The 55157-nt window shown below is 65.6% G+C and carries 58 protein-coding genes (1 of these 58 running past the window's edge); 10 read left to right on the plus strand and 48 right to left on the minus strand.

Features of this window, described 5'->3' with window-relative positions; genetic code table 11:
* Positions 1-337: 337 nt before the first annotated feature.
* The 32 genes from DFO50_RS13405 to DFO50_RS13560 all read right to left on the minus strand — a co-directional run bounded on the left by DFO50_RS13405 (position 338) and on the right by DFO50_RS13560 (position 31107).
* Entirely contained in the window at positions 338-1708 is a 1371-nt protein-coding gene (locus DFO50_RS13405) for an NAD(P)(+) transhydrogenase (Re/Si-specific) subunit beta (protein ID WP_107889049.1), read from the minus strand.
* A 9-nt stretch (positions 1709-1717) separates the two neighbouring features.
* On the minus strand, positions 1718-2011 hold the full coding sequence (locus DFO50_RS13410) for a proton-translocating transhydrogenase family protein (RefSeq protein ID WP_028500346.1): 294 nt from the start codon (positions 2009-2011) through the stop codon (positions 1718-1720).
* A gap of 11 nt (positions 2012-2022) precedes the next feature.
* On the minus strand, positions 2023-3141 hold the full coding sequence (locus DFO50_RS13415; protein WP_028500347.1) for a Re/Si-specific NAD(P)(+) transhydrogenase subunit alpha: 1119 nt from the start codon (positions 3139-3141) through the stop codon (positions 2023-2025).
* A 297-nt stretch (positions 3142-3438) separates the two neighbouring features.
* The gene (locus DFO50_RS13420) at positions 3439-4179 is read right to left on the minus strand and encodes a TSUP family transporter (RefSeq protein WP_036386852.1); all 741 of its coding nucleotides are present in this window, start codon (positions 4177-4179) and stop codon (positions 3439-3441) included.
* Positions 4180-4332: 153 nt separating this feature from the next.
* Positions 4333-5148, minus strand: coding sequence for a mechanosensitive ion channel family protein (locus tag DFO50_RS13425; RefSeq protein ID WP_112692705.1), 816 nt, complete (start codon positions 5146-5148; stop codon positions 4333-4335).
* Positions 5149-5249: 101 nt separating this feature from the next.
* Complete coding sequence (locus tag DFO50_RS13430; protein WP_107890301.1) at positions 5250-5630, minus strand: MAPEG family protein; 381 nt, start codon at positions 5628-5630, stop codon at positions 5250-5252.
* A 93-nt stretch (positions 5631-5723) separates the two neighbouring features.
* On the minus strand, positions 5724-7049 hold the full coding sequence (locus DFO50_RS13435) for a hypothetical protein (protein ID WP_158537463.1): 1326 nt from the start codon (positions 7047-7049) through the stop codon (positions 5724-5726).
* A 67-nt stretch (positions 7050-7116) separates the two neighbouring features.
* Positions 7117-8490, minus strand: a complete 1374-nt coding sequence (locus tag DFO50_RS13440; protein ID WP_112692707.1) for a hypothetical protein — start codon at positions 8488-8490, stop codon at positions 7117-7119.
* A gap of 43 nt (positions 8491-8533) precedes the next feature.
* A complete protein-coding gene (locus DFO50_RS13445) occupies positions 8534-9892 on the minus strand; it encodes a hypothetical protein (protein WP_146745092.1) in 1359 nt (452 codons plus the stop codon).
* Positions 9893-9928: 36 nt separating this feature from the next.
* A complete protein-coding gene (locus DFO50_RS13450; RefSeq protein WP_146745093.1) occupies positions 9929-11296 on the minus strand; it encodes a hypothetical protein in 1368 nt (455 codons plus the stop codon).
* A 52-nt stretch (positions 11297-11348) separates the two neighbouring features.
* Positions 11349-12695, minus strand: a complete 1347-nt coding sequence (locus DFO50_RS13455) for a hypothetical protein (protein WP_146745094.1) — start codon at positions 12693-12695, stop codon at positions 11349-11351.
* 64 nt (positions 12696-12759) lie between these two features.
* Positions 12760-14100 carry a hypothetical protein gene (locus DFO50_RS13460; protein WP_146745095.1) on the minus strand — a complete coding sequence of 447 codons (1341 nt, stop codon included), beginning with the start codon at positions 14098-14100 and terminating at the stop codon, positions 12760-12762.
* Between the two features lie 93 nt (positions 14101-14193).
* Positions 14194-15594, minus strand: coding sequence for a hypothetical protein (locus DFO50_RS13465; protein WP_107889026.1), 1401 nt, complete (start codon positions 15592-15594; stop codon positions 14194-14196).
* Positions 15595-15609: 15 nt separating this feature from the next.
* Positions 15610-16959, minus strand: coding sequence for a hypothetical protein (locus tag DFO50_RS13470; RefSeq protein ID WP_112692709.1), 1350 nt, complete (start codon positions 16957-16959; stop codon positions 15610-15612).
* Between the two features lie 35 nt (positions 16960-16994).
* On the minus strand, positions 16995-18368 hold the full coding sequence (locus DFO50_RS13475) for a hypothetical protein (RefSeq protein ID WP_146745096.1): 1374 nt from the start codon (positions 18366-18368) through the stop codon (positions 16995-16997).
* Between the two features lie 44 nt (positions 18369-18412).
* Entirely contained in the window at positions 18413-18832 is a 420-nt protein-coding gene (locus DFO50_RS13480; RefSeq protein ID WP_107889023.1) for a secretion protein, read from the minus strand.
* Positions 18833-18843: 11 nt separating this feature from the next.
* A complete protein-coding gene (locus DFO50_RS13485) occupies positions 18844-19416 on the minus strand; it encodes a hypothetical protein (RefSeq protein WP_107889022.1) in 573 nt (190 codons plus the stop codon).
* Positions 19417-19437: 21 nt separating this feature from the next.
* Positions 19438-20880 carry a type III secretion system translocon subunit SctE gene (sctE, locus tag DFO50_RS13490; protein WP_112692711.1) on the minus strand — a complete coding sequence of 481 codons (1443 nt, stop codon included), beginning with the start codon at positions 20878-20880 and terminating at the stop codon, positions 19438-19440.
* A complete protein-coding gene (locus tag DFO50_RS13495; protein ID WP_112692712.1) occupies positions 20881-21339 on the minus strand; it encodes a SycD/LcrH family type III secretion system chaperone in 459 nt (152 codons plus the stop codon).
* Positions 21340-21362: 23 nt separating this feature from the next.
* The gene (locus DFO50_RS13500; protein ID WP_158537464.1) at positions 21363-21932 is read right to left on the minus strand and encodes a hypothetical protein; all 570 of its coding nucleotides are present in this window, start codon (positions 21930-21932) and stop codon (positions 21363-21365) included.
* A 28-nt stretch (positions 21933-21960) separates the two neighbouring features.
* Complete coding sequence (locus DFO50_RS13505; RefSeq protein WP_146745097.1) at positions 21961-22311, minus strand: hypothetical protein; 351 nt, start codon at positions 22309-22311, stop codon at positions 21961-21963.
* 17 nt (positions 22312-22328) lie between these two features.
* Positions 22329-22934, minus strand: a complete 606-nt coding sequence (locus DFO50_RS13510) for a lytic transglycosylase domain-containing protein (RefSeq protein ID WP_233495265.1) — start codon at positions 22932-22934, stop codon at positions 22329-22331.
* Entirely contained in the window at positions 22927-23982 is a 1056-nt protein-coding gene (locus DFO50_RS13515) for an EscU/YscU/HrcU family type III secretion system export apparatus switch protein (protein ID WP_107889016.1), read from the minus strand. The genes DFO50_RS13510 and DFO50_RS13515 overlap by 8 nt, the downstream gene beginning before the upstream one ends.
* A complete protein-coding gene (gene sctT / locus DFO50_RS13520; RefSeq protein WP_107889015.1) occupies positions 23979-24761 on the minus strand; it encodes a type III secretion system export apparatus subunit SctT in 783 nt (260 codons plus the stop codon). The genes DFO50_RS13515 and sctT overlap by 4 nt, the downstream gene beginning before the upstream one ends.
* On the minus strand, positions 24754-25023 hold the full coding sequence (sctS, locus tag DFO50_RS13525) for a type III secretion system export apparatus subunit SctS (protein WP_107889014.1): 270 nt from the start codon (positions 25021-25023) through the stop codon (positions 24754-24756). The genes sctT and sctS overlap by 8 nt, the downstream gene beginning before the upstream one ends.
* An 11-nt stretch (positions 25024-25034) precedes the next feature.
* Positions 25035-25685 (minus strand): type III secretion system export apparatus subunit SctR, encoded by a 651-nt coding sequence (gene sctR / locus DFO50_RS13530; protein WP_112692713.1) that lies wholly within the window; start codon positions 25683-25685, stop codon positions 25035-25037.
* A 101-nt stretch (positions 25686-25786) separates the two neighbouring features.
* Positions 25787-26713 carry a type III secretion system cytoplasmic ring protein SctQ gene (gene sctQ / locus DFO50_RS13535; protein WP_112692714.1) on the minus strand — a complete coding sequence of 309 codons (927 nt, stop codon included), beginning with the start codon at positions 26711-26713 and terminating at the stop codon, positions 25787-25789.
* Positions 26697-27044: a hypothetical protein gene (locus DFO50_RS13540; RefSeq protein ID WP_146745098.1), complete on the minus strand. Its 348-nt coding sequence runs from the start codon at positions 27042-27044 to the stop codon at positions 26697-26699. The genes sctQ and DFO50_RS13540 overlap by 17 nt, the downstream gene beginning before the upstream one ends.
* Complete coding sequence (locus tag DFO50_RS13545) at positions 27041-27409, minus strand: hypothetical protein (protein ID WP_112692716.1); 369 nt, start codon at positions 27407-27409, stop codon at positions 27041-27043. The genes DFO50_RS13540 and DFO50_RS13545 overlap by 4 nt, the downstream gene beginning before the upstream one ends.
* Positions 27403-28722 (minus strand): FliI/YscN family ATPase, encoded by a 1320-nt coding sequence (locus DFO50_RS13550; protein ID WP_112692717.1) that lies wholly within the window; start codon positions 28720-28722, stop codon positions 27403-27405. Before DFO50_RS13550 ends, DFO50_RS13545 begins: the two co-directional genes overlap by 7 nt.
* A 1-nt stretch (position 28723) precedes the next feature.
* Positions 28724-30766, minus strand: a complete 2043-nt coding sequence (locus tag DFO50_RS13555; RefSeq protein ID WP_112692718.1) for an EscV/YscV/HrcV family type III secretion system export apparatus protein — start codon at positions 30764-30766, stop codon at positions 28724-28726.
* Positions 30763-31107, minus strand: a complete 345-nt coding sequence (locus DFO50_RS13560; RefSeq protein ID WP_233495266.1) for a type III secretion chaperone SycN — start codon at positions 31105-31107, stop codon at positions 30763-30765. The genes DFO50_RS13555 and DFO50_RS13560 overlap by 4 nt, the downstream gene beginning before the upstream one ends.
* Before the next feature lie 341 nt (positions 31108-31448).
* Here DFO50_RS13560 and DFO50_RS19890 point away from each other — a divergent pair, with 341 nt between their 5' ends.
* Positions 31449-33077, plus strand: coding sequence for a response regulator (locus DFO50_RS19890; RefSeq protein ID WP_112692719.1), 1629 nt, complete (start codon positions 31449-31451; stop codon positions 33075-33077).
* On the opposite strand, the gene DFO50_RS13570 is transcribed toward DFO50_RS19890, so the two are convergent.
* Positions 33063-33683: a two component system response regulator gene (locus DFO50_RS13570; protein ID WP_233495267.1), complete on the minus strand. Its 621-nt coding sequence runs from the start codon at positions 33681-33683 to the stop codon at positions 33063-33065. The genes DFO50_RS19890 and DFO50_RS13570 overlap by 15 nt on opposite strands.
* 137 nt (positions 33684-33820) lie before the next feature.
* Here DFO50_RS13570 and DFO50_RS13575 point away from each other — a divergent pair, with 137 nt between their 5' ends.
* Genes DFO50_RS13575 through DFO50_RS13590 form a run of 4 tightly spaced genes read left to right on the plus strand, consistent with a single transcriptional unit; the run spans position 33821 to position 37192 of the window.
* Positions 33821-34213 carry a hypothetical protein gene (locus tag DFO50_RS13575; RefSeq protein ID WP_146745099.1) on the plus strand — a complete coding sequence of 131 codons (393 nt, stop codon included), beginning with the start codon at positions 33821-33823 and terminating at the stop codon, positions 34211-34213.
* On the plus strand, positions 34210-35700 hold the full coding sequence (locus DFO50_RS13580; RefSeq protein ID WP_112692720.1) for an EscC/YscC/HrcC family type III secretion system outer membrane ring protein: 1491 nt from the start codon (positions 34210-34212) through the stop codon (positions 35698-35700). The genes DFO50_RS13575 and DFO50_RS13580 overlap by 4 nt, the downstream gene beginning before the upstream one ends.
* 10 nt (positions 35701-35710) lie before the next feature.
* Positions 35711-36913, plus strand: coding sequence for a type III secretion system inner membrane ring subunit SctD (gene sctD, locus DFO50_RS13585; RefSeq protein WP_112692721.1), 1203 nt, complete (start codon positions 35711-35713; stop codon positions 36911-36913).
* 18 nt (positions 36914-36931) lie between these two features.
* Positions 36932-37192, plus strand: coding sequence for an EscE/YscE/SsaE family type III secretion system needle protein co-chaperone (locus DFO50_RS13590; protein WP_107889004.1), 261 nt, complete (start codon positions 36932-36934; stop codon positions 37190-37192).
* Here the strand turns inward: DFO50_RS13590 and DFO50_RS13595 are convergent.
* The 8 genes from DFO50_RS13595 to DFO50_RS13630 are packed head-to-tail and all read right to left on the minus strand — an operon-like array spanning position 37159 to position 41766.
* The gene (locus tag DFO50_RS13595; RefSeq protein WP_112692722.1) at positions 37159-38235 is read right to left on the minus strand and encodes a TyeA family type III secretion system gatekeeper subunit; all 1077 of its coding nucleotides are present in this window, start codon (positions 38233-38235) and stop codon (positions 37159-37161) included. The genes DFO50_RS13590 and DFO50_RS13595 overlap by 34 nt on opposite strands.
* Positions 38232-38864, minus strand: a complete 633-nt coding sequence (locus DFO50_RS13600) for a hypothetical protein (RefSeq protein WP_112692723.1) — start codon at positions 38862-38864, stop codon at positions 38232-38234. Before DFO50_RS13600 ends, DFO50_RS13595 begins: the two co-directional genes overlap by 4 nt.
* Positions 38864-39457 (minus strand): type III secretion system domain-containing protein, encoded by a 594-nt coding sequence (locus DFO50_RS13605; RefSeq protein WP_107889001.1) that lies wholly within the window; start codon positions 39455-39457, stop codon positions 38864-38866. Before DFO50_RS13605 ends, DFO50_RS13600 begins: the two co-directional genes overlap by 1 nt.
* On the minus strand, positions 39448-40170 hold the full coding sequence (gene sctJ, locus DFO50_RS13610) for a type III secretion system inner membrane ring lipoprotein SctJ (RefSeq protein WP_112692724.1): 723 nt from the start codon (positions 40168-40170) through the stop codon (positions 39448-39450). Before sctJ ends, DFO50_RS13605 begins: the two co-directional genes overlap by 10 nt.
* Positions 40167-40505, minus strand: coding sequence for a type III secretion system inner rod subunit SctI (sctI, locus tag DFO50_RS13615; protein WP_028500349.1), 339 nt, complete (start codon positions 40503-40505; stop codon positions 40167-40169). The genes sctJ and sctI overlap by 4 nt, the downstream gene beginning before the upstream one ends.
* Before the next feature lie 31 nt (positions 40506-40536).
* Positions 40537-40815, minus strand: coding sequence for an EscG/YscG/SsaH family type III secretion system needle protein co-chaperone (locus DFO50_RS13620; RefSeq protein ID WP_028500350.1), 279 nt, complete (start codon positions 40813-40815; stop codon positions 40537-40539).
* Positions 40812-41027: a type III secretion system needle filament subunit SctF gene (gene sctF, locus DFO50_RS13625; RefSeq protein ID WP_028500351.1), complete on the minus strand. Its 216-nt coding sequence runs from the start codon at positions 41025-41027 to the stop codon at positions 40812-40814. The genes DFO50_RS13620 and sctF overlap by 4 nt, the downstream gene beginning before the upstream one ends.
* A gap of 13 nt (positions 41028-41040) precedes the next feature.
* A complete protein-coding gene (locus DFO50_RS13630) occupies positions 41041-41766 on the minus strand; it encodes an AraC family transcriptional regulator (RefSeq protein ID WP_036386854.1) in 726 nt (241 codons plus the stop codon).
* 169 nt (positions 41767-41935) lie between these two features.
* On the opposite strand from DFO50_RS13630, the gene DFO50_RS13635 reads away from it, so the two are divergent.
* Positions 41936-42982: a L,D-transpeptidase family protein gene (locus tag DFO50_RS13635; RefSeq protein ID WP_036386856.1), complete on the plus strand. Its 1047-nt coding sequence runs from the start codon at positions 41936-41938 to the stop codon at positions 42980-42982.
* A gap of 97 nt (positions 42983-43079) precedes the next feature.
* Here DFO50_RS13635 and DFO50_RS13640 read toward each other — a convergent pair whose 3' ends face one another.
* Positions 43080-43331 (minus strand): alanine-zipper protein, encoded by a 252-nt coding sequence (locus DFO50_RS13640; protein WP_036386858.1) that lies wholly within the window; start codon positions 43329-43331, stop codon positions 43080-43082.
* Positions 43332-43767: 436 nt separating this feature from the next.
* Between DFO50_RS13640 and DFO50_RS13645 the strand changes: the two genes are divergently transcribed.
* Positions 43768-45402, plus strand: coding sequence for a methyl-accepting chemotaxis protein (locus DFO50_RS13645; protein WP_158537465.1), 1635 nt, complete (start codon positions 43768-43770; stop codon positions 45400-45402).
* Positions 45403-45465: 63 nt separating this feature from the next.
* Here the strand turns inward: DFO50_RS13645 and DFO50_RS13650 are convergent, their stop codons facing one another.
* From DFO50_RS13650 to rpmH, 6 genes are all read right to left on the minus strand, one after another.
* Complete coding sequence (locus DFO50_RS13650) at positions 45466-45834, minus strand: hypothetical protein (RefSeq protein WP_146745100.1); 369 nt, start codon at positions 45832-45834, stop codon at positions 45466-45468.
* Positions 45835-45962: 128 nt separating this feature from the next.
* Positions 45963-47321: a tRNA uridine-5-carboxymethylaminomethyl(34) synthesis GTPase MnmE gene (mnmE, locus tag DFO50_RS13655; RefSeq protein WP_028500706.1), complete on the minus strand. Its 1359-nt coding sequence runs from the start codon at positions 47319-47321 to the stop codon at positions 45963-45965.
* Between the two features lie 121 nt (positions 47322-47442).
* Positions 47443-49098, minus strand: a complete 1656-nt coding sequence (gene yidC / locus DFO50_RS13660) for a membrane protein insertase YidC (protein WP_028500705.1) — start codon at positions 49096-49098, stop codon at positions 47443-47445.
* A 20-nt stretch (positions 49099-49118) separates the two neighbouring features.
* A complete protein-coding gene (yidD, locus tag DFO50_RS13665) occupies positions 49119-49328 on the minus strand; it encodes a membrane protein insertion efficiency factor YidD (protein WP_028500704.1) in 210 nt (69 codons plus the stop codon).
* Positions 49304-49666, minus strand: coding sequence for a ribonuclease P protein component (gene rnpA, locus DFO50_RS13670; protein ID WP_028500703.1), 363 nt, complete (start codon positions 49664-49666; stop codon positions 49304-49306). Before rnpA ends, yidD begins: the two co-directional genes overlap by 25 nt.
* Before the next feature lie 13 nt (positions 49667-49679).
* Entirely contained in the window at positions 49680-49814 is a 135-nt protein-coding gene (rpmH, locus tag DFO50_RS13675) for a 50S ribosomal protein L34 (RefSeq protein ID WP_028500702.1), read from the minus strand.
* Between the two features lie 193 nt (positions 49815-50007).
* On the opposite strand from rpmH, the gene dnaA reads away from it, so the two are divergent.
* From dnaA to gyrB, 3 genes are all read left to right on the plus strand, one after another.
* Positions 50008-51423: a chromosomal replication initiator protein DnaA gene (dnaA, locus tag DFO50_RS13680; RefSeq protein WP_107888997.1), complete on the plus strand. Its 1416-nt coding sequence runs from the start codon at positions 50008-50010 to the stop codon at positions 51421-51423.
* A gap of 39 nt (positions 51424-51462) precedes the next feature.
* Positions 51463-52569, plus strand: a complete 1107-nt coding sequence (gene dnaN, locus DFO50_RS13685; protein ID WP_028500700.1) for a DNA polymerase III subunit beta — start codon at positions 51463-51465, stop codon at positions 52567-52569.
* Between the two features lie 282 nt (positions 52570-52851).
* On the plus strand, positions 52852-55157 hold the 5' portion of the coding sequence (gene gyrB / locus DFO50_RS13690) for a DNA topoisomerase (ATP-hydrolyzing) subunit B (RefSeq protein WP_028500699.1). It continues 88 nt past the right edge of the window; the window shows 2306 of its 2394 coding nt (coding positions 1-2306); it begins with the start codon at positions 52852-52854; its stop codon lies beyond the right edge, outside the window.

Raw genomic sequence — 55157 nt, forward strand, 5'->3', positions numbered from 1 at the left:
TCTCAAAAGAACTTCTGAAAGTTCTTCCTTGACTGTGTAAGCCTTGCTTTTCAGCAAGCGCCTACACTTATCGGTTGTCTGTTTTGTTAAAGAGCGTTTTTCCGAACTGAATCAGCGACTTGCTGCTTCGTTCGGCGCTGCGTCGTGCAGCGAGGAAGCGAACTATACGTCTGCCGTGCCGGTCCGTCAACGCTTTCGGCAAAGAAAATCTGATAATTTTCTCAAAAAACGAAAAATCGGTTTGTTTTTCAGTGTTTTGCACAATTATCTCGATTCTTCCCCTCCATGAAAAAACCGCCGGGCGAGCCCGGCGGTTTCTGGGTACAGGGTCGAAAAGTTACTGATCTGCTGCCTTGAGCAGGTCTTCGACCACTTTTTTCGCGTCGCCGAACACCATCATGGTCCGATCCATGTAGAACAGATCGTTGTCCAGACCGGCGTAGCCTGCCGCCATCGAGCGCTTGACCACCAGCACGGTGCGCGCCTTGTAGGCTTCCAGGATCGGCATGCCGTAGATCGGGCTGGCCGGGTCTTTCTGGGCGGCCGGGTTGACCACGTCGTTGGCGCCGATCACCAGCACGACGTCGGTGGTGGCGAAGTCGGTGTTGATCTCCTCCATCTCCTGCACCTGCTCGTACGGCACGTCGGCCTCGGCCAGCAGCACGTTCATGTGCCCCGGCATCCGCCCTGCGACCGGGTGGATCGCGTAACGTACCTTGACCCCCTTCTCGGTCAGCAGCTTGGCGAACTCCTGCAGTGCATGCTGGGCACGGGCCACGGCCAGGCCGTAGCCCGGGACAATGATCACGCTGTCGGCATTGGTCATCAGGAAGGCCGCGTCATCCGGGCTGCCCGATTTGTAGTTCTTCGGACCCGAACTGGCTGCACCCGCCGCCGCCGGGCCGGAACCGAAGCCGCCCAGCAGCACGTTGAAGATCGAGCGGTTCATCGCCTTGCACATGATGTACGACAGGATGGCACCGGACGAGCCCACCAGCGAACCGGCAATGATCAGCACCGGGTTGTTGAGGGTGAAGCCGATACCGGCTGCCGCCCAGCCCGAGTACGAGTTCAGCATCGACACCACGACCGGCATGTCCGCGCCGCCGATCGGGATGATCAGGGTCACGCCCAGCACCAGCGCCACGGCCAGCATGGCCAGGAAGGCGGCGTGCGCCTCGGTCAGGTAGTAGGCAATGCCGAAGCCGATCATGGCAATCGCCAGCACCAGGTTCAGCAGATGCTGACCGTTGAACGACACGGCCTTGCTGCCGAACTTGCCCGACAGCTTGCCGTAGGCAATGACCGATGCGGTAAAGGTGATCGCACCGATAAACGCGCCAATGAACAGCTCGATGCGCTGCACGCCGGTATGGTTGGCGCCTTCGTGGAAGATCGCCGCGACGGAGATCAGCACGGCGGCCAGGCCGACCAGCGAGTGCATGGCGGCGACCAGTTCCGGCATTTGCGTCATCTGCACGCGCTTGGCCAGGGTGCCGCCGATCAGGCCACCGATGATGACCGCGCCGCCCATCAGCCCCCAGATCGGCTTGTCAGCCAGGGCCAGGGTGGTGATGAACGCGATCGCCATGCCGGCGATGCCGTAGAAATTGCCCCGCTGCGCCGCTTTCGGCGAAGAGAGCCCCTTGAGTGCCAGGATGAAGCAAATGGCGGCAATCAGATAAAGGATTGCGGTGATATTTTCCATCGCGTCCTCTTATTTCTTCTTCTTGAACATTTCCAGCATGCGCTGGGTCACCATGAAGCCGCCGAAGATGTTGATCGACGCCAGCAGCATGGCCAGGGTGCCGAGAACCGACGTCAGCGTGATTTCGCTGCCGTTGATCTCGACCACCTGCAGCATGGCGCCAACGATGATGATCGACGAGATGGCGTTGGTGACGGCCATCAGCGGGGTGTGCAATGCGGGAGTGACGTTCCACACCACGTGGTAGCCGACGAAGATCGCCAGTACGAAGATGGTGACACTGGTCACGAACGGATCGACCATGATGTCTCTCCTTATGACTGACCGAAGCGGACCTGGCCCTGGTGGGTCACCAGTGTGGCAGCGAGCAGGTCGTCTTCGAGATTGAGTTGGAATGCGCCGTCCTTGCCGAACATCAGGTTCAGGAAGGTCAGCAGGTTCTTCGCGTACAGCGCCGAGGCATCGGCGGCGACCAGGCCCGGCAGGTTGGTCGTGCCGACCAGGTATACGCCGTTGTCGGTCTGGCAGACCTCGCCCGGACGGGTGCCCTCGCCGTTGCCGCCGGCCTCGGCCGCCATGTCGATGATCACGCTGCCGGCCTTCATGCCGGCAATGGTGGCCGCCGACAGCAGCTTCGGTGCCGGTTTGCCCGGAATCAGCGCGGTGGTGATGATGATGTCGGCGGCACGCGCGTGCTTGTCGACCAGTTCACCCTGGCGGCGCTTGTAGTCGTCGCTCATTTCCCTGGCGTAGACGCCATCGCTGGCGGCCTTTTCCTCGTCGGTCATCGGCACTTCGACGAACTTGGCACCGAGCGATTCGACCTGTTCCTTGGTGGACGGCCGCACGTCGAAGGCTTCGACCACGGCACCCAGGCGCTTGGCGGTCGCGATGGCCTGCAGGCCGGCGACGCCGACGCCGAGAATCAGCACCCGAGCCGGTTTTACGGTACCGGCGGCGGTCATCATCATCGGCATCATGCGCGGGTAGTACTGGGTGGCCAGCAGCACGGCGCGATAGCCGCCGAGGTTGTTCTGGCTGGACAGGACGTCCATCGACTGCGCACGCGTGGTCCGCGGCAGCAGTTCCATGGCGAAAGCGCTGACCTGCTGCGCCGCCAGTTGCGGCAGCAGCGTGTTCTGGTACGGCTTCAGCTGGCCAATGAGGATGGCACCGGCTTTCAGCGCGGCGATGTCCGCAGCCTGCGGCTCGCGCACGGTCAGCACGATGTCGCCGCGGCCGAGCAGTGTCGCGCGGTCGGCGACGATTTCCGCCCCGGCCTCGCTGAACACCGCATCCGGCACGGCTGACGCGACGCCCGCTCCGCTCTGCACGGCGACGGCATGGCCGGCCTGCACGAGCTTCTTCACCGTTTCCGGCGTAGCGGCGACCCGCGTCTCACCCGCGCATTCGGCGGGAATGACGATTTGCATGGTTACCTCGTTTGGATGGTTGGAATGAAACCGGTAAACCGCCCCGCACACGCACCCGGCGCGGCGTTGCAGTGCAATCTGTTGAATATTTCAAACACTCGTTTGAAAATGATCATCCGCATTCAAACGCATATCTTGTAATTTGAAAAGCATTTTCATGGCAATGGCACACACTCGCCACTGTTTTTTTGCAGCGCAGCAATTGCCGGGACGGTGGCAGGTCGCCGCGCCGCGCAGGCACAAACGACAAACCCCGGTCGACATGTCGGACCGGGGTGGATTCGGATCTGACGTCACTCAGCCGATAGGGACGAACAAATCGTAGGCAAACTTCCCGATCAGGATACTGAGCAGAATCAAGAATAGGACACGTATGAATCCGGCGCCGCCCCGTATTGCCAGATGCGTGCCGACCAGGCTGCCGGCCACATTGGACACCGCCATCGGCACCGCAAAGCCGAACAGGATATGCCCGGCCGGGATGAAGAAGCTCAGCGCCGCCAGATTGGTCGCCAGGTTGACGAACTTGGCCGCCGCCGATGCGTGCAGGAAGTCGAACGCAAAGAAGCGGATGAACAGGAAGATCAGGAAGCTGCCGGTACCGGGGCCGAAAATGCCGTCGTAGAAACCGATGGCACAGCCGATCAGCACGGCGATCCAGCGCTCGCGCGTGCCGATGACGGCCGGCGCATGCAGCTTGCCGAAGTCTTTTTTCCACAGCGTGTAGGCCGCCATGCCGATCAGCATGACCAGCACGGCCGGCTTCATGACCGCTTTCGGCACCAGGCTGACGGCGGCGGCACCGACGAAGGCGAACACGAACGCACAGCCGGCCGCCGGCAGCACCAGCGACCATGGCAGCCGGACCCGGGTCATGAAGCTGCGGGCCGCACTGCCGGTACCGAAGATGGAGGAGAACTTGTTGGTGCCGAGCAGCGTGGCCGCATCGACCCGCGGCAGGGTATTGAACAGCGCCGGCACCTGGATCAGCCCGCCACCGCCCACTGCGGAATCGATCAGCCCGGCGGCAAACGCCATGACACAAAGAAAAACAACATCGTAGAGCACAGCGTTTGCCCGCCGGATGGCGGCCTGTAGGGCATAGGGGGGGCAAGCCTAGCCCGCTGGCCGGGGGGAGTCAAAACCTGATCTTCATCCGTCTCGCCACCGGCCAGCTCCGTACCATGACCGTTACCGCTGCCGGACCAGCACCGGCTGTTCGGCCGGCGGCAGCTGGTTGTCGCGTGCCACGTCGCTGATCGCCTGATTGGTGGCGAAATACACATCCCAGTACACGTCGTTGTGACAGAACGGCCGTACCGCCAGCACCGGGCCGGCCAGGTTGAACTCCAGCAGTTCGACCGAGGGCGCCGGGTCGGGCTGCACGCCGGGCAGCGTCGACAGCCGGTTGCGCAGGGCAGCGGCCACGGCGACGATATCGACGCCATTGGCCAGCTGCATCTTCAGGTCGACACGCCGGTACGGGTTGGCGCTCAGGTTGACGATATTGTCCGAAAACAGCTTGTTGTTGCCGACGATGGTATGCAGATTGTCCAGCGTGTCGATGGTGGTGGCGAACAGGCCGATATCGCGCACCGTGCCGACCACGCCCCCCGCATTGATCATGTCGCCGACCTGGAACGGCCGCAGCACCATCAGGAACAGTCCGGCGGCAAAGTTGGCCAGCAGGCCGGACCAGGCCACGCCAATGGCCAGGCCGGCCGCCGCCAGTACGGCCGCGAAGGTGGTGGTCGCGATGCCGAGCACCGACAGCACGGCAATGAACAGCAGCAGTTTCAGGAATACGTTGAAGGATGCTTCAAGATAACGCGCCAGCGTGGTGTCGATCTTCCGCACTGTCATCATCCGCGCAAAAGCCGCACGCAGTCCCCTGATGACGAAACCGCCAATCCACCACAGCAGCAGCGCCCCGATCAGCTTCCACGCAATCGGCAGCAGGTTGGCGATCACAACCGCCTGTATCGACGACAGGGACAACGTTTCCATGTGCCTCTCCCCCCGGATCCATCAAGTCAGATAGTTAATACTGCTTGTTGTAGGCAACCCGTTGGCAGGCGCAAGCCCGATTTGCCTGGCCGGTATGCACCTCAGGCAAACACGCGCATCAACCCGAGCAGTGCAGCCAGCAGCAGCGCCAGCCAGGTCAGCAGGATGCCCAGCACGCGCGGTGGATTCGGGGCCGGCATGGCAATGCCGAACGGGTGCAGTATGCGCCCGGCCAGCAGCATGGCGCCCACGGCATGCAGCCACGGCGCCGACACGCCCGCCGCTTCATCCAGTGCCAGCAGCAGCAGGGCCAGCGGCACGTATTCGGCAAAATTGCCATGTGCCCGCATCGCGGCACGCAGCGGCGGCTGGTCGCCGTCACCCAGACTGACGAGACAGCGGCGACGCTGTCGCGACACATTGCATGACAGCAGCAGATAGACCAGCGTCAGCAGGCAGGCGTAAGCAAGCGAAATCGTCATGGCAACCTTCCAGATGGAATATCCGGCAGCGAGCATGCCACAAGCAGGTCGCCGGCAACAGTTTCCGGAAACCTGCGGCCAGCGCAACACGGATCACAGATCCATCGTGTGCATGGCCAGTGTCACCTCGCGGCCGATGCGCTGCCGGAAGACGGTGCAGACCCGATCGAACCCGTCAAAGCTGGTGTGCGGCTGCAACGAGACGCCGGTGACCGGCAGATTTCCCCGGGCCATCACAGGGGCGCTGCCCGCGGCGCCCTGTCGCAGATCGAATATCTGCAGCGCGCCATCCTCATAGGCAATCGCCACCAGCCGGTTCAGCAGCGAGAATGCGATGCTCTCCGGCCGCATGGCCCCGCTCTGACCGGTCCGGGGAGGGATATCCCGCGGCAGCCTCGTTTCCCGCCCGTTGCCCAGGTCCTGCAGCACAATGTCATTGCAATTCCCCTCCCCGATGCACGAGCACGAACGCATCAGGAAGCGTTCATCGGGAGACAGCCGGAACAGGGCGTGATTGCCGCCCGCGAACGAATACAGCGTCACGTCTCCGTCCCGGCTGAATGCATAGCCCCGCGTATACGAGCCGACAAACAGGCGGCCGTCGTCCGCGACCGAGATCTGGAACAGATTGGCATCGCTGATGCGGGCATCCAGGCTGACCTGATCCCGTTCGCGGTCGTAGCATTGCAGGCGGGTTTCGCCCGGACCAGCCGTGTTGCTGGTCGCGATCGCCACGAAACGTCCGCTGCGCGACAAGTCCACCGTGTGCGGTGTCGTGGAGCGCGCCATCGGCAGACGGACCAGCTGCCTGCTGTCCGTGTGGTAATAGTGCAGTTCCCTGTCCGCATTCATCAACAGCCAGCAATCCGGCGGCGGCCGAAGAAAATGCTTGCTGCTGTTGATCCGGGGTATGGCGGCGGCGGTCCGAAAGCCGTCGGGCAGCGTCAGGGGCATTATCTGCCCGGCCCGGACCACATACTTCGCCACCAGAAGGCTCTGCACATCCTGTCCCCAGACGATGACCCGTCCGTCTCGCGTCAGCGCGCGAGTGGCCAGGTCCAGCATCCTGACCCGGGATTCGACGGGATGCTGCACCCTTTCGCCGGCCCGTCCGGCAACAGGCAGGCGGCCCGCATGATGCAGGCTGGCCAGGCAGGCGGCAGCGTGGAAGCCGCTGTCGGCCCATGGCTGCGCGGCAGGATGGCAGCGGAGGGTGCGCAGATCCCCGGCCGCCACTGACGGGTCCTCCTCCTGCCGGATCAGCGCCAGCGCCGCCCGTTCCATCATCCTCGGCGTAACGGCGTCAAGGAACACCGAGGACACCGATTGCACCCTCCCCAGGTCCGCCAGTGACAGGTATTGCGCCACCAGGGACCACTCGTCGGATCGCCGGGCCAGTGCCGGCAGGTTCAATGGCATATCGAGAGGTGGCATGATGGTTTCCTGTGCGGGAGTAAAACAAGCCGTGCGAAGCGAGGCCGGCCACTCAGTCCGGAGCAGCCAGGCCGAGATGGAGTGTGTGCCGCCCCAGCGACAGCCCCCGGTCCGACCGGTAGCCAAACACCGTATGGACCTGATCGAATCCGCTCATCCTGATGATCAGCCGCTCCAGCCGTTCAATACAGCACAACTCCGCCCGTGCCAGCCGGCGGGCGCCATGGGCATCCTCGTGGCGCAGGTCGAACACCAGGATCAGCCCGTCGTGATAGGCAACGGCCGCCAGCGCATTCAGCGCCGAGAACGCGATGCTGGCAGGCTTGCGGCATTGCTGCCCCGGCCTGACCGGCTCCATGCGCGGGAGAAAAACGTAATGCCCGCTACGCTGGTCGTCCAGCAGCAGACTCCCGCCATCCAGACCGGGCCGGATCAGGAAGCGCTCGTCCGGTGACAGGCGGAACACGGTCTCAGTCAGGCAGGACGGGTCCGGCACCAGTGGATACGGATAGGGCTGGGGCCGGGCCCCGGGGCCGGCCCCGGTGTCAATTGCATAGCCGCTCAGCGGCGAGCCCACAAAGATCCTGCCGCTTTCCGACACCGAAATCTGGGCCGGCCAGCAATCCGCGATCAGGGTGTCGGTGCTCAGGCAATCCCGCACCCGGTCGTAGCACTTGACCAGGCAGCCGCCGTCACTGCGCCAGGTCGCCATCGCAACGCACCGCCGGTGCGCAGACATGGCGGCCATGAAGAGGCGGCCTTCCCCCCCAGGCAACGGCAACGTCAACGGCGTGAGCGTCTCCGTATCCAGGCAATAGAGGGACGGGACACACTGCAGGTCGCCGATCAGCAGGCCGGCAGGCCTGGGCGTCAGGAATGCCTTGGCCGCCCCGATGCCCCCGGCCCCGCAGGGATAGGGGGCATAGCCGTCGGGCAACGAGAGTGGCTGCTGCTGCGTGTCGCCAACCAGGTGCCGGGCGACGCGGTGCTGTTCCAGGTCGAAATGCCAGGCGATGGCGCGTCCGTCCTGGACCTGCGGCAACAGGTCGAACCGGTGCATGATGCCGGGCAGGGCAATGGACGCCTGCTGCATGGCCAGGCTGCCTTCGCCGGCCTCGCGACATACATGCCACAGGCTCGCCATGCATGCCGTCGCATACAGCCCCTTGTCCGCCCATTTCCGTGTCGCCGGGTGGAAGCGGAACTGACGCAGGTCGTCGCCCGACACGGCATTGCCTTCCTCGCGCCGGATCAGGTCCAGCGCTGCCCGTTCCATCATTGTCGGTGTCACCGCATCCCGGCACGCCGTGGAGACGGCACACAGACGCCCCAGATCGGCCAGCGACAGAAACTGCGCCACCGATGGCCACTCATCGGCCCGCCGGATCAGGCCGGGCAGTATCGACGGCACGCCAGTCAGCGGCATGACATCCCCCGCCGCGAGTGGCAGGCCGCCACGGCACCCTTCATCAGGCTGCCCCGCCCTGCGCGAGTGACAGGGTATGCAGGCTCAGCCGGGCACCCTGCGCCGTCCGGTGGGAAAAAATCGTCTGCACCACATTGAATCCATCAAAGCGGACTGCCACCTCTCGCAGCGGCTGCTCGACCAGTATCCCTGCGGTTGCCAGCACCCTCGCCTCTTCCGCCATGTCCCGCCGCAGGTCGAAAACCTGGATCAGACCGTCCTCATACACGACGGCGACCAGCGCATTCAGGATCGAGAAGGCCAGGCGCAGCGCGTGCGCGCCAAACGGCGGCTCGGGGGCCGCTCCGCGAGGCAGCCGGATCTGCCGCTCGCCATCTTCCAGAATCAGGTCGCCAATGTTCCGCCCGACCCTCATGTCGGACCGGACCAGAAACTGTTCATCCGGCGAACACAGGTAGGTATTTCTGGTCGAGTCCACCAGCTCGACATGGCAATCGTGCCGGAAAGCCTCGACTTCTCCCGACGGCAGGATCAGGAAATCTCCCTGAAACCCGGCACCAAACACCCGGCCGTCACTGGCCACCGACAGCTGGTGCACCATGCAGTCGGCAAACCGGTAACTCGCATACATCCGGTCACGGTCACGGTCATAGCAATCCACGGTGCAACTGTTATCGGCGTCATGCTCGATCGCGGCCACGAAACGCCCGCTGGACGAGCAGGCAGCGATCAGGATGCCTGTCTGTTGTCCCCGCAACGGCAACGAGACCAGTTCTCCGGTATCCGCACGGTACAGGAAGAGCTCATGGTGCAGATTGCCAAGCACCCCCCAGCCTGCCTGCGGGACAAGGAACTGCCTTGCCGCCCCCATGCTGTTGAGCGAATTCCGGAAGGGCACCAGCCCAGCGGGAAGCTGCAATGGCGCCCATGGTCGGGAACTGACGATCAGTCGCTGTGACCGCTGGCTGTCGGGATCGATATACCAGGCGATGACCTGCCCGTCGCGGGCCTGCGGCATCAGGTCAAGGAGATGGGTGGAACCGGGCAGCTCGATCCGTTCCTCGCGGGTACCGGCATGGCCGGCCCGTGTTCCGGTGCGCACCAGGTGCAGACTCGCCACGCATGCCGTCGCATACCGCCCGGCCTCGACCCACTCACGGGTTGCCGGATGAAAGCGAAAGTCGCGCAGGTCTTCGGCCGATACCGTCGCGCCCTCCTCCTGGCGGATCAGGTCCATCGCAGCCCGCTCCATCATGCCCGGCGTGACCGCATCGCGGCATGTCGTCGACACGGCACGCAAGCGCCCCAGATCCGCCAGCGACAGATATTGCGCCACATACGGCCATTCGTACGGCCGCCGGGCCAGCGTCGACAGCATGGATGGCCATTCATCAAGCGGCATGCACCCTCCCCGGGATCAGTGAATTGTGCGGCAGGGTCAGCCGTGCTCATGCCGGCCAAGGAACAGGACATGCCTGCCCAGCCGGGGGCCGTGCTCCGTCCGGTAGGAGAAAATCGTGCTCACCTGACCGAACCCGTCAAACCGGATCGCCGCATCACCAAGCCGATGCCCGCACGACACGACCGCCGTTGCCCGCACGGGCGCCCCCTGCTCCGTCGCCTGCTGCAGGTCGAACACCTGGATCAGGCCGTCCTGGTACACCACGGCGGCAAATGCATTCAGCACCGAAAATGCAATGCCTATGGGGTAGATGCCAGACTGGTCGGGCAGGGGCGCCTCCCCGCGCGGCAGCGGGATCCATTGCCCGTCGTGCGTCAGGGAGAGGTCGCCAATGCCGCGCCCGACCCGCATGTCGGACTGGATCAGGAAATGCTCGTCTGCAGAAATCCGGTATATCGTTCTGCCGACCTCCTCCGGCCCGACAGGGCGCTCATGCGGGCAGAACACCATTTCGCCGGACGGTTGCAGGCACAGGTTGCCCTGATGGCCGGCAATGAATACCTGTCCGTCACCGGCGACCGACACCTGGTGGTGGGGCAGGCTGCCGGCAAGCCGGATATTCACGAAAAATCGGTCTCCCTCGCGGTCGTAGCACTGCACCACCGTGTCTTCACCCTCGCTGCTGTACTCGACCATGGCCACGAAGCGGCCATTGCACGAGCAGGCGGCAAGCAGGCTGCTATCCGGCCTCCGCACCAGCGGCAGGGCGACCTGTGCTCCCGTTTCCGCCTGGTACAGATGAAGCTCGCGCGCAGGGTTCGTTACCACCCGCCAGTCCGCCAGCGGCACAAGAAACTGCCTGGTCGTGCTTATGCACCCCATGCTGTTCCAGTGCGGGATCAGCCCGCCGGGCAACGACAGCGGCTGCCACGGTTCATTGCTGACGATCATCCAGCGCGCCCGGAGACTGTCAGGGTCGGCGTACCAGACAATCACGCGTCCGTCGCGGGGCTGCGGTATCAGACCGAGGCCATGCAGGGTACCGGGCAGATCGATGGCTTCCTGGCGCACGCTGACCTGCCCGGCCTCCATCTCGGCACGCACGTGGTACAGGCTTGCCACGCATGCCGTCGCGTGCAGCCCTGCATCGACCCATGCCCGGGTCGCCGGATGGACACGGAACCCTTGCAGATTCCCCGCCGAGACGGCGCGGCCTTCTTCCTGCCGGATCCGCTCCAGTGCCGCCCGCTCCATCATGCCCGGCGTAACGGCATCCCGGAGCGTCGTCGACACCGAGCGCACGCGCCCCAGATCTGCCAGCGACAGATACTGCGCCAGATACGGCCACTCATCAGGGCGGCAGACAAAATCCGTCAATGTCAAAGGCATTGAAATGGACAGCATGATCACTCCTTATGAGTATTGTGGCATCAGCCGCCACGGGGCCATGTTCCGGTCAGACCGAACCGTGCTGGCCGAGATACAGGGTGTGCCTGCCCAGCGAGGACGCATCCGGACCCAGCAACGTCGTGCACACCCGGTCAAATCCGTCAAAACAGATCTGCGGCTGCATCAATCCGCCCGGCCAGGGAAAATCCGCTTCCGCCGCGACCTGGGCACCCCATGCATCCTTGCGCAGCAGATCGAACACCCTGATCACGCCATCGTAATAAACGACAGCCGCCAGGGCATTCAGGCTGGAGAACGCCATACCGGCCGGATAAGTCGAACAGCCATGCGGCCGGCATGGCGTCGCGCGGGGCAGAACGCACCGGGTGCCGTCTTTCATGTCTTCCAGGACGATGTCGCCACATTCACTGCTCTGACCCAGACCGGAGCGGATCAGGAAGCGCCCGTCCGGGGACAGCTGGAACAGGCTGTTCAACCGGTATCCGTACGGGAATGGCTCCGGTTCGTCACCGGCCCGGAACAGATAGCCGCGCTGCTGCGCGCCGGCAAATACGCAGCCATCGTCGCCCACCGAAAGCTGGCACAGCATGCGATCGGCAATCCGCCGGTCCACGCTGATGCTGTGCTGTTCGCGGTCAAAGCACGACACCCGCCCCTCCTGCCCGCATGACGCCACCGCCACGAAACGGCCGTTGGCGGAAAGGGCGGCCATGAACGGGGCGGCCACCGGCGGGAACGGAAGGGGAATCAGCTCCCTTGTTCCGGCATGAAAGAGATGGCACGCATTCAACCGGCTCGAGAGCACCCACCAGTCCGGCGGAGGCGAAAGAAAATGTCGCGACACATGAATCCCCCCCATATTCAGGGTGCCGAAGCAGGGTTCGAGCCCGTCGGGCAGTTGCAGCGGCATCACCTGCCCCGGTCCGACGAGGTACCGGACCAGAGGCTGGCCGACAAGACCCGAATGGAGCGCGACGGCCCGCCCGTCCCGGGTCTGGCTCGTGCCGGCCAGCCGCAGCATGCCGCCCGGCAGCGCGATGGTGCTGTTCCGGGCATCGATCTTCCCGGCCTCCGTTTCCTTGACCACGTAGTGCAGACTGGCAACGCAGGCTGCCGCGTAGTGTCCGGCATCCGCCCATGTCCGCGCCGACGGATGGCAACGAAGATGATGCAGTTCCTCGACCGATACCCGCTCCCCCTCCTGCCGCCGGATAAAAGCCAGCGCCGCCTGGTCGATCAGGCCGGGCGTCACCAATTCGTTGAGTGACGCGGATACGGAACGCAGGCGCCCGAGATCCGCCAGTGACAGCAGGCGCAACACTGCCCGTCCCTCGTCCCGGCCGATCAGTTGTGAAAGAAAGGATGGTGACGGCACGCTGGAAAGAGCCTGCATGGTAGAACCTCCTGATGGGTGAACGGGGGACCGCAGGGGCGGCAGTCCGCATGCCTGACGCCATTCAGTCCTGCCCCGGATGGCCCAGGTGCAGCGTATGGACGGCAAGCGTGCCGTCGAAATGCCGGAACACGGTGTGTATCCGGTTGAACCCGTCGAAATTGATGAGGGGCTGCATCTGCACCCGTGCATGGGGGAGTTCCGCATCCGGGCAAATGACGCAGGAAGACATTTCCCCTCGCCCCGGGTCGAAGACCTGTATCACTCCGTCGTGATAGGCAACGGCAATCAGCGCGTTCAGCGGCGAGAAGGCCATGCTGGCCGGCCGGGCGAACCACGCGGTCGACCGCGAAGGCCGTTGCCGCAACAGGACGATGTCCGTCCCGCGCAACCGGTCCTCCAGCGTGATGGTCCCGGTGCCATCCGTGGAATAAACGCCGGACCGGATCAGAAAGTTTTCGTCCGGAGACAGGCCGTACAGGCAACCGGGCAGATGAAGAAACGGGACGATTTTCAGCATGTCTTCGGTGCCGAACTGATATCCCTGTGCCTGCGACCCCACGAACAGGGCGCCATCACTGGCAACGGACAACTGGCACAGCTGGGGGTCGCTCACGACCCTGTCCACGCAGAGACGGTCCAGCTCACGGTCATGGCATTTCAGGTGGCAATCACCGTTCCTCTCCTGCGCCGCCCATGCCACGAAGCGGCCATTGCCCGAAACGGCAGCCATCCGTATGCGTTCCGGACGCGGCTGCGGCAGGTCCGCCAGCTCCGCCGTGCCGGCTCGCCAGACACACAGCGTGTGGTCAGGTCTGGCGAGCACCCAGTAGTCCGGCCGCGGCACCAGAAACTGCCGTGCCGTGCCGATTCCACCCTGATGCGCCGTACGCGGCACGGCCATCGTCCCGTCAGGCAGGGCATACGGGCAAGCCTGCCCGGCACGGATCAGATACCGGACCGGCCGGTTGTCCTCCGCGCTGGAGTGCCAGCATACGATGCCCCCGTCCCGCGGCAGTGGCATCAGGTCGATGCTCGTCATCCGGCATGACGGCACCACCGGCGCCACCGTCGCCTGCAGGTTCCCGTCGGCAATGGCCTTGCGCGCAAGGTGCAGGCTCTGCAGGCAGGCTGTGGCCGGCAAGTTCCGGCACAGGTCGCGAGCGGCCGGATGAAAGCGAAAACGCTGCAGATCCTCGGCCGTTACCGCTTCCCGCTCCTGCCACCGGATCGCGTCCAGTGCGGCACGTTCCATCATCTTCGGCGTCGACGCCCCGGTGAAGTCCCTGGACACGCTGTTCAGGCGGCCAAGATCTTCCAGTGACAGATACTGTGCCAGGTAGGGCCAATGGTCCGCACTCCGGGCCAGGCCCTGCAAGGTGGGAGGCAATAAATACGGCGACATGACAATCCCTCCTGCCGGATGCAGAAAAAACCCGGCGATGCAGACAACTGAGGACCGGACCATCGACGACGGCCGCCTCCTCCTTTCGCAGCTTCAGATCCTCATGCCCTGGCGGGACGCTGCGGCTTCCCCGCCCACCATCTCCAGCGTGAACTTTGCCAGCCGGAACACCGGCCCCATCCGCTGCCAGAAGGCGACATGCACCCGGTCGAAACCCTCGAAGCAGATCACCGGTTGCGGCGATATCACGCCGGCCCAGGGCAGCACTGCTTCCGCCAGCACCCGCGCGCCATTGCCGTCGTTCTGCTGCAGGTCGAAGACCTGCAGCACCCCGTCGAGGTACATCACGGCCACCAGTGCATTCAGCGCAGAGAATGCAATGCCGCCAGGTCGCGACGACCAGAAACCGGGCCGGGTCGCCGTCAGTCGCGGCAGGAGGATTTCCTGCCCTTGCGACCGGCGTTCGAGCATGACGTAGCCCTCTCGTGCGCTCAGCCCGCCGGAATACACCGTGCGCATCAGGAAGTGCCCGTCCGCAGACAGCCGGAACAGGCAGTTGAATCCGTTCCGGTACGGACACACCGTCATGTCGCCATCGGGGGCAAAAACATAGCCTTGCCGATGAGCACCGAGAAACAGCGTGCCATCGTCGGAGACGGAAAGCTGGCACACATCACCGTCATCGATCGTGCCTTCCACGCAGAGCCGGTCACGCTCGCGGTCATAGCACCGGACCCGGCTGTCCTCCCCGTCTCCCCGCGTCACCATGCCGACAAAGCGTCCGTTGCACGACAGATCTGCCATCGTCTGTGCCGTTGCTCCCGATATCGGGAGCGGTATCGTTTCCGCGCGCGCCGGGCCGTACAGGTGGAGCCCGCCCGTCGTATCCGCCAGTACCCACCCGTCGCAGGGCGGCACCAGAAAGTGCTTGCCAATCGTGATCCTGGCCACATGCAGCGACGACGCCAGGGCCCTGAAGCCCGCCGGCAGTCTGAAGGTGCGGATTTCGTCCGTCCGGATATCGATGCTGTGCCAGCCCGGGTCGCTGCCACCTTCGTAAATGCCCGGCGCAGCCATGCGACCATCCCGGACGACCGGTCGATGATCCATCCCGTCCATGCCCGCCGGATGCCGCGGGAGCAGGCGCAGCATCCCGTACCCGCCCCGGGCCATGGCATCCCGGCGCACATGATGCAGGCTTGCCAGGCAGGCGGCAGCGGGGCAGCGGGCCGCGGCAAGTTCCCCGGCGGCCGGATGAATCCGGAAAGCACCGAGGGTGCTCGCCGACACGCCATCCCCTTCCTCTCGGCGGATGAAGGCCAGGGCTGTCTGCTCCAGCATCTGCGGCGTAATCGCCACGGAAAATGACGCGGACACGCAACGCAAGCGCCCCAGATCGGCAAGCGACAGGTAGTCAAGTACCCCCGCCCATTCGTCCCTGCCCGCCAGGTCAGGAATCAGGGCTGGCATGTGATGTGTCGGCGCCAGCGGCATGGATGCGGTCCTCCGTCAGTGCACGCCGGCAGCGGCAATATGCAGGGTCTGCATTTCCAGCACTACCCCGGACTCGGTCTGGACCTGGTACACCACATGGATCCGGTCGAACCCGTCGAATCCGATGTAGGGCTGGGTCGCGCTGCTGCCCGGAGACATGGGTACCGTCCCCAGCACGACGCTTTCGGCCTGCGCCTCGGCGCGGTGCAGATTGAACAGGTGAACAGCACCATCGTCATACAGAACCGCGGCCAGCATGTTCAGCACGGAGAAGGCCACGCTCATCGGCCTGATGCTCGCCCCCCACGGCAAATACCCGGCCAGGCGAGGCAGGATGACTTCGCGACTGTCCTGCAGGTCGAGCAGGACGAGGTCGCCATGCAGTGACGAATAGCGTGACCGGATCAGGAACCGCTCATCCGGAGACAGCATGAAGAGACTTTGCCGGCTGTCGGAGAATGCATGCATTTCGGCTTCGCCCTGTTCTCCTGTCACATGGCCCGACTGATGGGAGGCAACATAGGCCCGTCCCTGATCCGTTACGGCCGCCTGGCAGATGGGATAATCCCCGGAGGCGATCGTTGTCACCCGGGAGGCATCCTGCAGGCGGTCATGGCAGTGCAATGTGCTGATGCCTCCCTCGGGCGTGCTGACCGCGATGGCAAAACGCCCGCTGCGCGACATGGCCACGGTTGCGCCATGGTCCCATTCCATTGGCAGCGGTACGGCCTCTTCACTGGCCGCCGCATAGGCATACAGCCTGTTGCTGCCATCTTTCAGCAGCCAGTGTGCCGGGGTATCCAGCACATAATCCCGGGAAGTGTTCAGTTGCAGCGAACATTGCCGCGGTGGAAATTTCAGGCTGCCGGGAAATCTCAGTGGCGATGCCTGCCCCCCCGCAATGAAATAGTGCAGATCCTGGGCCATGCCGGACATACTGGTTGTGGACAGGGTCACGCTGATTCCGCCGCTGCGTGTCGACGCAGCGCTGGGCGCCAGCATGCCCATCAGCCACTGCACGGCAGTCGTGCTTGCCTGGCACCGGCCATGGCAGGCGTCCTTCCACACGTAATGCAGGCTGGCGATGCTGGCCGCCGCATAGTGTTCCGTGTCAACGAACCGCTGCGCCGCCGGATGAAAACGCAACCCGCACAGGTCACCGCCTGCAACGCCCCCGGTCTCCCTGCAACGGATCAGGTCCAGCGCCGCTCTGTCCAGCATCCCGGGTGTCACCGCCTCGCGGAGCGCCGGGCTGACCAGGCACAAGCGGCCCATATCCGCCAGCGACAGGCATTTCTGCACTCCGTCCCATTCGTGTCTGGCAGCCAGGGCAGACAGCAATGACATGGCAGGCGGTATCGGCATCGGTTTCTCCTGTGATCCGGCAGCACGGTGGTCGGTCAACAGGACGCCTCCCCCCCCAGATACAATGTCGTCCGTGCAAGGTAAACGTGGTCATCAAGACACTGTCTGAACAGGACGTGCAACCGGTCCAGCCCCTCGAAGCACAGGCGGGGCAGCAGCTGCTTGTCCGCCATCGGCAAATCGGTTTCCACCAGGACCCGGGCACCACGGCCCTCGGTCTGCTGCAGATCGAACACCTGCAGCCGCCCGTCCTGGTAAGCCACGGCCACCAGCAGGTTCAGCACGGAAAAAGCGATGCCACCGGGCCAGGGATCCAGATAGGACCGGGAATGCGATACGCGCGGCAGCACGATGCAGCCGCTGCCCCGCCGGCCTTCAAGAACGATATCGCCTTCCATGCCCAGTGCTTCTTCGGCCAGGCGGGGCCGGATCAGAAAGCCCCCGTCGGCAGACAGCCTGAACAGGCCGAATGACGTCTGCCGGTATGCATAGGTCGCCAGGGTGCAGGTATCGGCATTCATCCGGTAACCATGCTGCTCTCCGCCAACAAACAGCATGCCGTCGTCGGCAACCGACAGCTGTGAGGGAACGAAGGCCAGCCTGCTGGCCCGCAGTGAGCCCCGGCCCACCGTCCGGTCGTAGAAGGTCAGCAAGGACCCCGTATCAATGTCCATGTCGATGGAGATGAGCGCCACATAGCGTCCATTGCGTGACACATCAGCCAGAATGGCCCCGTCCTTCACCCGCACCGGCAGGGCGATGCGCTCCAGCCGTATTGCATCGCACAGGAAGACCCAGTTTCCCGCGGAGACCCACACCGACAGTTCCGCCGGAGCCCAGAGAAAATCCTTTGCACTGGCCACGTTTACCCTGACTCCGGCCGGTCCCACTTCCCTGTTGCCCCCCACCGGTATGTCAGGAAGCCCGATCGAATGCGCGCTGATGTCGAACAACTGAACGCGGTGTCTGGCTGGCAGCGCCTCATCGTTGCTGACAATGAACATCCGGCCGTCCCGCGCCTGCGGGCGAGGCTCGAAATGCGGCGAGAAGTCCGCGGCCGGCGGCCGGCTCCACAGTGGAATGGAAGCCAGCCATGGGCTAACGCTGCCTTGCGAACGAATGCGTTCGTAAACGTGGTGCGTACTGACCAGATACGCAATGGCGTGGTACCCCGCCGCTACCCACCCATGCGCAGCGGGGTGGACGCGGGCCTGGCGAAGCACATCGGCAGACACCTCAGCCCCTTCGGCATCACTGATTTTCGCCTGCGCCGCCTGGTCCAGCCGAACCAGGAGTGCGGTCTGTCCGACCGGCGAGCAGGCAAGGCATACGTCCGTCAGCCCCTGCAGCGTCCTGTCCTTCAGATCCGGCCAGGGCAGGCAGCCCAGCACCCGCTCATCGGCCGGCACCGGCAGGTACGAAGCGACAGGGATATGCACCATCAGCGGTGTGGTCAACGGCATTGGTCTGGCCCTTTCCCCGGCAATGTGTACACCAGCCAGTCATCACCCGCGACGGGCTGCCAGCAGGCCCCCTTCACTTCCAGTATTCGCGCCAGCCTGGCGCGAGCCCGGCTGAGCGCCGGGTCCGACGCCCGCTCCAGAAACAGCCCGCGAATCCGCTGCAGTTGCGGCACCCCTGCCGCCAGCATGCGGACCAGTTGCAGGAAAGCCCTGACCGCGCCGCCCTGCACACCGGCGGCCAGATCGCAGACAATCAGTTCCCCGCCCTCCTGCCGGTACACCAGCACCAGCGCCGGCAGGCAGATGCGCCGGCCAATCACGACATCGCTCCGGCCAAGGCAGGCCGTGCCGGCGATGATGCCGTGCGCAGCCAGAAACGGCGTGACCGTATCGATGGGTGTCGTATTCATCGTCTGCCCGCTCAACCGTTTCTGACCGCAGCAGCCAGGTTCCTGTGCGCCTCGACCAGTCCGCGCTGCAGCTCGGCCATCCGGCGCGAGGCGGTGGCGGCCTCGTCGGCCAGCTCGTTCATCTGCCGTGTACGCTGATCGGCCACCATGCCGTACATGTCCCCCAGCAACTGCGCACCCTGTGCATCGCGCTGCTGGCCTGCCGCGTACACACCGGCGATGCCGTCCCCGGCCCGGCCCAGCCCCTGTACCGATGCCGAGGCAACCGGTCCCGCGGCAGCCGCTCCCGCTCCGAAAACCCCCGCCACGATGCCGGTCCAGCCCCTGGCCTGTTCCCCGCTGAACGTCGACTGGATCGCCTCCCGGCGCGCGCCGCGTGCCGCCTGCAGCCTGTCGAACTGCGCCACCTGCTGCTGCTCGAAATACCGGCGGCACACATCACGCAGGTCCTCGTTCAGCTTGCGCACGGCCAGGTAGGCTTCATTGAACAGGCTCATGCAGTCGTCGAGGCTGTGAAGCGGGAAAATCGCACCGGGCGAAACGGCAGCCGCCGTTCCCGGTGCGGAGGAGGCAATGAGGTTCATGTCGGTCTCCCTGTCAAAGTTTCAAACCATGCCGCTGGCAATGCGCACCTGCAGCGACGCCGCCCTGCCGGCCATCCCGTGCATGCCGTCCAGTACGGCGGCCTGGCGGCCGGCGAGGTCGCCCAGGCTGTCGTTCGCTACCCGCTTCGTCGTTTCATGAAACTGGATGCAGGTCTGCAACCATTGCTGATCGAGGATCAGGGCCTCGGTGTCCTGTTGCAGCGCGGCGCGTTGCAGCGCAAGCACGCCGCCTGCCGCCTGCCGCGTCGACCGGGCGACGGTCCGTGTCACGTCGAGCACCGTCACCGAGGCCTTGAGCACCGCCCGCACGACATCGTCGGCAACCTGCCTGCCGATGGCGGTGGTCAGTTCTGCCGCACTCATGACACCCCCCTTCGCCATCGCGCGTTTTGCCACGCGCTCGACCGATCTGGCGACCAGCGCCTCAATGGCTTCCCGGGTAAACGCTTCGGCCACACGGTTGAACCCCGGGACCCCCAGCGCCCGCGACGCGCCCTCCGCACCTTCCCGGCATGCCTTGCCCACGGTCTGGCGTATCTGCGCGGCCACCTGTTCTGCCACATCCTGACCCACTGACCGGGCAATGCCGGTGATCGCGCCTTCGCTTCCTTCCCGGATGGCCGCCAGCAGGACAGGCGCCGCACCGTTTTCCAGCACGCTGATCGCTGTCTTGCCCATGACCCGGGTCACCAGCAGGTTCCGCGCCGCACTGGTCACATCCACCGCTGCCCCCGCGATCTCGAACGACAGCTGAACCTTGCCCGCCTCGTCGGCCGCTGCCCGATGCTTTTCGGCATTGTCCGGGTCGACCAGCGCCAGGGTGTTGGCAGTCGCCTTGACCAGACCGGCCAGACCGGCCATCAGGTCCATCGCGCCGCCGGCCACGCTCAGCGGGTTGCCGGTCAGCGTGCCGGTCACCATTTTGAACAGGCCGGAGACGACTTCGGCCACGGCGATGATCCAGTCGAACACGACGCCGAGCACGCCGGCCTTTCTCGCCTTGTCGGCCTGCTCGACGGCACGATCCATTTGCTGCTGATACTGGAGCACCTGCTCCCGCCGCAGGCTGTCCTCGGCCTGCGTCGCGATTTCCAGCGCTTTCAGCGTGGCCTTTGCCGTATCGCCGAAGCTTCTGAGGCTCAATACCGTTGCGGTCATCGCCAGCGCCTCCATGTCGGCACGCTCGACATCCGGCAACGAGACGCGTGGGCCGGGCGCCCCGCCATCAAAGCGGGCCATGATCCGCTCCAGTGCCAGCGCGGCGTCACGCACGGAAACGCCCCGTTCATGCGCGGCCGGCGGCATGCCCGGGAGGGCATGCAGACGGGGCGGCGGATCAGCGGGCATCGCCGGCACGGGAACGGTCCTGACAGGACCGGCAGGACCGGCGATCGGGTCATGCCCCGGCCGATAGGCATGCAGTTCCGGCAGCAGGGTCATCATTCAGTCCTCCAGTGCGCTGAGTGATGCCACTGCGGCACGCCGCACCGGCTCGTGATCGGCATGCGATCCGCACCACCGGAGCGCGGCATGGAATGCCTTGCGTGCATACGCGACATTGCCCAGCACCTGATAGCAGAGGCCGGCGAAGAAGGCCGGACGCGGATCTTCCACCCGGATCATGCCGGCGCGGAAGAAGCTGAACAGTGCCTCTTCATTCTGCTGCAGCCGCTGGTAACTCAGGCCGAGCGCCAGCCAGTAATCGAAGTTCCAGTGGTCGATGCGGGCCAGCAGGTAATAGAAATTTCTGGCGGATTCGAATGCCTCCGCCTCGAACAGCTGTGTCGCATAGGCATAGATCCGGTCGAGATCGGCCTGTTCGATATCCTGCAGCATCCGGATGGATCCACCGCGCTGCAGAAAATGGCGCAGCACGTCGTCGGTACCGTTCTCCGTATTCATTTCCCACTCCCTGAGCCGGGTTATCAATGGATATTGCGAATAATGCTGTCGAGTGCATTCTTTTGCATGGCCAGGGTATTGGTCGCCATGGATAGCAGTAATTGATTGGTATTCGATAATTTCTGCAGGTCGAGATTGCTCTGTGCCGAAAAATCGCTGGCGCGCGACGACAGCGAATCCAGTGCAGCCTTGAGGGTGGCGAGTTCTCCCTTGTTCAGGGCAGCGGCATTCTTGCCCTGCAGCCACTCATCTATGGTTTTTGAACCGGTTTTGTCCGCAAGGGTCATGCGATTTTCCCGCAGATAGTCGACGACTTCCTTTGCCACCGCTCCTTTATCGGTATCTTTCCGCAGCGCGGCGATGGCTGAATCGACCATATTGGCCTTGCCTTTTGCCTCTGCGCTGATTTCCCGCTTCCGGTTGAGTTTTGCCAGCAGGTCGGCCGCATTGATGCCCAGGTTATTCATGTCCTTGTAGAGATTGTCGAGCACATCGGACCAGATTCCTCCTCCGGCAAACCGGTGAATATCCGGGTCGGTGTACGCCATGCTTTTTGACGAAAAAACGGGAGCAGTCTGGATGGACAATGTCATGATGGTCTCCGGGAAAACAGCTCGGGTACTACACGAACCGGCGCATGACGCTCGCGGCGGCAGCGGGCGGCGCCGCAGGCAGGGTGTATCCGGCCGTGACGGACAGCGCCGCCAGGCTTTCATCGATGGTCTGGAGATTCTTGCGAATCCTGCCGGCGAGATCCCGCTGACGATCCTGCCACGCCCGCCAGTCTTCCCCCCGGAGCAGCTGTTCCAGCCGCTGCCATTTTTTCAGCGCGGACACGCTGTGCCGGCTCTCGTGCCAGAGCCTGCCGATTTCTTCTTCGAGCGCCTTGCATTCATGCAGCTGTTTTTCAAGCGCGCACTTCTGCCCGTAAAGTGTTTTCATGATGCTCCCGACCGCCACCAGCGTATCCATGCTGTTCTCTCCGCCAATCACGGGATCCATACTAGGGGCGCACGCGCGGCGCTTTTCCGGAATTGGCCGGATTCTGTCGGATTCTGCGTCTCGTTTGCTGCCGGGGCCGGCGACGACAGCAGCAGCCCGGCCAGCTGGCCCAGCCGGGATGGCGGCGGCACCGGCTGGCCGCCGCGGTAGCGGGTCAGGACACGCCGCACGTACTGCCGCGTTTCCGGGTATGGCGGGACCTGGCGGCCATGGCGATGCACCGCGCCTTCGCCGGCGTTGTAGGCCGCCACCGCCAGTGTCAGGTCGCCGTCGAAGTGGGCAAGCAGCCATTTCAGGTAGGTGGCCCCGGCCCGAAGGTTGACGTCGGGGTCCGCCAGGTCGGTAAAACCGAAGCGCCGCCCGGTGGCCGGCATGACCTGCATCAGGCCGATCGCCCCTTTCGGTGAAACGGCCAGCGCATCATGGCCGGACTCGACGGCCACCATGGCCTGCAGCAGGCGCGCATCCAGCCCTGTGGCCCGGGCGGCGGCGAGGATCGATGCCGCATGACGCTCGCCGGCCTGCACCGGGGCCAGCATGGTCAGCGCCAGCAGGCCGGTCACCGCCATCCGGCGCCAGGCCCGTTCAGTCATCGGCACCGTCGGCATACTCCAGTTGCATGACCAGCCGCAGGATCTCCGCAACCGGCTCGAACAGTTCGGCCGGAATGCAGCCCCCCACCCCGGTCTGCGCCGCCAGACGACGCGCCACGTCGATGTTTTCCACCACCGGCACGCCCGCCCGTTCCGCCAGCCGGACGATGTGCAGTGCCACCTGGCCATGACCGACTTCAAGCAGCCTCGGCAGCGGCGTTTCCCCGCGGCGGTAGTACAGGCAGACCGCCAGATGGGACGGATTGCGCACCACCACGGTGGAACGGGCGACATTGGCGGCAAGGCTGCCGCTTTGCATTTCCTGCCGGGTCTCGCGCCGTTTCTGCTTGATGTCAGGATCGCCCTCGGCTTCTTCATATTCCTTGCGGATGTCGTCGACCGACATCATCAGCTGCCGATTCAGGTCGTGGCGCTGGAACGCATAGTCCGCGACAGCAAACAGGGCCTGCATGCCGATCAGCACCGCCCACATCCAGTACAGCAGGCGCACGCTGACATCGACGCCGCAGGAAACCGGGCACAGTGGCAGGAACTGGATTGACGCGCCGTACTGGCGGACCAGGTAGTAGACCAGCAGGAACAGCAGCAACAGTTCGATACCCGACTTCGCCAGCGTGAACAGGCTGCGCAGTGACACGATCTGCTTCAGGTTGGCCAGCGGGCTGAGCCTTTCCAGTGAGGGCGCGGCCGCGGCCGGGGAAAACAGCAGCCCGGTCTGGACCTGGGTAGCGACGACCGTGGTCAGGATGACCAGCAGCGCAAGCGGCGCGCCAAAACGCCATACCAGGTCGAACACGGCGCCGAGCAATGCATGCAGCCCGGCCGGCCAGCCGAGACCGGTGGCCCGGATGGCGGCCTCGACCAGTCCGCCCAGCGCCTGCAACAGCTCTCCGCCAAGGAAGGCGAAGTAGCCGAGCAGCGCCAGCAGTTGCGCGCAGCCGGCGACCCCGGCGCTTTTCGCGACGCGCCCCTTGCCACGCGCCTCCCGCAGGCGCTGCGCGGTGGGTTGCCGGGTCTTTTCGCTCATGGCGCCACCAGCAGGGTGCGGACCCGGTGAGCGAACGACTGCGCCCGGTCCAGCGGGTCATCGAAGGCAAAGCCCAGCGACATGACCAGCATCAGCAGGGCAAACACGCTCTTGATCGGCATGGACAGGAAGAACACGTTCAGTTGCGGGGTCGAGTGGTTGGCAAATCCGAACGCCATGTCGATCAGCAGAAAGCCCACCAGCGCCGGCATCGAGAAGCGCAGGCACAGCTCGTACATCAGCTGCCATTCCGCCACGAGAAATGCCGTGACGCCCGGTGCGGCCGGGAACCCCTGGCCGGGCGGCAGGATGGCGTAGGACTGGTACAGGGCCGCAATCAGCACATTGAACCCGCCGCTCACCAGGAACAGCAGACCAAAGACCTGTGCCAGCAGTACCCCGAGATAGGACGACTGCTGTGCCAGCAGCGGATTGAACACGCTGGCCATCGACGAACCGCGCAGGGTGTCGATCAGGAAACCGGCCATGTCCAGCGCCCAGAACGGCAGGGCGGCGCAAAAGCCGATCAGCAGGCCGATACACAGCTCGCCGGCGGCCAGCAGCGCATAGCCCCACACCCCGTCCCCGGTGGCGAGCGTCCATGACGCGTGCAGCGGCAGCAGCGGCAGGGCCATCATCAGCACCAGGGCATTGCGCACCAGTGCGCCGCCGAGGTTGGCCGCATTGAAGATCGGGACCAGCAGCATCACGCCGAGAGGACGCAGCATGCATAGCGCCAGCACCGGCAACCAGTCGACCCAGCCGGTCACGTCAGCCATCCATGCGATCGATCTGCCCGAACGCCAGCCCGGCGTAGTTGAGCAGCACATCGCCCATCCAGCGGTAGCTCATGGCCAGCGTGACCGCCACCGCCACCAGCTTGACCAGGAACTGGATGGTCTGGTCCTGGATCTGCGTCAGGGCCTGCAGCAGACAGACCAGCACGCCCACCACCGAGGCCACCACCACCACCGGCAACGACAGCAGCAGCACGATCCACATCATCTGCATGGTGAGCTGGACAATGACGGCTTCGCTCATGGCCGGCCCGGTCAGGCAAACGACAGCAGCAGCTGTCCGAGCAGTTTTTCCCAGCCGTTCATCAGCACGAACAGCAACAGCTTCAGCGGCATCGCGATCGTCATCGGCGACACCATCATCATGCCCATTGCCAGCAGCACATTGGACACGACCAGATCGATGGCAACGAACGGCAGATAGAGCAGCAGTCCTATCCGGAACGCCTCCACCAGCTGGCTGACGGTAAAGGCCGGGATCAGCACCAGCAACGAATTGTCCGGAATCCGCCCCCGGTATTGTTCCGGCCAGGACCGATGGCCGATGTCGGCGAAGAAGCGCACCTGTTCGGACGCGGTGTTCCGCGCCAGGAATTCCCGGTACGGTGCGAAGATGCTTGCCTCGACCTGCTGGACGAAATCGGGCGAGTCCATCTGCACCGGCCGGAGAGCCAGGTTGTCCTGGATGGCCAGCCCGATGGGCGCCATGATGAACAGCGTCAGGATCAGGGCCAGTCCGTACAGGGCGATGTTCGGCGGGATCTGCTGGACGCCCAGCGCATTGCGCAGCAGGGAAAACACCACGACCAGTTTCAGGAACGAGGTGCCCAGCACGACGAACAGCGGCAGGATGGACAGGGCGAACAGCAACAGGATCAGTTGCAGCGGTTGGTCCGACAGGTCCATCTGGCAACTCCCGTGTGTGCGTCATTCGGCGGCATTGTTCCGTCCGCCGCCGCCGTCGCCCATCCGGCCGAAACCTGAGCTTGCCGTTCTCCGGCAGCCGGTCAGCCGAGTTGTTCGATGCGAACCGCCAGTCTGCCGCCGATATCGAGCAGCATGCCGCGTGCAATCGCCTGCCCGGCGATTTTCAGCGTGACCTGCGCATCCATGCATGCCGCTCCATCCAGCACGTCCCCGGGCCGGAGGCTGCCCAGCGTCACCAGCGGTACCTGCAGCGTGCCCAGTTCGGCCACCACGGTCAGCATCACGTCATCGGGCGTCGGTACCGCCTCGACCCAGTTTTCGGTTTCCCCCATGCCGCCTCCCACCCGGTAATGTCCCGCCTCGTCGACGCACAGGCATGCGAGCGGCGCATCGGCAAACAGGCCGATCTCGCCGTCGGCGATGCGGTAGGCCCGGCCCAGCAGCAGGGCATCCCCGCATCCGAGATGCCGCAGCCCGGTCGCGGCGACCCGGGCCCAGCCGGCCACCAGGGCAACCGGCACCGGCCGGTCCGCAATCGTGCCGGCCTCGACCGGCTGCAGGCACGCCGCCAGCCGGTCTATCCATTCCAGTGGCAAGTCCAGCAGCCGGATATCGAGGCGGGCGCCGTGCCGTTCGAGGCACAGACACCAGTCAGGCGCCGGCGCCACATGCGCCTGTACCAGCCCCTGCCCGCGCGGCCATGCCATATCGTCCGGCGCCAGGCAGGCATCGGCCCCGGCCAGGGTCCATGCCGAAAGCATGGCGTGCAGCACCGGGGGCACGGCGGGCCAGTCCGGCACCGGCAGCACCGGTTCGACCCAGCGGCACCATTGCGCTTCGTCCAGCCACAACCGCACCGGTTCCTCGTCCAGCCATGCCGACAGGACCAGCCCGTCACCACCGGCCTGCCGGTAACGCAGCAGCAGCCCGCCGTCGGCGCTTCCCCGCTGTCGGCCATGGCCAATCTTGCGCAGCAGGCGCCCTGCCGCTTCACTCAGGCGCCGCATCCGCCACGTCCATTTCCACCTGCACGGCATGGCGGGCCAGCGCCAGGCCCAGCGACAAAGGGACAGGCCGGGGGACGGTCATGCGCAGCGACACCCCGTCCCCGCTCAGGCAGGCCTCGATTTCCAGCCCGGAAAACGGCCCCCGGCAGAGACGCACCCGCCACGCCGCCAGCCGGCACTGGCCGGGCCGGGGGCCAGGGGCCGCCAGCACCGGCCCGCAGGCCGCTCCTTGCAGCAGTGCGTCGAATCGCCGGCAGGCATCGTCCTGCGGGTCGCGGACAGGCCGGACCCCGTTCATGGCCGGGCCGGGGCCCGCTCGGAAACGGATCATGTCTTCTCCAGCAGAAGCTGCAGTTTGTGCTGCCCGCGCTGCGCCTTGCGCAACTGCGCCCGCAGTCCGGCTTCGGTGGCCTGCAGGCTTTGCATCCCGGTCTGCAGCGTCCCGAGCTGCCCGGCCAGCTCACGGTCGCGCAGGTCATAATCGGCCAGTTCCGCCCTGAACCGCTGCCAGGCGGCGCGATCCAGCACATCACCCACCACGCCATGATGACGCCAGGCACGCTGCAGCCGGCGCTGCGCCGCCAGCAGGTCCCGTTGTTGCCGCTGCATGTCCGCCAGCTGGCGGCATGCCGTCTGCAGCTGTGCGTGCAGACGCTGTTCGCGCAGCCGCCGGATGGCCAGCAAGCGCGTCAGCATGGCGCCGCCAGCAGTTGTTCCAGCTGCTGCAGCGTCCCGGGGAAATCGCTTTTCTCCTCCGTGCCCTGGCACAGATAGCGGCGGATCGCCGGCCGTCTGGCCAGGGCCTCGTCGGCATCGGCATCCTGTCCGGCCTGGTATTCGCCGATCCGCACCAGCAATTCGATTTCCTGATACGTCACCAGCAACTGTCGCAGACGGCCTGCCAGCCGGCGGTGCCGTTCATCGGTGACCAGCGCCATGACCCGGCTGGTACTGGCACCGATGTCGATCGCCGGATAATGACCGGCCTCCGCCAGCCGGCGCGACAGCACGATATGGCCGTCGAGCAGGGCACGCACCTCATCGGCGACCGGTTCATTCAGGTCATCCCCCTCCACCAGCACGGTATACAGGGCGGTGATCGAGCCGACGGCGGCCGGTCCGGCCCGTTCGAGCAGCCGGGGCAGGCCGGCCATGCCCCCCGGCCGGCCGTCGTCGACAACGCGGTCGATCTCCCGTGCCGCGCGTACGACGCGGGTCAGCGAATCCATCAGCAGCAGCACATGCCGGCCCTGATCGCGAAAGTGCTCGGCAATGGCAGTCGCCACCGAGGCAGCCTTCAGCCGTTCGAGCGCCGGGCGGTCGGCGGTCGCCACCACCACCACCGTGCGTTCGCGCGCGGCATCCGACAGGGTATGCCGCAGGAACTCGCCAACTTCACGGCCGCGCTCTCCGATCAGGGCAAGCACGATGATGTCGGCCAGGCTGCCATCGCAGATCATGCCGAGCAGTGTGCTCTTGCCGCCCCCGGCCGCCGCGAAGATGCCGACCCGCTGGCCCCGGCCGCAGGTCAGCAGACCATCGATTGCCCGCACGCCAAGCGGCAGCGGCGTATCGATCAGTGCTCGTTCGAGCGGATCCGGCACCCCCTCATCCAGGCTGCGCCATGTGCATGTCGTCGGGAGCGGCACGCCGTCGAGCGGTCGTCCCATGCCGTCGAACACCCGGCCGGGCATGAACGGACCCACCGCGATCCGGTGCGCCCGCCCCAGCGGCCGCACCAGGCTGCCGGCGATCACGCCCGTCGGGGTGGCAAACGGCGACAGCAGGGCAAAGCCACCCCGTATGGCGACGATTTCCGCCTCGATGCCGGACGGTTCCAGCCGGCACATTTCCCCGAGGCCGACGCCGGTCAGCGACGCCCGCACCACCGTGGGGCCGACATCGACCACGCGCCCGAAGCGGGTCTCGCCGGCGCAGTCGTGCTCCCGGTGCGCCACCAGCCGCGCCACCAGCAAGCTCTCGATCCGTGCAGGGTCCGGCTTGCGCATGTCAGGCCACCTCGCCGATCAGGTCGATATTGCCAAGGACCCGCAGTTCGGACTCGTCACCCAGTTCCTGGAACGACAGGACGGCCAGGCTGAAGAACTCGCGCTCGACGATCTTGCGCAGGAAGCGGCGCACGTCGATCGCCGTCATCAACACCGTCGAGCGCGGCGCTTCTGCCCCCACGCTCTCGCGGATGCAATCCACTATTGCCCTGTTGTGCTCCGGCCCCAGCGCCGAGTACGACCCCGCCGATGTCTGCCGGATCGACTCGCGGATCAGGCTCTCCATCCGGTCACCGATCATCCACCCGCTGATCCACGGCTGGCCGGCGCCATAGCGCGCGGTGATATGCCGGCGCAGCCCCATGCGCACGTACTCGGCCAGCATCACCGGGTCCTTTTCCCGCGGCGCCCATTCGATCAGCGCCTCGAACACGCTGCGCAGATCACGGATCGAGATGCCTTCCCCGACCAGCCGCTGCAGCACGTCGGCAATGCGGCCGATCGGCAGCTGGCGCTGCACTTCCCGGATCAGCTCGGCATACTGGCCTTCCATTGCATCCATCAGGAAGCGGGTTTCCTGCACGCCGAGCAATTCGGCTGCATGGCGGTCAACCAGTATCGACAGGCAGTGCATGATCCTGGCCTCGTCCCGGTACAGAATGACCCCCTGCAACGCCAGGGCGTCCTGCTGGCCGGCCTCGACCCACTGCAGCTGCAGTCCGCCAAACGGCAGGGCGGCGCATCGCGCAGCCTGCGGCAGTGGCGCCGAGGCGACATCCGCCAGCAGCAGGTCCGCCGGCACGTCCAGCGTCAGCACCGGCTCCTGGTACAGCAGGATGCACAGCGAGCCGGCCGCTGCCGCGCTGTCCTTCTGCAGCGGGATCTCCGGCAAGGGAATGCCCAGCTGATCGAATTTCCGCCGCCGCAACTCGTCGATCAGGCCAGGCAGCCGGCTGCCGCGCATCAGGTCGTCGGACAACCGCAGAATCAGCGGCACGGCGCCCGGTGTCATGACCAGCGCGCCGCCCCCGGCCTCGGTCCCGGGCGCGCCCGGTTCAGCCGGCGCCGCACCGCGCCGGCGTTTGCCGGTCCACCAGCCGCAGGCAGCAACCAGCCCCGCCAGCGCCACGAAGTGCAGCAGGGGAAAGCCCGGCACCAGCGCCAGCACCAGCAGCACCGCCGCGGCCAGCATCAGCACCTGCGGTTGCCGGCCGATCTGCCCGACCAGGTCATCAGCCAGGTTCTGCCGCTGCTCGCCGGGGACGCGGGTGACGATGATGCCGGCGGTGATCGAAATCAGCAGCGCGGGGATCTGGCTGATCAGGCCGTCGCCTATCGACAGGATGGCGTAGGTCGACATCGACTCGCTGGCACTCATCCCGTGCATGAACACGCCGACGGCAGTGCCTCCGAGAATGTTGACGATGATGATGATCATGCCGGCAATGGCGTCGCCCTTGACGAATTTCATCGCGCCGTCCATGGCGCCGTACAGCTGGCTTTCCTTCTGGACCAGCCGGCGCTGGCGCCTCGCCTCGCCGGCATCGATGATGCCGGCGCGCAGGTCGCCGTCTATGCTCATCTGCTTGCCGGGCATGCCGTCGAGGGAAAAACGCGCGCCGACTTCCGCCACGCGCTCGGCCCCTTTGGTGATGACGATGAACTGGACGATCGTGATGATCATGAACACGATCAGGCCGACGCCAAGGTTGCCGCCGACGGCAAAACGACCGAACGTGTCGATGATGCGCCCGGCATCGGCCTGCAGCAGGATCAGCCGGGTGGTGCCGATGGTCAGCGCCAGACGGAAAAGCGTAGTAATCAGAAGCAGCGACGGGAAAACAGAAAACTCCAGCGGCTCCTTGATGTGCAGTGCCATCATCAGCAGGACGATGGCCGTCGCCAGATTGATGGCGATCATCAGGTCGACCAGCCCGGTCGGCAACGGGATGATCATGGTGAAAACGGCGACGAGCAATATGATGGCGAGTACGATGTCCTGCCGGCCGGCCGCCATCGCGAGCCACGGTGCAAGGCGGGTCACCACGTCGCTCCGGCGGCGGCATCCAGAAGCCGCCGCATCTCCTGATGGCAGGCCATCCAGTGGCCGGGCCCGCTGTCGCGGGCCGGCGAGCAACTGAGGAACGACTGGTCCTGCAGCAGGCACGCTCGCAGCGGAACGCCCGGCAAGCGCGTCGACAGGCATTGCCCGAGCAGCCGCTTCAGTACCTCGACACGGCAGGCAGCCGCAACCGGCCGGCCAAGCGACAGCAGTATTCGCCCATCCAGACACTCGATATAAAGCCGGCACGGCGGCATGATGAATTCCATGCACGGTTCGGTCCGCGTGGCGGACAGGCCGGACAGTTCCAGGAACTGCTCCATTCGCCGCTCCATTTGCAAATCCATCCGGTTCCCCCATGTCTGCATGCGATAGCGCGACATATCATCCATGACGGCGGGGGCTCGACCCCATCGGGTAAAGGCCTGAGTGATGGGCCTGGTACCACCGATAGCGCACGGGCCATCCCTTGTGGCCCCACTTCTGAAATTCACTATTTACTTTGCGTAAATTCCGGGACAAGACGCTCACAGGGCGCGCAGCACTCCTCCTGGGTTGTGTGCTGGGTGCATGCTGGCTGCAGGCTGAGTCGATAGGATTTTTCTATCGATACACGAAGACACGACAATTTCTCCTCGAGGAGCTCGCGAGGGAGCTGAACGTCGTGGTCGAACGGGAAAACCGCCGCTTCGGCCGGGCCAGACAGCAGGCACAATGGCTGAATCACCTGTGGACCACACTGCAGGACCAGCCCCTGTCCGGCACCGGCACACCATTGTCCCGGCGCACCGTATTCGTGCCGTTCGACGGTGCAGTGCCGAACCAGATCCAGGTGCGGCAGGCACGACGGGTCGTCGCGCTGTTCGGCGATGCGGATCCGCCTCACCGCGCCGGCGCCTTCCTGCTCCTGCCCGGCCAGGGCCTGGTGCTCTACGAGCCGGACCCGCTGTCGCCGGGCGGTGCGCCGTGCGACCGGCCGCCACCGCAACTGCAGCGGCAACCGTCCGCCACGGGTGTACCCCGCTGGAGCCAGCCGTTTCGCGATGCGCACGGGCGCCTGTGCCTGACGGTCGCGTACCGGCAGGCGGGTACCGGCATCCTGGCCGGGCAAAGTCTCGCGGTCGGCAGCCTGACCCCGGCCGACGGCACGCAGCACGGTCATCTTCTCGTTCTGCGCCGCGCGCAGGATGGCCCCGCCGTGGCCGACGGGCTGACCTCGGAAGCCCCCGCCCTGCTGCGCAACCAGTTGCCTCCGCGCTGCGAACGGACGTTCGCCGCACGGATCGGCGACTTCCGGGCCACATGCCGGGCGCTGGCCAACCCTGACTGGGAGATTGTCGGCCTGTTCTCCGGTGCCACCCTCGCCCGGCAGACGCTGGCCCTGCTGGGGGGACCGGCGCTGCCCTTTGTCCTGATGGCCCAGCTGGCGTCGTTCATGCTGGCCGGCGTCACGCTGTGGCAGCTGTGGCGGCCCCACGCCACGCCACGCGACAGGCCTCCGCCCCCCCCGGGCGTTGCGCCCCGGCAGCCCGCGCCACGCAGCACGCCCCCTCGGACCCCGTCAGCCCTGAGCCGCGCCGACGGGCCGCCCCCCCTGGTGGTCAGCCCGTGGTCGCTCAGCGTGCTGCTGGTCGATGATGTCAGCCTCAATCGCGACATTGTCGCCAGGATGCTGTCCGGGCTCGGCCATCGCGCCGAAACCGTACCAACCGGAAGTGATGCCCTGGAACGCGGCCGCCAGCAGGTGTTCGACCTGGTGCTGATGGATGTGCACATGCCCGGCCTGGACGGGCTGGAAACCACGCGATGCTGGCGCGACCCGGCAGCCGGGCTGCTCGACCCGGATACGCCGGTCATCGCCCTGACGGCAGACGGAAGGCCGGTCGGACGCACCCTGGCCCTGCAGGCCGGCATGAACGGCTGCCTGACCAAGCCGGTCGGCCTGGCGCAGCTGTCCGGCGCGATAGACCTGGCGATTTCGCTGCAACTGGAACGCGGCATCGATCTGGCACCGAATCCGGCACTGCTGCGCCCGCTACTGGATGCCGCGGACCCGGCCGTCAGCCGTGGGCTGCTGGCGGGCTACGCGCGAATCAGGGTCGACTGGCGCTCGCAGGAGCGCCAGCGCCTGCTCGGCAGCCTGCACGCCCTGAAGGGATGCGCGGGCCAGACCGGCATGGCCCGGATCCAGGCCCGTGTCGAGCGGCTGGAGACGCGGGTGTGGCAAGGTGGCTGGCCAAGCCGGCGGGCGATCCGGGCGCTGGGCCGGGTGATCCGCTCAGTGAATGCCTAGCCGGCTGGCCCAGTCCGCCAGCGCGACCGCATTGTGTGCATCGAGCTTTCGCATCAGGTTCAGGCGGTGCGTTTCCACTGTCTTGATGGTAATGGTCAGGCTTTCGGCGATATCCCGGTTGCGCAGGCCCTCGGCAATCAGCTTCAGCACCTGCCGCTCGCGCGTGGTCAGGCGGGTCTGGCCCGCGGTGCCCTGCGGGCCGGCGACCTGCCCGGCATCGAGCGCGGGATCGAGAAACGCCTTGCCGGCCAGTGCGAGGTGCAGGGCGGCCAGCAGCGTCTGGCGCGGACTTTTCTTCAGCACATAGGCCTGTGCACCGGCGGCCAGTGCATCGCGCGCTCGATATTCGGCCGCATCGGCCGTGAGCACGACCACGATCAGGGCCGGCCAGCGCCGCTTCAGCTGGCGGATGACATCGATGCCGTCCATGCCGGGCAATCCCAGATCGAGCACCACGACGTCCGGCAGCAGTTGCTGGCAGGCCTGATAGACCTGCAGGCCGTCGCCGACTTCACCGACCACCAGGTAGGTCGGAACGGACGACAGCAGGCTCCTGATGCCATCGCTCAGCAAGGAATGGTCATCGACCACGAGTATCCGGCGCACGGAAGGTCCTGTTCTGTGGGAAACGGGAAAAAAGGACATGGCGGCGAGGGAAAGCGGGAGATTCAGGCCATCACCTGATTCATCTTACCGGCATCGCTTCCCAGAATACAAAAGTCTCCAGAACGGCTTTACCCCCGATGAAAATGCCTGATTCTTTAGCTGCTCTGACATGGATCTCGACCCGGAAATCCGGTGCGGGGCACTGGTCACTGGACCTGGCCGGCATGCCGGGCTGGTGCCGGGTGCATGCGCAGGGAAGCTGCTTTGCCGTGGTCATCGGCGCGGTCCGCGACGACGGCTGGCTGATCCGGACCTGCCTGTGGCTGGCGTCGATGCGCGGCGGGCTGGACGACGGATTGTTGCTGGATGGAGACAGGCTGTGGCTGGTGCGCTGCCACGCGGCGGACATTGCGCCGGCCGAGCTGGAAGCGGCGCTGCTCCAGCAGTCGGCCATCGCCAGCCGCTTGCGCAGCGATGCCCCTCCGCCCGGTACCGCCATTACCGTCGATGCGCTGGGAAAGCGGGTATGAAGGCCGGGGGGTACGGGTGGGTCGCCGCCAGTATCGCCGGCCTGTCGTCGCCCGCCACGGCCGTCATCGCCTGGCAGGACAGCGCGCCCTATGTGCTGTCGACGCGCGGCAGCAAACTGGCCAGTGTCCTGAACGAGCTGGGCGCCAATCACGGTATCCCGGTGATTGTCAGCCCCCAGGTCGACGATGCCTTTGTCGGCACCCTGCGGCCAATGCCCCCCGGGCAGGCGCTCGACCTGCTGGCGAAGCAGTATCAGCTGGCCTGGTACCACGACGGACAGGCCATCCATGTTTACAAGGCGCGGGAAGTCGACACCCGGCTGGTGACGCCGGTCCACCTGCCGGTCGCCACGCTGCGCGAGCAGCTGCGCGCCACCGGGCTGCTGGACGCACAGCACTGCCGGGTGCGCACCGTCGCCGCCAGCAATGCCATCGAGGTTCTCGGTGTCCCCGCCTGTATCGAGCGGATCACCCGCTTTGCCAGGCGCATCGACGAGCAGCAGCGCCAGTACGAGGAGCACCAGATCATCATCCAGCTATTCCCGCTGAAATATGCGAATGCAGCCGATGCCGATTACAGCAGCCGCGGTCGGCAGATACGCATCCCCGGCGTGGTCTCGGTCCTGAAGGACATGGCGCGGACCGGCGGACCGGCCGTGGCGCCGACCGGCGGGCAGGCGGCGGCAGACCCGGGGCCGATACCGGTGTTCTCCGCCTATCCGCCACAGAATGCAGTAGTGGTGCGCGATCGCAAGGTCAATCTCCCGCTGTATGCCCGGCTGATCGAGCAGCTCGACCGCAGGCCGACGCTGATCGAGATCTCGGTCACCCTGATCGACGTCAACTCGGAAGATCTCGGGACGCTGGGCGTCGACTGGTCGGCCTCGGTGGGCATCGGCGGCGCCTCGGTGCATCTGAACGACAGCGGCCAGCCGGACGCCGGCAATTTCTCGACCGTCATCGCCGATACCGCGCGTTTCATGGTGCGGCTCAGCGCACTGGAACAGAATGCCAGGGCACAGATCCTGTCCCGTCCCTCGGTAGTCACGCTGGACAACAGCACGGCCGTACTCGACCGGAACATCACGTTCCACACCAAGCTGGTGGCCGACAAGTTCGCCCGTCTGGAGTCGATTTCGACCGGCTCGCTGCTGCGCGTGACGCCCCGCCTGATCCGCAGCGGGGCGCAGACGGAGGTCATGCTGGCGCTGCAGATCCAGGATGGCCGGCAGGCCGCGGCCGTCAGCCGGCAAGAGCCCCTGCCACAAACCCTGAATGCCGAAATTTCGACCCAGGCCCTGCTGAAAGCCGGCCAGAGCCTGTTGCTGGGCGGTTTTCAGCAGGACGAACACACGGAGGCCGAGCAAAAGATCCCGCTGCTGGGCGACATTCCCCTGCTCGGCAGGCTGTTCAGCTCCACCCGGAAGAACAATCGGCGCACCGTCAGGCTGTTCCTGATCAAGGCCGAGCCGTCAGTCCAGTCATGAGTCGTCGCCCATGGCCTTCCTGCTGAAACTGAAATGGCTGAACGGCCCGCTTGCCGGCCGTGAACTCTCCCTGCCGGCCGGCGACACCCGCCTTGGCGGCGCCGACCCGGACCTGGCCCTCCCGCTCGAACACGGCCAGGCCACCGTACTGACGGTTACCGCGGCAGGGCTGACCCTGTCGCCGCCGCTGCCGGTCTGGGTATCCGGCCGGCCATGGGACGGCTCGCAGCCCCTGCCTCCCGGCGTCGTCATCGATCTGGCGGGTCTGGCCTTTGTGCTGGGTGCCCCCGACGCGACATTGCCCGCCCTGCCCGTGCCGCCGCGCCGCGCGGCAAGGCGTACCGGCCCCCGCCAGCGGGTGCTGTGGCTGGCGGCCGGCATCATGGTGACACTGGCCGGATTGCTGGGCTTCTGGCCGCAGCCGGCGACAGTCGGTCCGGCCCCCTTGCAGGCCGTCGACAGCCCCGACCCGGCGCCAGACGGGCTGCAGATCGAATACGACGCCCAGGGCGTGGCCACCCTCAGGGGAGCATGCGCGTCGTCCGACAGCGTCGAGAGGCTGCGTCGCCGCCTGCGCGAACGGGGACTGCCGCTTCGCGACGAAAGCGCCTGCGCCGACAGGCTGCTCGACAGTGTCCGGCACGTACTGACGCTGAACGGTTATCTCGATGCCGAAGTCAGCCACGGTGACAGCCTCGATACGGTCGTCATTCACGGTGCCATCGTGGCCGACGATGGCTGGCGCCGCACGGTCAGGCAACTTGAAGCGATCAAGGCGCTGCGCGACTGGCGTGTCGAAAACGACCGGGCCTCGCGTTTCGACCAGCTGCTCGACCTGCTGGCGCAGCAGTCGATGCTGGAAGGCCTCAGCATTACCCTGTCCGGCAGGACATTATGGGTCAGCGGGCAGCTGGCACCCGCTCGCGAGGTCGCGCTGCTCGCCGCACTGTCCGCCTTCAACCGGCGCGAGCCGGCGCGGCTGCAGGCCCGGTTCCAGAATATCCCGCCCGGCCGGCCGGATATCTGCATGTTGCCCGCCGCGATCGTCAGTCTCGGCGGCAAGGCCGGGTCGCTGTACGTCGAACTGGCGAACGGCGTGCGCCTGCGCCAGGGCGCCACGCTGCCCAGCGGCTACACCATCTACATCCTGTCCCCTTCAGCCATGGCGCTGCTCAAGGGGCAGCGCCTGATGTCGCTGCCCCTCAAGCTGTAACCGATCCAGGAATCCATCATGACCCCGTGCCGACTGACCCGAATCGAACATGTACTGCATGCCGACCGCGACGGCACTGCCCGCGACCGGGCGCTGGAGAAACTGCTCGCGGCCGAACGACTGCTCCGGCAGTCCATGCGCCAGCCCGACAGCCGCGAGAATCATCAGGCCATGGCGGCGCAGCTCGATGCCTGCCGGAGCGCGGCACAGGTCATCGAACGACTCTGGCGACGCCACCACGGCGGTCAGCCGCCCTGGTCCGCCAGCCACTCCAGATAGCCGGCGCATGCCGTCTGCAGCGTTTCCCGCTGGTCGTCCGCGCCGAAACACTCGTCCGGCAGCAAGCGGACCAGCCCGGACAGCTGCCGGCCATAGCGCAGGCGCAGGCGGGCATCCCCGACCAGGCTGTCGACATGGCCGGCCACACCCTCTGCCCCGACCCAGGCCGACTGGAGCAGCGCCAGCACGCCCTGCATGACGCAATCGCCATCCAGGCCGGGAACGGCCAGGGCGTCCGCGATGCGCCGGCAATGGTCTTCCAGACCGAAGAACAGCAGGATGCGCTTGAGGTCGGCCATGACCGCCGCCAGGTGCGCGCCCATGACCGGTTCTTCGGCGGACAGCTCGAACGCCAGGGCCCGGATCAGCGTCCGCAGCTTGCGCTGGCGGTCGCGCAGGCGGCGAAAGCCGTCGAACCAGCCGACCAGACTGTCACGTCCCGCCGTCGCACACTGGTACAACTGCCGCAATTCGGCCAGATCCCTGCTTCCGGCCACCCCGAATTCCAGGTAGCTGAACAGCTGCAGGGTCCAGCCGTCCTCCTCCATTGCGGCGGTCTGGGCCTGTTCCAGCCGCGCACGCCGCGCCCCCGGTCCGGCCCTTGCCAGCTGCGCCGCCAGCAGCAGCGCGGCCTGGCCCGCATCCAGTCCCCGTTCCCGCAAGGCGGCGCCGGGGTCGGCCGCCGCCTCGAAACCGGCGCCGCGCCGGAACAGTTCGTCCAGGCGAACGGGCGCGACGGCGGAGGTCTTGTCAATCATCCGCTGCAGGATGGCCCCCGCCCGCCGGCGCTGCACCTGCCCGTTGTCCGCGGGGCGAAACTCGCGGAGCCGGGCCCCCAGCATCAGGCCGATGTTCTCGATCGTTTCCGCCAGTGCATCGGCCTTTACCGCCGCTGCGGAAAGCGGCGACGCGCCGAGCGCCTGCTGCGCCAGCGCCAGCATCGACTGTGCCGGCTGCACCTGCGTGCCGACCGGTCCGGACGGCGATGGCAGAGACAGCGGTCCGCCCGGCCTGACGGGTGTGACATCGATCCGGTCCGTCATGGCGGAGCCCGGTTTCCGTGCCGCAGCCGCGCGATGACGGCCTGCAGGTGGGCCTCAAGGTCGATGACCACGCGGGAAAGCGGGGTATCCAGTACCGCCTGTCCTGCCTGCAGTCCATGGTCGGCCACGATGCGGACGAACGCCAGCCCGGCGCATGCCTGGCCGACGGCCTCCGACTGGCCCGGCGAAACGCGCAGTGTCAGCGGCTCGTCGGCCGGCAGTCCGGCCAGCCGCTGGCGCAGGTGCTGCACGAGCAGCCCGGCAGGATCCTGCCTGTCGATCAGTGCTTCCAGTTCCGCGGCCAGCAGGGCCCGCAGCCGGGACTCGAGCCGGCCGGCCAGGACGACTTCCAGCTCGCGCTGCTCGACCAGCCATTCGACGGCCTCGTCGATGGCGGCGGCGCGCAATGCCGCAATATCGCGCTGCGCAGCCGCCACCCCGTCCCGGCGCGCTGCCTCGCGCACGCTGGCCGCATCACGTTCTGCCCGCCTCACCATCTCTCCGGCCTGCAGGCGGGCATCGGCAAGCAGCGCCGCCCCCCCGGCCAGGCACTGCATTTCACTGGCGCGGACGATCGGGCCGACCGGAGCAGGCCCGGGCAGGCGGGGGATCGGGATCGTCCAGGCCATCACAGGAAGCGCTCCACTCTCAACAGGCAGTCAGCCGCCGTCGCCATCGGTGGCGCCGGGCCGTCACCGGCAGGCAGAAGCAGGGCCAGCGCCATGCAGACCGGGCAACCTTGCCCGTCGCGAGACCACCAGTGTGCGCCGGCTGCTGCCGCGCCGGACACCAGTGCCGCCGTGGCCGGCAGGGTCCGCTCGCCGCGCCAGGGCCGGTGCAGTGCCAGCAACTGGTCGCAGGCCCGGCTGCCGAGGCAGACGGCCAGTGCGCGCCGGTACGCCCCCACCAGCAGATAGTCCGGGCAGTCGAGGGCAATCAGCCCCAGGGCGACGATCAGACCGGGCAGCCGCGGCACCAGCGTCAGCAGGGCGCTCTGCCGCCCGTCGAGCACCCCGGGCAACGGCCTGCCCGGAAAGCCCCTCCGCGCGACGATTTCCCGGTCGATGGCCGCTCGGCACGCCGGGTGGCGCTGATAGTCGTGCCGCCAGCGCGCCAGCTCCAGCCGGTGCCACCAGTCGGCATGCATGTCCGCTCCCGGTTGCCAGGCCAGCCGGTGCAGGAGCCGGACCGGAGGGGGCACGCCCGTGACGCTCAGCGCCATGCCGGGTGACGCCTGAACCACAGGGCCAGCGCCCCCAGCGCCACGGCGAGCCCGGCCAGCAGCGCGATCAGGACAGGACGCCGGCTCGCCAGCCAGCCAGCCGCCCCGGGCGGCGGAGGCGAACGCGGCTGGTAGCGATAGGCCGTTGCCTGCAGGAGAAGGCTGATCTTTTCCGGCTGGAGATTCGGTATGCCGTTGAACACCAGATGGCGAATATCCGCCTCCCGGTTGGCCAGGTTCACTTCCGGGCTGTGCTTGATGAATACCGATGCCGACAGGGTTGGCGGCTCGCGCCGGTTCTGACTGGCGCTTTCGGCAATCGACACCTGGGCACTGACGACGCCCTCCATGCCACGCAGCATCTTTTCCAGCAGCTGTTCCTTCAGATAGAGGATCTTTGCCTGTTCCTGCGCCGGCGAGGTCACCAGCTGCCCGGACGGAAACAGGTCTCCCATGCTGTCGGTTTTCTTGCCGGGCAATCCGTGCTGGCGCAGGACTTCGACGGCATTGACGAATTGCGCCTTGTCGACCCGGATGGTGATGTCGCCCCCGCCGGTCACGTCCTTGTCGGCCTCGATGCCACGCAGCATCAGCAGGGCCAGCATCTGGTTTGCCTCGTCCTCGACCAGGCCGCTGTACAGGTCGACCTTGCATCCGCCCAGGCACAGCAGCAGGCACAGTCCTCCGGCCAGTCGGCGCGCGCGCGGGTTCATTGCATGTTCACCAGCCGGTTGATGCCCTGCGACAGGGACCCTGCCGTCTTGGCCATCAGGTCGACCTCGATCAGCGATTTGAGCAGCGCGGCCTGCACCATCAGCATATCGGCCGGGTGGCCCGGCAGGCGGCCTTCCCCGCGGGCGGCGGCCAGGGCACCGTCAATCTCCTTCACCCTGGTCTGCAGCTGGTCGGTCATCGCCGCTTCCGGCAGCGTCCCGTCCGGCGGGCCGGACAGGGCCCGGGCAAAGCGGTCGACCTCGGCCGGATCGGGCGAGGCGGGCACAGCGTCCGGCCGGGATGGCAGCGGTGCCGTGAGAGTCTGGATTTCCATTTTCGTTCTCCGGGAAGGGGCGATTGCGTCCTCAGACGCGGGGCATGTCGGGCATGGCCTCACCGTGCACCAGCCGGCGCAGCACGGCGGCCTCGGCAGAAGCGTCGCCTTCCAGCAGGGCCATGGCCGCCTCCGGCTGGCCGAGGCCCACCAGCAGCGACGCCTCGAGAATCCGCCGGACCCCGCTGTCCCCGACCAGCCACGGCAGGGCGGCACGGATCGACTCGGCTTCCCGGTACAGGCCATGGTTGACGGCAGCCAGGGCGGCTTCGGCAATCAGGCGGCAGGTATCGCGCGGCGGTCGGGTCATATTTTCTGGATGATGCCGGACAGCATGTCCTTGAACGCCCTGATCAATGCGCTTTCATAGGCGACGAACACCGAGTACTGCTGGATCGCGAACTGGGCTTCCAGCATGCGGGCCGGATTGTCGAGATTGCTGGCGGTCATTTTGGCCTGGATGTCCTGCCCGGCCAGTTCCACCCGCCGGGACAGCTGGTGGGTAACGGTATTGATGTCCATGATTGATTTCCTGTCATCGGTAATCGGTGCACGGCTTGTTCGCAGCCCGCAGGCGGAACTGCCTGGGATTGCAATGAAAGCGGCGGCGGAAGCTGTCGGTAAAATGGGCGTGATTGGAAAAACCGCATTCGAGCGCGATATCGAGCACCCGCATCGGCGTCGACAGCAGCAGCCCGCGCGCATGCTGCAGGCGTTGTTCCAGCAGCCAGCGCTTGGCGGTCATGCCGTACATGTCCTGGAACAGGATGTTGAACTTGCGCAGCGGCATGTCGAACGCCTCGGCAAAGCGGACGACCGACCACTGGTTCAGGTAGTTGGCCTGGATAAAGTCGGAAAAAGCCTGGTCGCCGGAGATGCTGTGCCGCAGCAGGGCGGAAAAGTAATGCCGGTCAACGCCGAGGCAGTAGACGTAGGTGAAGCGCAGCAGCGTGACCGGCATGGATTCCGCCAGCAGCAGGACAACGCCGAGCACGTCGCGGTCCGCGCCGACGATGCGGACCGGTTCGCGCAGGAACCGTCCCTGCGGCACCTCGTCCAGCAGGCCCAGCACATCAGGATAGATGGCCCGGAAGTCAGCAGCCTGGACGTCGAAATACGGCATGCGTCCCCCCCGGACGTCCATGCCGACGGCGGCATCGTTGCCGGTCACTACCAGGCAGTCAGGCGGGTAGTCATGCTGCCGGCCCTGTATCCTCAACTGGCCACCGTGCCTGCTGACGATGAATCTCACTGCTTGCATCGCATTACCCTGGCTCGCTGTTTGGCCCGGGTGACATGATCGGGATTGCGGAGGGTCATTGTGTATCGGGTGTTGACCTGAAACCGTGCGCCGGCGGCGAACGGAATGGCAAGCTGCCGCCTGCAGGGCTAACGTGAAGGGTACCCAGACCGTTGTACCAGGAGGTCCCGTGCGCCCCCCATTCCGCCTTGGCATCCCCGTGCTGGCGGGGCTGTTTGCCACCGCCGCGCCGGCGCTGGAGTTCGCCTTGCCGACACAGGGCGACACCGTGGTCGGCGAAGCCTTCGTGGTCACGCCGACGCCGGACAATACGCTGTTCGACCTCGCGCGCTATTTCGATACCGGCGCGCTGGACATCACGCTGTCCAACCCCCGGCTCGACCCCTGGGTGCCGGGAGCGGGCCAGCGCGTGATCATTCCGACCGAGTACATCCTGCCACCAAAACCGTGGCGCGGCATTGTGGTCAACATCCCGCAGCGCCGGCTGTTCTACTTCCCGCCCAAAACGGCCAGGCGACCGGCCACAGTCATCACCTTTCCGGTCAGCATCGCCCGCGAGGGCTGGTCAACGCCGCTGGGAGACACCCGGGTCGTCGGCAAGTACAAGGATCCGGCATGGATCGTGCCGCGCAGCATCAAGGCCGAGCACGAGGCGGGCGGCGAGCCGTTTCCCGACTATTTTCCGCCCGGTGTCGACAATCCGATGGGCATGCTGGCGATCCAGACCGGCTTCAGGGGCATCTTCATCCATGGCACCAACAAGCCATGGGGGCTGGGACTGCGCCAGAGTCACGGCTGCCTGCATCTGTATCCTGAAGACGCGGTACAGCTGTTCGGACAGGTCGCGGCCGGCCTGCCGGTCCGCATCGAGAACCGCCCGCTGGTGGTCGGCATCCGCCACGGCGGCGTGGTGATGGCACGCTATCCGGGCGTAAGCGAATATCCGGCGGCCCCCGTCGGGCTGGACACGCTGCGTGCCCGCATTGCCGCGCTGCCTCCCCGCGCCGGCCCGCCCGAGGAACTGGACTGGGCACGGGCAAAGGCACTGCTCGGATCGGGCAGTGCGCTGCCGGTGCCGCTGGCTGTCGGCAGCCCGCTGCCGGCCCGGCGGCTGGCCGATGCGCCGGCACGGCCCTACACCCACCCGCCGTATGGCAGCGACGCCAATCAGGCCAGTCCGCCAGTCCGGCCCGGCAGCGCGGCGGGCACCGACTGAGCAGGGGCCGTTCGTCGTTGTCGACGCACACCGACGCCAGTCTGGCCGCCGGTGCGCCCCCGTGCCGCATGCAGCCTGCGGGACGGTTCGACATGTCCTACTTCATCATGCCCTTCTGCCCCATGCGCTGCAGTTGCTCGCGGGTCTGATTCGATGTCGACATCGCCTGGTCCGCCTTGGCACTGGCATCGTTCGCCTGATTCAGTGCCTGATTGGCGGTGGACAGCGCCTGGTCAGCCGTCGCCTGCGCATGCTGGACTTCGGCCTTGGTCGCGCCGTCGGTCGCGCAGGCGGACAGGCCCAGCACCAGGCAGACCGACATCAGGCCGGTATAGGATTTCAGATCCATCGTATGTACTCCTTTTGTGAAGGAAAACAGGAGGCAGAAATACCCGATTCCGACTGGAAACCGGGTGTCCGCAGCAAGGCAGTACGGTGCCCGCCAGCGGCGTTATCGGGCACACCCCCTCACCCATTACTAACACTGGATTCGGAAAAGGCAAGCTTGTGCCGGCCCGCTTTTCATTCCGGCAGTTTGCCGGCAACGGCACGATTAATTCTTAAAGAATAAAAACAGGCCTTTTAACAACCAACTCAGCATAAAAATCATGATCTCAGCCAGGAGATTTCCGGGTTTCCGGCGCCAATATCAGTTGTTGGCAGCGGCGGGTTTCAGCCCCTCCGCAGAGGCTCCGATACAGCGAAGCACCCTGTCCATCCGCTGTTCAGCATGCCGCATGCCGAGTCCGGGGGAGGGCCAGCACAAAAACCGCATGGGATCCGCAATGAACAGATTAAGTATCAGTCATAAACTGGCAATCGGCTTCGGGTTTACGCTATTACTGCTTGCCATCGTGCTGGCGACGGTAAATTCCGGATATTCCGTCCTGCTCGACGCGGCATCCAATACCTCGGAAAACCGCTTGCCCAAAGTCACCATCATCAATGCGGCGACTTCCAATCAGACTTTGCAGATATTTCGCCTGCAGGAATTGATTGCCGCGAGCAGCGATGAAGATAACAAAAGAATCAACGACGAATTGAACCGGCTGCAGCAAAAACTCGGCGACGGCATACAGGCGCTGTCCGAACTGTATTCCCGCTACCCGCCGAGCGCATCGACCACGCTGTTCCAGGATGTGCTGAAGACCAAGGCGCTGGTTGATCCGCTGCAGGCCAGGGTCCAGGCGCTGGCTACCCGGAACCAGGGCGAAGAAGCCATCGCACTGATGAAGGAACTGGCCCCGCTGAACGACAAGCTGTTCGACCAGCTCGACAAGCTGAACACCGAAACGCTGGGTCGCACCATGGAGCAGAGCCGGAGCGCGACCCGGGAAGGCCGGCAGGCGCAACTGCTGACCTGGATCATCAGCGCTGTCTGCACGCTGGTCACGGTCGCGATTGCGGTCCAGATCATCCGCTCCATCACCCGGCCGCTGGCCGCCGCGGTGCAGGTGGCGAAAATCGTGGCGGCAGGGGATCTGAGCCAGCCCCTCCTGCCCAGGGGCAACGACGAAATCGCCCAGTTGCTGCGTGCGCTGGCGGACATGCGCGATGCGCTGGTCACCTCGGTTCGCGCCATCAACAGCAGCGCCGGACAGGTTGACCAGGTAGCCAATGAATTGTCATCGTCGTCCGGACTGGTGCTGCAGGCATCACACCGGCAGAACCAGGCCGCCAGTTCGGTTGCCTCGTCGGTCGAGCAGTTGACCGTCAGCATCGGCGAAGTCGCCGCTGCCTCCGCCCAGCAACAGAGTCATGCGCAGGAAAGCCTGGCCACCACCCGGGAGGGCGCCGTGCAGCTGAACAACCTGATTGCGGAAGTGAAGAAGATCCAGCAGAACGTTGAGGAAGTCTCCGGTCACGTCAACGCGTTTTCCGACGACACGCACCGGATTTCCCTGATGACCAGCCAGGTGCGCGATCTCGCCGACCAGACCAATCTGCTGGCGCTGAACGCAACCATCGAGGCCGCACGGGCGGGTGAGGCCGGACGCGGCTTTGCCGTGGTCGCCGACGAAGTCAGACTGCTGGCGGAAAAGTCTGCGCTGTCAGCCAGCCAGATCAACGAAGTGACCAGCGTGCTGACCAGCCGCTCCGGCCAGTTGCAGATTGCCGTGCGCCAGAGCCAGGATTCGCTGCAGTCGAGCGAACACTGCATCGCCGTGGTCGAAGGCGCATTCCGTCGCAGCGAAACGGCCGTCGAATTGACCGTGCAGCGGTCCGGCTCCATCGCCAGCGCGGTCAAGGAGCAGCAACATTCCAGCGGCGACATCACCCGCCATATGGAACAGGTCGCGCAGATGGCGGAGGAAAACACCACCATCGTCGGCCAGATGTCGGACAACGCCAGCGCCATGACCCGCTTGTCGGCCGAGCTCGGCCAGGCGGTGAATGCGTTCAGGCTGCCGGACGCCTAGGCGAAGAACGGGGGCAGGGACCACGAAGGAGAGGACGGCACATGCCCGACTGCAGGTATGGGGTTACGGGGTGAACTTGCCTTCGAAGCTCTTGCCCCAGTTATCGCCGGTGCCCCTGAAGCCGCCGCGACCGTTCGCCTCCCAGCCGCTGCCCCAGTTGTCGCCAGTCCCCCGGTAGCCGCCCCGGCCGTCAGACTCCCAGCCACGGCCCCAGTTGTCACCGGTCCCCCGGAAGCCGCCCCGGCCATCCGATTCCCAGCCGCTGCCCCAGTTGTCGCCAGAGCCCCGGTAACCGCCCCGGCCATTCGATTCCCAGCCACGGCCCCAGCTGTCACCGGACCCTCTCAGGTTGCCCTCTCCGGCATTCGCGGCGGAGAGGCCGCCCAGGGCCAGCACGATGACAAGCACGCTGGCTCGCAATGACTTTTTCATGATTTGCCTCGATTGCCCATTCTGCATGAGTGGAAAATCGAGAATAGCACCGGGACATTCCGGCTCGTGTAACGGTGCCATGCTCAAAAAAACAAGGGCGCTGCAGCGCCCTTCCGGCCGGGCACGCGTTATTTTCCGATGCAGAACCGGCTGAAAATCACCCCGAGCAGGTCGTCGGCCCGGAACTCGCCGGTGATCTCCGACAATGCCTCCTGCGCGCGGCGCAGGTGCTCGGCGAACAGCTCGGCGGCCAGCCCGTAGGCGTCCTGGGCGGCGTCCAGTTCCGCGCTGGCGCGACGGATGGCGTCGAGGTGGCGCTCGCGGGCCAGGTACAGGCCCTCGCGTTCGCCCTGCCAGCCGATGGCATCGAGCAGCACATGGCGCAGCACGTCGACCCCCGCCCCCGAGCGGGCCGACAGGTGGACGATCTGATGGCCGTCGCCTTCGCTCAGGCCGGCGGCCTCGCCGCTGAGGTCGATCTTGTTGAACACGACCACCCGCGGCAGGCGGTCCGGCAGGCGGGCGAGGATGGCGGCATCGTCGGCGGTCACGCCGTCGCGACCGTCGATCAGCAGCAGCGCCAGATCGGCCTGGTCCACGGCGGCCCAGGTACGTTCGATACCGATTTTTTCCACCACGTCGGCCGTGTCGCGCAGACCGGCAGTGTCGATGATGTGCACCGGCACCCCGTCCAGCACCACCTGTTCGCGCACGGTGTCACGAGTGGTGCCGGCCACCTCGGTGACGATGGCGACCTCGTCGCCGGCCAGCGCGTTCATCAGACTGGACTTGCCGACATTCGGCTGGCCGATCAGCACCACCCGCATGCCCTCGCGCAGCAGCGCACCCTGACGGGCGGTGGCCAGCACGCCATCCAGGCGCGAGCGCACTGCCGCCAGCCGGCCCAGCGCATTGGCCTTTTCCAGCCACTCGACGTCGTCTTCCTCAGGGAAGTCGAGCGTGGCCTCGGTCAGCATGCGCAGCTCGATCAGCGTGTCGACCAGCGCATTCACGTCACGCGAGAACGCCCCCTTCAGCGACATCAGCGCCGAGCGTGCGGCGGCCTCGCTCTGCGCATCGATCAGGTCGGCCACGCTTTCGGCCTCGACCAGATCGAGCTTCTCGTTCAGGAACGCCCGCTTGGTGAACTCGCCCGGCTCCGCCAGCCGCGCGCCCAGTTCCATGCAGCGCGCCAGCAGCATCTTCAGCACCACCGGGCCGCCGTGGCCCTGCAGTTCGATCACGTCCTCGCCGGTAAACGAGTTCGGCCCCGGGAAGTACAGCAGCAGTCCGCTGTCGATGGCGCGGCCATCGGCGTCGACAAAGTTGGCATACAGCGCCCGGCGCGGCAGCGGCGACTTGCCGCCGGAAATGACCTGGGCGAACGCTTGCAGCGACGGACCGGACACACGGATGACGCCGACGCCGCCCCGCCCGGGGGCGGTGGCGACGGCGGCGATGGTTTCGGGGGCGTAGAGGGTGTTCATGGTCTTATTGTTTCATGGGCCGTGCGGCACGGCACAAGGAAATGAATGGCAAACGCCCGTTCCGGCAAGGGAACGGGCGTTTGCGGTCGCGCCGGTCAGACCGGCGCGCGGACGTCACGCATCAGGAGTTTCGCTCGACCGCAGCGGCCTTCTCGATGTTCTTGTTGACGAACCACTGCTGGGCGATCGACAGGATGTTGTTGGTCAGCCAGTAGAGCACCAGGCCCGACGGGAAGAAGAAGAACATCACCGAGAACGCCAGCGGCATGATCTTCATCATCTTCGCCTGCATCGGATCGGTCGGCGGCGGGTTGAGGAAGGTCTGCGCGAAGGTGGTCGCAGCCATCAGCACCGGCAGGATGTAGAACGGGTCCGGACGGGTCAGGTCATGCACCCAGCCGAGCCACGGCGCCTGACGCAGTTCCACCGACGCCAGCAGCGCCCAGTACAGGCCGATGAACACCGGGATCTGCACCACGATCGGCAGGCAGCCGCCGAGCGGGTTGACCTTCTCGGCCTTGTACATCTCCATCATCGCCTGCTGGAACTTGGCACGATCGTCGCCGAACTGCGCCTTCAGACGTTCCATGCGCGGCGCAAGCGCCTTCATCTTCGCCATCGAGCGGTAGCTGGTGGCCGACAGCGGATACAGCACCGCCTTGACGATGACCGTCAGCAGCACGATCGCCCAGCCCCAGTTGCCGACCAGACCATGCAGGGTCTGCAGCAGCCAGAACAGCGGCGTGGCGATAATGGTCACCCAGCCATAGTCCTTGGTCAGTTCCAGACCCGGCGCGGTAGCCTTCAGCACCCTGGTCTCTTCCGGACCGGCATACAGCGGCACCGAGATGGTCTGCGTCGCCCCCGGTGCGATGACCGGCAGGTTGACGACCACGCCGGCCGAGTACAGGCCGCCCGCAACCGGCTTCAGCTCGAACTGGCAGCTCTGGGCGTTGATGCAGACGCTTTTGCCGTCGGTGGTCTTGAGGATCCACGCGCTGGCGAAGTAGTGCTGCAGCATGGCCACCCAGCCGTTGTCCGAGTTCTTCTCGTAGCTGGCCTTGTGCTTGTCCAGGTCCTCGAAGGCCACCTTCTGGAACTTGCCGGCGTCGGTATAGACCGCCGGGCCGGTGAAGGTGTGCGCGAAGCGGCCTTCGCCTTCCGGTGCCTTGCCGTCGCGCAGCAGCCGGTAGTAGGCGCTGGCGGGCAGCGGCCGGCCGGTTTCGTTATGGATGTCGTAACGGACGTCGATCAGGTACGAGCCACGGGTGAAGGTGAAGGTCTTCCTGACCTGCACCCCGTTTTCCGGCGGCGCAACCAGCGTGACCGACACGCTGTTCTGGCCATCGGCCAGCGTGTACTGGGTCTTTTCGACGCTGAACACGGTCTTGTGCGTCGGCAGGCCGACCACCGGCGACAGCAGGCCGCTCTGGGCGACATAGGTGCGTCCCCCCTGGTCGGTCAGCAGCGTCAGCGGCTTGGACGGGTCGTCGACCGAACCCTGTTGCAGCAGGTCCAGGCTGCGGACATCGCCACCGGCGGTATCGATGCGCGCGCGCACCATGTCGGTGGTGACTTCCACGCTCTGGCCCCTGGCCAGGTTCGCGGACGCGTCAGCCGTCGCAGCCGGTGCGCCGGACGTCGTCGTCACGCCGGATGCGGTATGCGTCGTCACGACGGCGGGTTTCGGCGCAGGCTTCGGCGCAAAGTATTCCTGCCAGACAAACAGGAGGCCGAAGGACAACGCGATGAAAACGATAAGACGTTTGGTATCCATCTCGTAACCGGGTGAGGGATTCAAGGAACCGGGTCGTAGCCGCAGCCGCCACCAGGGCGACAACGGCCGAGCCGTTTAAGCGCCAGCCAGCCACCCTTGCGCACGCCGTATTTCCGGACCGCCTCGATCGCGTACTGCGAACAGGTGGGCTGGAAACGGCAGCGCGGCGGGATCAGCGGACTGATGGCCAATTGGTAGAAACGAATCAGCGCGAGGACGATACGCGACATGTCGACAACCTGGCAAACAAAGCCGCTAACGCCTGCTCCACCTCGGCACGTTCGGCGGGACCGAACGCCGTTCTGGCGCGGACGACAAAGTCGAACGACGTCAGGCGGGCCGGGTGCTGGCGAAAGATCTCGCGGACTGAGCGCTTGATGTAGTTGCGGCGTACTGCCCGCTTGGCCGTCTTCTTGCCGACGACCAGCCCCAGCCGGGCATGCCCGAGCGTGTTGGGACTGACGTAGACCTGAAACCAGGCGTTGGTTCGCATCTGGCGCAAACGAAAAACGGATGAAAATTCATCCGTTTTCAGCAGACGCTGCGCGCGGCGAAAGCGAAAGGCCACGGGGCCTGAACGCTTAGACGGCCAGGCGCTTGCGGCCCTTGGCACGGCGGGCGCCAATGACGCTCTGACCACCACGGGTCTTCATACGGACGCGGAAGCCGTGGGTGCGTTTGCGCTTCACGACGGACGGTTGGAAGGTGCGCTTCATCTCGATACCCTATGTTCGGAACAGAAAATAAACGAGAGATTACAGCCGGAGATCGCTGTCTTGTCAACCATTTAACGGATTCATGGCTGTGGATAACTTCCCGGTTACAAGGTAGAATGCTTGATTGACCGGCGGTATGCCACAACACCTGCCGATTGTTTCCCCGCGTTCCCGTAACGCCGAACGTTTGCCAATGACCGATCTCTCCGCCTTCTGGCCACAGTGCCTGGCCCGTTTCGAGGCCGAGCTGTCGCCGCAGCAGTTCAACACCTGGATCAAGCCTCTCGTCTGCGTCGTCAGCGACGAGGGCGTGGTGCTGTACGCGCAAAACCGCTTTTCGCTCGGCTTCGTCAAGGACCGCTTCCTGGCCCGCATCGAGACCCTGGCGGAGGCGCTGTTCGGCGACGCCGTGTCGGTGGAACTGCGTATCGGCGGTGCCGCCGCCACGACGACCCCGGGCGAAAAAGCCCCGCGCCGCGCCGCCGTCAGTTCGGAAACCGGCGACGTCCAGATCCCGGCCGAGTCCACCCACACCCAGCAGCCACGGATGACCGCGCCCAAACCGGCCATCGGCGGCGGGCACGAAAGCACGCGACTGAACCCGGCCTTCACCTTTGAAAGCCTGGTCACCGGCAAGGGCAACCAGCTCGCCCGCGCCGCTGCGCTGCAGATCGCCGACAATCCCGGTGATTCGACCTACAACCCGTTCTTCGTCTACGGCGGCGTCGGCCTCGGCAAGACTCACTTGATCCAGGCCATCGGCAACCACGTATTCCAGAAGAACCCGCAGGCCAAGATCCGCTACATCCATGCCGAGCGCTACGTCGCCGACATCATGCGCGCCTACCAGCACAAGGCCTTCGACGAGTTCAAGCGCTACTACCACTCGCTCGACCTGCTGCTGATCGACGATATCCAGTTCTTCGCCGGCAAGAACCGGACCATGGAAGAGTTCTTCTACGCGTTCAACGCGCTGCTCGAAGGCGGCAAGCAGGTGATCATGACCTGTGATACCTACCCGAAGCAGATAGAAGGCATGGACGAACGCCTGATCTCGCGCTTCTCGTGGGGCCTGACGGTCGAGATCCAGCCGCCTGAGCTGGAAATGCGCGTCGCCATCCTGATGAAGAAGGCCGAGGCCGACAACCTGAAGCTCGGCAACGATGTGGCGTTCTTCATCGCCCAGAACGTGCGTTCGAACGTGCGCGAGCTTGAAGGCGCGCTGAAGCGCGTGGTCGCCTATTCGCGCTTCTCGAACCAGCCGATTTCGCTGGAACTGGTCAAGGAAGCGCTGAAAGACATCCTGGCCGCCGGCAACCGGCAGATTTCCGTCGACAACATCCAGAAGACGGTTGCCGACTACTACAAGATCAAGCTGTCCGACATGCACAGCAAGAAGCGCAGCCGTGACATCGCCCGGCCGCGCCAGGTCGCGATGGCGCTGGCCAAGGAATTGACGCCGCTGAGCCTGCCGAATATCGGTGACGCCTTTGGCGGACGGGATCACACCACGGTGCTGCATGCGTGCCGCACCGTGGCCGACTTGCGCGAGTCGGACAGTGACATCTCCCGCGATTACAATGTTCTGCTCCAGATGTTGCGCAACTGAGCCCCCTGAATTCCATCTCCAGACGAGGAGTCAACTGACATGCAGATTTTGCAAGCCGATCGCGACGCCCTGCTAAAACCGCTCCAGGCCGTCACCGGCATCGTCGAGCGGCGCCATACCTTGCCGATTCTGGCCAACGTGCTGATCGAAAAGAAAGGCGACACGCTGACCTTTCTCGCGACCGACCTGGAAATCCAGATCACCCACGCCAGCCCGGACTCACTGGCCGGTGGTGACTTCCGCCTGACCACCTCGGCGAAGAAATTCTCGGACATCCTGCGCGCCATCCCGGATCACCAGACCGTATCGCTCGATCATGACGACGGCCGCCTGACGGTCAAGGCCGGCAAGAGCCGCTTCAACCTGCAGACGCTGCCGGCCGACGACTTTCCGCTGCTGTCGGTGTCGCACGACGCCCAGGCCAGCCTGACGCTGGCGCAGAAGGAATTCAAGGCGCTGCTGTCGCAGGTCCAGTACGCGATGGCGGTGCAGGACATCCGTTATTACCTGAACGGACTGCTGTTCGTGACCGACGGCAATCTGGTCAAGCTGGTGGCCACCGACGGCCACCGTCTGGCGTTCGCGCAGACCACGGTCGAGGCAAACCTGCCGAAGGCCGAAGTGATCCTGCCGCGCAAGACCATCCTCGAACTGGCCAAGCTGCTGGCCGACAACGACGAGGAAATCCAGATCGAGCTGCTGGCCAACCAGGTGCGCTTCGCCTTTGGCGGCACGGTAATCATCAGCAAGGTCGTCGACGGCAAGTTCCCGGACTACAACCGGGTGATCCCGCTCGACAACGACAAGATTTTCCTGATCGAACGTCAGGCATTCCAGCAGGCGCTGGGCCGGGCGGCGATTCTGGCCAACGAGAAGTTCCGTGGCGTCCGCATCGCCCTGCAGACCGGCAAGATGTCGATCCAGTGCAACAACAGCGAGCAGGAAGAAGCCGAGGAAGAACTGGAAATCGGCTACGTCGGCGACAGCCTGGAGATCGGCTTCAACATCGCCTATCTGCAGGATGCGCTGGCCGCGCTGCACGTCGACACGCTGCAGCTGGCCTTTGGCGATGCGAACCGCAGCACGCTGGTGACCATCCCGGAAAACCCGAACTTCAAGTACATCGTGATGCCGATGCGCATCTAGCCCGCCGTCAGACCATCGACAGCATCGAGCAGGTGCGGCGGCGGATTTTCCGCCCCGCCCTGCCCCAACCGCCCGGGCTCTGGTCAACGACCCGGGCGATGTATCGCCTGAGCGGGCAGCCGCCAGGCACAAGGACAGCAACGGACAGACCGCGGTGAACGCAGGCGGGGCGCAGTGCCCGGCCGTCGCAACGACCATTGCGGAATCCCGGCGGGGCCTGCCCCGCCAAGCCACGGACGCCCGCGCGCTGTCCATGAACAACCGACCGAATCGAGTAGAGTGATGAGTGAACAGGAATACGGTGCAGACAGTATCAAGGTGTTGAAGGGGCTGGACGCGGTACGCAAGCGTCCTGGCATGTACATCGGCGATACCTCGGATGGCACCGGCCTGCACCACATGGTGTTCGAGGTGCTGGACAACTCCATCGACGAGGCGCTGGCCGGCCACGCCGACACGGTGCGCGTCACCATCAACCCGGACAACTCGATCTCGGTCGAGGACAACGGCCGCGGCATCCCGACCGACATCCACACCGAAGAAAACCGCTCGGCAGCCGAAGTCATCATGACCGTGCTGCATGCCGGCGGCAAATTCGACAACAACAGCTACAAGATCTCCGGCGGTCTGCACGGCGTCGGCGTGTCGGTGGTCAACGCACTGTCCGACTGGCTGCGACTGAAGATCTGGCGTGACGGCAAGGTCCATGAAATGGAGTTCCGCCATGGCGAACCGGTCGCACCGCTGAAGGTCACCGGCCAGACCACCCATCGCGGCACCGAAGTCACCTTCTACGCCAGCCAGGAAATCTTCGGCACGGTCGAGTTCCATTACGACATCCTCGCCAAGCGCATCCGCGAACTGAGCTTCCTGAACAACGGCGTCGGCATCACGCTGGCGGACCGTCGCAACGGCAAGGAAGAGAACTTCGCCTTCTGCGGCGGCGTGGCCGGCTTTGTCGAGTACATGAACCGCAACAAGACCGCGCTGCACCCGAAGGTGTTCCACGCCATCGGCGAGAAGGAAGGCATGACGGTCGAGGTGGCAATGCAGTGGAACGACTCCTATCAGGAGAACGTCCAGTGCTTCACCAACAACATCCCGCAACGCGACGGCGGCTCGCACCTGACCGCACTGCGCCAGGTGATGACGCGAACCCTCAACCAGTATATCGAGCACAACGAGATCGCCAAGAAGGCCAAGGTCGAGACCAGTGGTGACGATATGCGCGAAGGCCTGACCTGCGTCCTGTCGGTCAAGTTGCCTGATCCGAAGTTCAGCTCCCAAACCAAGGACAAGCTTGTCTCCAGCGAAATCAGTCCGGTGATCAACGAAATCATCGGTCAGACGCTGTCCGAGTTCCTGCTCGAAAACCCGGTCGACGCCAAAATCGTCACCGGCAAGATCGTCGAGGCCGCCCGTGCCCGCGAAGCGGCGCGCAAGGCGCGTGAAATCACCCGCCGCAAGGGGGTGATGGACGGACTCGGCCTGCCGGGCAAACTGGCCGACTGCCAGGAGAAGGACCCGGCGCTGTCCGAACTGTACCTGGTGGAGGGCGACTCCGCCGGCGGCTCGGCCAAACAGGGCCGCGACCGCAAGTTCCAGGCCATCCTGCCGCTGAAGGGCAAGATCCTCAACGTCGAGCGCGCGCGCTTCGACAAGATGATCGCCAGCCAGGAAGTCGCCACGCTGATCACCGCCATGGGCACCTCGATCGGCAAGGACGACTACAACCCGGACAAGCTGCGCTACCACCGCATCATCATCATGACCGACGCCGACGTCGACGGTGCCCACATCCGCACGCTGCTGCTGACCTTCTTCTACCGGCAGATGCCGGAGCTGGTCGAACGCGGCCACATCTACATCGCCCAGCCGCCGCTGTACAAGCTCAAGCACGGCAAGCAGGAACGCTACCTGAAGGACGACAGCGAACTGAACCAGTTCCTGCTCGAACTGGCGCTCGACAACGCCCGCCTGATCCCGCGCGAAGGCGCCGACCCGATCAGCGGTGACGCACTCGGCGCGCTGGCACGCCAGTTCCTGGTCGCACAGGCAGTCATCGAACGCGAAAGCCGCGTCATCGACACGCTGGTGCTGAATGCCCTGCTGCACGTGCCGAGCATCAGCCTGGAAACCGAGGCCGACACCCGCGCGGCCATCGCCGCGCTGACGCCGGTGCTGGCCGAGTCGCCGATCTCGCTCGAAGCCGTCCATGACGAGAAGAACGACGGCTGGCTGGTGCGCATCATCCGCCACCTGCACGGCAACGCGATCACGACCTACCTCGACCAGAGCTTCATCGACAGCGCCGACTACGCGCAGGTCAGAAAGACCAGCGACATGCTGGCCGGCCTGATCGGCCCCGGCGCCGCCATCAAGCGCGGCGAAACCGCCGGCCGCCTGGTCGCCAGCTTCGACGAGGCACTGAACTGGCTGATGAACGAAGTCCGTCGCGGCATCAATATCCAGCGCTACAAAGGCCTGGGCGAGATGAACCCGGCCCAGCTGTGGGATACGACCATGGACCCGACCGTGCGCCGCCTGCTGAAGGTGCGCATCGAGGACGCCATGGCGGCCGACGACGT

The organism is Microvirgula sp. AG722, from assembly GCF_003269145.1.
Classification (GTDB): domain Bacteria; phylum Pseudomonadota; class Gammaproteobacteria; order Burkholderiales; family Aquaspirillaceae; genus Microvirgula; species Microvirgula aerodenitrificans.

What these genes read in the sequence shown, in the direction of transcription:
- sctR (WP_112692713.1), bottom strand. Translation starts at nt 25,685, where the DNA reads ATGGACCTGTCGGACCAACCGCTGCAACTGATCCTGTTGCTGTTCGCC.
- mnmE (WP_028500706.1), bottom strand. Translation starts at nt 47,321, where the DNA reads ATGAACACCCTCTACGCCCCCGAAACCATCGCCGCCGTCGCCACCGCC.
- yidC (WP_028500705.1), bottom strand. Translation starts at nt 49,098, where the DNA reads ATGGATACCAAACGTCTTATCGTTTTCATCGCGTTGTCCTTCGGCCTC.
- DFO50_RS13600 (WP_112692723.1), bottom strand. Translation starts at nt 38,864, where the DNA reads ATGGCCTGGACGATCCCGATCCCCCGCCTGCCCGGGCCTGCTCCGGTC.
- rpmH (WP_028500702.1), bottom strand. Translation starts at nt 49,814, where the DNA reads ATGAAGCGCACCTTCCAACCGTCCGTCGTGAAGCGCAAACGCACCCAC.
- sctD (WP_112692721.1), top strand. Translation starts at nt 35,711, where the DNA reads ATGGCCTTCCTGCTGAAACTGAAATGGCTGAACGGCCCGCTTGCCGGC.
- sctQ (WP_112692714.1), bottom strand. Translation starts at nt 26,713, where the DNA reads ATGCGGCGCCTGAGTGAAGCGGCAGGGCGCCTGCTGCGCAAGATTGGC.
- dnaA (WP_107888997.1), top strand. Translation starts at nt 50,008, where the DNA reads ATGACCGATCTCTCCGCCTTCTGGCCACAGTGCCTGGCCCGTTTCGAG.
- DFO50_RS13540 (WP_146745098.1), bottom strand. Translation starts at nt 27,044, where the DNA reads ATGATCCGTTTCCGAGCGGGCCCCGGCCCGGCCATGAACGGGGTCCGG.
- DFO50_RS13595 (WP_112692722.1), bottom strand. Translation starts at nt 38,235, where the DNA reads ATGACGGACCGGATCGATGTCACACCCGTCAGGCCGGGCGGACCGCTG.
- DFO50_RS13640 (WP_036386858.1), bottom strand. Translation starts at nt 43,331, where the DNA reads ATGGATCTGAAATCCTATACCGGCCTGATGTCGGTCTGCCTGGTGCTG.
- DFO50_RS13455 (WP_146745094.1), bottom strand. Translation starts at nt 12,695, where the DNA reads ATGCAGGCTCTTTCCAGCGTGCCGTCACCATCCTTTCTTTCACAACTG.
- DFO50_RS13410 (WP_028500346.1), bottom strand. Translation starts at nt 2,011, where the DNA reads ATGGTCGATCCGTTCGTGACCAGTGTCACCATCTTCGTACTGGCGATC.
- DFO50_RS13510 (WP_233495265.1), bottom strand. Translation starts at nt 22,934, where the DNA reads ATGACTGAACGGGCCTGGCGCCGGATGGCGGTGACCGGCCTGCTGGCG.
- DFO50_RS13480 (WP_107889023.1), bottom strand. Translation starts at nt 18,832, where the DNA reads ATGAATACGACACCCATCGATACGGTCACGCCGTTTCTGGCTGCGCAC.
- DFO50_RS13620 (WP_028500350.1), bottom strand. Translation starts at nt 40,815, where the DNA reads ATGACCCGACCGCCGCGCGATACCTGCCGCCTGATTGCCGAAGCCGCC.
- sctE (WP_112692711.1), bottom strand. Translation starts at nt 20,880, where the DNA reads ATGATGACCCTGCTGCCGGAACTGCATGCCTATCGGCCGGGGCATGAC.
- sctJ (WP_112692724.1), bottom strand. Translation starts at nt 40,170, where the DNA reads ATGAACCCGCGCGCGCGCCGACTGGCCGGAGGACTGTGCCTGCTGCTG.
- DFO50_RS13420 (WP_036386852.1), bottom strand. Translation starts at nt 4,179, where the DNA reads ATGGCGTTTGCCGCCGGGCTGATCGATTCCGCAGTGGGCGGTGGCGGG.
- DFO50_RS13515 (WP_107889016.1), bottom strand. Translation starts at nt 23,982, where the DNA reads ATGAGCGAAAAGACCCGGCAACCCACCGCGCAGCGCCTGCGGGAGGCG.
- DFO50_RS13415 (WP_028500347.1), bottom strand. Translation starts at nt 3,141, where the DNA reads ATGCAAATCGTCATTCCCGCCGAATGCGCGGGTGAGACGCGGGTCGCC.
- yidD (WP_028500704.1), bottom strand. Translation starts at nt 49,328, where the DNA reads ATGTCGCGTATCGTCCTCGCGCTGATTCGTTTCTACCAATTGGCCATC.
- sctT (WP_107889015.1), bottom strand. Translation starts at nt 24,761, where the DNA reads ATGGCTGACGTGACCGGCTGGGTCGACTGGTTGCCGGTGCTGGCGCTA.
- DFO50_RS13605 (WP_107889001.1), bottom strand. Translation starts at nt 39,457, where the DNA reads ATGGCGCTGAGCGTCACGGGCGTGCCCCCTCCGGTCCGGCTCCTGCAC.
- DFO50_RS13430 (WP_107890301.1), bottom strand. Translation starts at nt 5,630, where the DNA reads ATGACGATTTCGCTTGCTTACGCCTGCCTGCTGACGCTGGTCTATCTG.
- DFO50_RS13580 (WP_112692720.1), top strand. Translation starts at nt 34,210, where the DNA reads ATGAAGGCCGGGGGGTACGGGTGGGTCGCCGCCAGTATCGCCGGCCTG.
- DFO50_RS13630 (WP_036386854.1), bottom strand. Translation starts at nt 41,766, where the DNA reads ATGCAAGCAGTGAGATTCATCGTCAGCAGGCACGGTGGCCAGTTGAGG.
- DFO50_RS13445 (WP_146745092.1), bottom strand. Translation starts at nt 9,892, where the DNA reads ATGCCGCTTGATGAATGGCCATCCATGCTGTCGACGCTGGCCCGGCGG.
- DFO50_RS13590 (WP_107889004.1), top strand. Translation starts at nt 36,932, where the DNA reads ATGACCCCGTGCCGACTGACCCGAATCGAACATGTACTGCATGCCGAC.
- DFO50_RS13505 (WP_146745097.1), bottom strand. Translation starts at nt 22,311, where the DNA reads ATGGATACGCTGGTGGCGGTCGGGAGCATCATGAAAACACTTTACGGG.
- DFO50_RS13450 (WP_146745093.1), bottom strand. Translation starts at nt 11,296, where the DNA reads ATGCTGTCCATTTCAATGCCTTTGACATTGACGGATTTTGTCTGCCGC.
- sctS (WP_107889014.1), bottom strand. Translation starts at nt 25,023, where the DNA reads ATGAGCGAAGCCGTCATTGTCCAGCTCACCATGCAGATGATGTGGATC.
- DFO50_RS13645 (WP_158537465.1), top strand. Translation starts at nt 43,768, where the DNA reads ATGAACAGATTAAGTATCAGTCATAAACTGGCAATCGGCTTCGGGTTT.
- DFO50_RS13495 (WP_112692712.1), bottom strand. Translation starts at nt 21,339, where the DNA reads ATGAATACGGAGAACGGTACCGACGACGTGCTGCGCCATTTTCTGCAG.
- DFO50_RS13575 (WP_146745099.1), top strand. Translation starts at nt 33,821, where the DNA reads ATGAAAATGCCTGATTCTTTAGCTGCTCTGACATGGATCTCGACCCGG.
- dnaN (WP_028500700.1), top strand. Translation starts at nt 51,463, where the DNA reads ATGCAGATTTTGCAAGCCGATCGCGACGCCCTGCTAAAACCGCTCCAG.
- DFO50_RS13425 (WP_112692705.1), bottom strand. Translation starts at nt 5,148, where the DNA reads ATGGAAACGTTGTCCCTGTCGTCGATACAGGCGGTTGTGATCGCCAAC.
- DFO50_RS13435 (WP_158537463.1), bottom strand. Translation starts at nt 7,049, where the DNA reads ATGCCATTGAACCTGCCGGCACTGGCCCGGCGATCCGACGAGTGGTCC.
- sctF (WP_028500351.1), bottom strand. Translation starts at nt 41,027, where the DNA reads ATGGACATCAATACCGTTACCCACCAGCTGTCCCGGCGGGTGGAACTG.
- DFO50_RS13560 (WP_233495266.1), bottom strand. Translation starts at nt 31,107, where the DNA reads ATGGAGCAGTTCCTGGAACTGTCCGGCCTGTCCGCCACGCGGACCGAA.
- sctI (WP_028500349.1), bottom strand. Translation starts at nt 40,505, where the DNA reads ATGGAAATCCAGACTCTCACGGCACCGCTGCCATCCCGGCCGGACGCT.
- DFO50_RS13500 (WP_158537464.1), bottom strand. Translation starts at nt 21,932, where the DNA reads ATGACATTGTCCATCCAGACTGCTCCCGTTTTTTCGTCAAAAAGCATG.
- DFO50_RS13545 (WP_112692716.1), bottom strand. Translation starts at nt 27,409, where the DNA reads ATGCTGACGCGCTTGCTGGCCATCCGGCGGCTGCGCGAACAGCGTCTG.
- DFO50_RS13460 (WP_146745095.1), bottom strand. Translation starts at nt 14,100, where the DNA reads ATGTCGCCGTATTTATTGCCTCCCACCTTGCAGGGCCTGGCCCGGAGT.
- DFO50_RS13485 (WP_107889022.1), bottom strand. Translation starts at nt 19,416, where the DNA reads ATGAACCTCATTGCCTCCTCCGCACCGGGAACGGCGGCTGCCGTTTCG.
- DFO50_RS13405 (WP_107889049.1), bottom strand. Translation starts at nt 1,708, where the DNA reads ATGGAAAATATCACCGCAATCCTTTATCTGATTGCCGCCATTTGCTTC.
- DFO50_RS13465 (WP_107889026.1), bottom strand. Translation starts at nt 15,594, where the DNA reads ATGCCGCTGGCGCCGACACATCACATGCCAGCCCTGATTCCTGACCTG.
- DFO50_RS13440 (WP_112692707.1), bottom strand. Translation starts at nt 8,490, where the DNA reads ATGCCGCTGACTGGCGTGCCGTCGATACTGCCCGGCCTGATCCGGCGG.
- DFO50_RS13550 (WP_112692717.1), bottom strand. Translation starts at nt 28,722, where the DNA reads ATGCGCAAGCCGGACCCTGCACGGATCGAGAGCTTGCTGGTGGCGCGG.
- DFO50_RS13470 (WP_112692709.1), bottom strand. Translation starts at nt 16,959, where the DNA reads ATGCCGATACCGCCTGCCATGTCATTGCTGTCTGCCCTGGCTGCCAGA.
- DFO50_RS13650 (WP_146745100.1), bottom strand. Translation starts at nt 45,834, where the DNA reads ATGAAAAAGTCATTGCGAGCCAGCGTGCTTGTCATCGTGCTGGCCCTG.